This window comes from Bacillus sp. BF2-3, assembly GCF_008368795.1.
In the GTDB taxonomy this organism is placed as follows: Bacteria; Bacillota; Bacilli; order Bacillales; family Bacillaceae_G; genus Bacillus_A; species Bacillus_A cereus.
This window is the reverse complement of the sequence record NZ_QOSA01000010.1, coordinates 227,433-285,103: the sequence shown is the minus strand read 5'-3', so window position 1 is coordinate 285,103 and position 57,671 is coordinate 227,433. Positions and strand designations below refer to the sequence as shown.

Here is a 57,671-nt window from a genome sequence, read left to right as displayed (position 1 = left end):
ATGATGGACGTTTCTTTAATCAATGATGGTCCGGTGACCTTAATTGTAGAAAGTAAATAGTGTTCATAAAAAAGAGAGGGTTATATAATCCTCTCTTTTTTATACATTGTTGTATGTTTTGTTCATTTATTTGGAATCAATAGCAGTTTCGGTTATGTATAACTCTCTCATCAATATGGAACAATAAAAAGTAAAACATCCATATTGAATGTGAGGGATATACGTATGCGTATGAATGAAAAAGGGCATTCTGTTACAAATGGTGCAAATCAACTGTTTAACGTGAATTTTCATGATTTTATTTCAAAAGAGCAAAACAATACTTCAATGGAGCTTGCTTCGGAGTTTGGGATTTCTCTTCAAGATGTAAAGCGTTTAAAGAAGCAGATTGAACGTTCTTAGAGCACTTGACAATCCTACTTAACAAACGTATAGTAATTTTATATTTACATATGAATATAACCGTTGATAGAGAAGAGTAAATGAGACACACATGGAAAGAGAAGGAATGTCTTAGGCTGAAAACATTTCTGCATGATGACTGATTGAATGACACTCTAGAGGTTTCAACTTGAACGGCATATATGCTTAGTAGGGATGAACGCATATTTAAGCGTTATTAAAAAAGTGGAAGCATACGTGCTTCAATTAGGGTGGCACCACGGGTATAATACTCTCGTCCCTACTGTTTAAACAGTAGAGGCGGGAGTTTTTTTATTTTTATTAAGATTAAAACAATTTGAGGAGGAACTGAATATGTCTATTCAAATCCCACGCGGAACGCAAGATATTCTTCCAGGCACTGTTGAGTTATGGCAGTATATCGAAGGGCAAGCACGCGAAATTTGCCGTCGTTACAATTATAAAGAAATTCGTACACCAATTTTTGAACACACTGAGCTATTTTTACGCGGTGTTGGTGATACGACAGATATCGTACAAAAAGAAATGTACTCATTCCAAGATCGTGGAGAGCGTAGCTTAACATTACGTCCAGAAGGTACTGCACCTGTTGTACGTTCTTACGTTGAAAATAAAATGTTTGGTGATGCGACACAACCAACGAAATTATACTATATCGGTCAAATGTTCCGTTATGAAAGACCACAAGCAGGTCGCTATCGTCAATTCGTACAATTCGGTATCGAAGCAATCGGCAGTAATGACCCTGCAATTGATGCAGAAGTAATTGCACTTGCTGTTGAATTTTACCGCGGCATGGGCTTAAAAAATATTAAAGTTGTATTAAACAGTTTAGGTGACGCAGCGAGCCGTCAAGCACACCGTGATGCATTAATCGCACACTTTGAGCCACGTATCGGCGAATTCTGTTCTGACTGTCAATCTCGCTTAGAAAAGAACCCACTTCGAATTTTAGACTGTAAGAAAGACCGTAACCATGAATTAATGGGAACAGCACCATCTATTACAGAATACTTAAACGAAGATTCAGCAGTATACTATGACAAAGTTCAAGAACTATTAACGATGATGGATGTTCCATTTGAAAAAGATCCGAACTTAGTGCGTGGTTTAGACTACTATCAACACACTGTTTTTGAAATTATGAGTGAGGCAGAAGGTTTCGGTGCGATCACTACATTAAGCGGTGGTGGCCGTTATAACGGACTTGTACAAGAAATCGGTGGACCAGAAATGCCAGGTATCGGTTTTGCAATGAGTATTGAACGTTTAATTATGGCGCTAAAAGCTGAAAACATTGAATTACCACTTGAACATAGCATTGATTGTTACGTTGTAGCGCTTGGCGAAAAAGCGAAAGACCATGCTGCAAAAGTTGCGTTCGATCTTCGTAAAGCTGGATTGTCAGTTGAAAAAGATTATTTAGATCGCAAAATGAAAGCACAATTTAAATCAGCAGATCGTCTAAAGGCGAAATTTGTAGCTGTATTAGGAGAAGATGAGCTAGATAAAGGCATCATTAACTTAAAAGATATGGCAACAGGTGAACAAGAAGAAGTAGCGTTAGATGTATTTGCTTCATACGTAGCAGAGAAATTAATATAGGGGGAACTTACAGTGGCTGAAAGAACACATGCATGTGGAAAAGTAACAGTAGAAGCTGTTGGACAAACAGTTCAATTAAAAGGTTGGGTACAAAAACGCCGTGACTTAGGTGGATTAATCTTTATCGATTTACGTGACCGTACAGGTATCGTACAAGTTGTATTTAACCCAGAAACATCAAAAGAAGCGTTAGAAGTAGCAGAAACAATTCGTAGCGAATACGTATTACACGTAGAAGGTACAGTTGTTGAACGTGGTGAAGGCGCAATTAATGACAATATGGCAACTGGTCGTATTGAAGTACAAGCAACAAAAGTAAATGTACTAAATGCAGCGAAAACAACGCCAATTATCATTGCTGATGATACAGATGCATCAGAAGATGTGCGTTTAAAATATCGTTATTTAGACTTACGTCGTCCTGTAATGTTCAACACATTCAAAATGCGTCACGATGTAACAAAAACAATTCGTAACTTCTTAGATACAGAAGAGTTCTTAGAAGTAGAAACACCAATTTTAACGAAAAGCACGCCAGAAGGAGCTCGTGACTATTTAGTGCCAAGTCGTGTACATGATGGTGAATTCTATGCATTACCACAGTCACCACAGTTATTTAAACAGCTTCTTATGGTCGGCGGATTTGAGCGTTACTATCAAGTAGCACGTTGTTTCCGTGATGAAGATTTACGTGCGGATCGTCAACCAGAATTCACGCAAATCGATATCGAAGCTTCATTCTTAACACAAGATGAAATTTTAGATATGATGGAGCGTATGATGACGAAAGTTATGAAGGATGCAAAAGGTGTAGAAGTGAGTGCACCATTCCCTCGTATGAAATATGCTGATGCAATGGCTCGCTACGGTTCTGATAAGCCAGATACACGCTTTGAAATGGAACTAACAGACTTATCTGAGTTTGCAGCAGATTGTGGCTTTAAAGTGTTTACAAGTGCTGTAGAAAGCGGCGGACAAGTAAAAGCAATTAATGCAAAAGGTGCTGCAAGTAAATATTCTCGTAAAGACATCGATGCATTAACTGAATTCGTGAAAGTATACGGTGCAAAAGGTCTAGCTTGGCTTAAAGTTGAAGAAGACGGCCTAAAAGGACCGATTGCGAAATTCTTCGGTGAAGAAGATGCAAATGTGTTAATGAGCACATTAGAAGCTACTGCTGGCGACTTATTACTATTCGTAGCAGATAAGAAGAGCGTTGTTGCAGATAGCTTAGGCGCACTTCGTTTACGTCTAGGTAAAGAGCTTGAGTTAATTGATGAAAGTAAATTTAACTTCCTATGGGTAACTGATTGGCCACTACTTGAGTACGATGAAGATGCAGATCGTTACTTCGCAGCTCACCACCCATTCACAATGCCATTCCGTGAAGACGTTGAGTTACTAGAAACAGCACCAGAAAAAGCACGTGCACAAGCATATGACCTTGTATTAAACGGTTATGAGCTTGGTGGTGGATCACTTCGTATTTACGAGCGTGACGTACAAGAAAAAATGTTCAAAGCACTTGGATTCTCACAAGAAGAAGCGCAAGAGCAATTCGGATTCTTATTAGAAGCATTCGAATACGGTACACCACCACACGGCGGAATCGCATTAGGTTTAGATCGTCTTGTTATGTTACTTGCAGGCCGTACGAACCTTCGTGATACAATTGCATTCCCGAAAACAGCAAGCGCAAGCTGCTTATTAACAGAAGCTCCAAGCCCAGTTGCAGAAGCGCAGCTTGAAGAACTGAACTTAAAATTAAGCTTGAAAGAAGAGAAGTAAGAATAGGGTCTAGATGGTTATACTATAACCGTCTAGACTTTTTTTGAGAGGTTGTTTAAAAAGTCCGGTTTAGATAACTGTCGCATCTCATCGTTGCTTCGCCAGTCCGGTGCTCGAGTAGTGTTTCTACACTGCGCTCCTCCTGGCTTCAGCGCCTCGATCTGCTCGGTTCTCTAAATCCTCTTTTTTAAACGTGTATTTAGGAAGAAATAAAATTCTGGTCTATGTTTTCATTCTCGAAATATGTATTTTTAGGAATTCTATAACTTTTTCTATACAAATAGTCGGAAAAACGCTAGAATACATGGTAGACCATTTTTGTAATAGGAGTGTAGAGCTGAATGTTACATCAATTTTCACGTAATGAATTAGCCTTCGGTAAAGAAGGACTTGAAATATTAAAAAATAGTACAGTCGGTATTTTAGGAATTGGCGGTGTAGGTTCTTTTGCAGCTGAAGCGTTAGCACGTTCTGGCGTAGGACGTCTCGTATTAGTTGATAAAGACGTTGTAGATATTACAAACGTAAACCGTCAAATTCACGCTTTAGTATCTACTGTAGGACGTTCAAAAGTAGAATTAATGAAAGAGCGTATCGCGGACATTAACCCAGAGTGTGAAGTAATTGGACTAGAAATGTTTTATACAGATGAAACATATGAAGAGTTCTTTAAGTACGGTTTAGACTTTGTAGTGGATGCATCTGATACGATTACGTTCAAAATTCATTTAATTAAACAATGTTTACGTCGTAAAATTAAAATTATCTCAAGTATGGGTGCAGCGAATAAAATGGACCCAACTCGTTTCCGTATTGCGGACATCTCTAAAACACATACAGATCCAATTGCGAAAGTCATTCGTACGAAGCTTCGTAAAGAGGGTATTAAAAAAGGTGTAAAAGTTGTCTTCTCTGACGAAAACCCAATCGTAATTCGTGAAGAAGTACGTAAAGAAATTGTACCAGACGAGAATGCAAAAATTCGTAAGGCGAAATTACCGCCTTCATCAAATGCATTCGTACCATCTGTGGCAGGCTTAATTATGGCAAGTCACGTTGTACGTGAACGCATTAAAAACGTAGAAGTGAAACGTGTAGGGCAAGAATAAAAGAAAAGCATATATCCATTTTGGATATATGCTTTTTTATATGTATTAAAGAAATGTGAATATTTGCATCACTACTAGTTCAAATGTAAGTAAGGTTAGTAAGCAATAATCATATTTATCTGATTTATAGGCGGATGTCTTTTTTAGACTGTTAATGGTGAAAAGAGCTAAAGTTAGGACGAGAAGGCCAAGAGTTATTTTGAAGATTATTAATGAAATAGCAACCATCTCCCTTTAAAGGTATATGTTTATAATAATATTTTAGTAAAAAATATCCAATCCGTTTTAGGAGTTTCCTTGTATGACAAGGAGGAATGTTATTGTCAATCTTTGTCGCTAAATCGATATCCTTTATTGAATCGTTGATATATTGTAAGTTGTGATAGATATATTTGAAAAATCGTTGATATATTGCAAGTTGTGATAGATATATTTGAAAAATCGTTGATATATTGCAAGTTGTGATAGATATATTCGAAAAATCGTTGATATATTGCAAGTTGTGATAGATATATTCGAAAAACCGTTAATATAATTTCATTTACCGATATCTATATATGGTTCACCGAAAACAAACAGGGATGTCACTCAGTTAAAAAAGTGACATCCCTGTTTTTAATTCTCTGCAGAATAAATAATATCTAAATTCCCATTTTGATCGGTTTTGAAAATCGGGGCAATTTGCTCTTCTTGCTCTTCGACTGAAACAAGTTTTCGAGCACGATCCATAATTCGAACAAGCATCGCGTAATCTTCTTCGATTGCTTGTTGTTTTTTTGTGAGTACCGCTAATTTCGTTTCAAGTTCATGATTCGTTTTTTGCAGAGAGGTGAGTTGAGCTTGTAATACATCATTTTCAGTTTGCAACTTTGCAAGTGAAGGATTGTTATGTTCTAAATTTTGTAAAAATGAAATGACATTTTGCATTGTAAGATCTTGTTTACTTGGCGTAATATCTTCTGAAAAATCGGCGTCAATTACGAGTTGTTTCGTTTTCGTGAACCGATTTTTTTCTATATTAGCTTCAGAACGTTTTAATTCTTTACGTTGTTTTTTTGCAAGCTGCACCGCATCTTCGTAATTCGGTCTTACTTCAGCATTCCATCTAAAGCCGCAAGCTGCTGAAGTCCGGTTCAACGCATCGCCAACTTCATCAAATGCTTTTATTTGTGTACTTCCGCTGCGAATATGTCGTAAAACAGTTTCTGCTAAAAGGAGATCATCTTCTTTTGTCCATGCATCTTGACGTGTTTTCATAAGCGAAGCCTCCATAATGGTGACGTTTTCGTTTATGTTACCCTTTATTTTTCGTTTTATTCGAAGTTTGTAATCTTTCATAAACAGTAGAAAGTGCTTGCTCAAATTTTCCTGTCGTTTTCGGTTTATAATATTGCTTGCTTTTTATTTTATCAGGTAAGTATTGTTGCCTTACCCAGCCGTTTGGATGGTCGTGCGGATATAAATATCCAATGCCTCTTCCAAGTGATTCTGCGCCTTTGTAATGACTATCTTTTAAATGGCTTGGAATGTCACCTGTTTGACCGTTGCGTAAATCGTGTAATGCAGCATCAAGTGCTTTATAAGCTGAATTTGATTTTGGTGATAAGCATAGCTCGATAACGGCATTTGCAAGTGGGATGCGTGCTTCTGGGAATCCAACTCGTTCAGCTGATTCAATTGCAGCTAGTGTACGTGGTCCAGCTTGTGGGCTAGCAAGTCCAATATCTTCATAAGCCATAATAAGAAGGCGTCTGCCAATGCTTTGTAAATCACCTGCTTCAATAAGGCGTGCTAAATAATGGAGTGCTGCATTTACATCACTTCCGCGCACTGATTTTTGAAATGCTGATAATACATCATAATGAGCATCGCCGCCTTTGTCGTGGACGAAGCTCTTCTTTTGTAAGCATTCTTCTGCAATCTCGAGTGTGATTTCAGCCGCTTGATCGTCTGTAGTAAAGCTAGATAATACAGCAAGCTCAAGTGCGTTATAAGCGGAACGCATATCACCACCAGAGGCGTTTGCAAAGTGATGTAGTGCTTCATCTGTTACCGTTACTGCATATTCTCCAAGCCCTTTTTCTTTATCTTCTAAAGCTCTTTTTAACCCAATTAAAATATCTTCTTCTGTTAGTGCGTGTAATTCGAAAATTTGACACCTGCTTCGAATAGCGGAGTTTATTGCATGGAATGGATTACTTGTCGTAGCACCAATTAAAGTAAGAAGTCCGCTTTCTAAGTGAGGTAATAGAAAGTCTTGCTTTGCTTTATCTAGACGGTGAACTTCATCTAAAATTAAAACGAGGTGTCGATGCATCTTCGCTTCTTGTACGACAACTTCCATATCTTTTTTATTGTGAGTAACAGCGTTCAATAGACGAAACGGGGTACCGGTACTTCCTGCAATTGCACTGGCAATGGATGTTTTTCCTGTACCTGGAGGACCGTATAAAATCATAGATTGAAAATGATTGGCTTGGACCATTCGCCATAAAATCTTTCCTTCACCAACTAAATGTTGTTGCCCAATAATTTCTTGAATATTTGTAGGGCGCATTCGATGTGCGAGTGGTTGTTTCATTTGGACCGTCTCCCTTAATATATAATCTCGTTCTATCGTATCATTTTTTTCTACGGAATTTGAAATAGGATGCTGTTTTATGGGAAAAATGAAGGTTAATATTTTCATTTTTCTTTCAATTGTAATAATTTCCGAGTTTTTCAATGTGATTTTATGTTATCATTTTGATACACAAGTTGAAATTTCTTATAATACTATATTATGCTATAATTTCATAGGATTTTAAATTGTGTTCTTTTTATAAATAAGATATAACCAATAGAAGTGAAAATTTGAAAAGAGGTGCAAAATAGATGAAGATTTCAACAAAAGGCCGCTATGGCTTAACAATTATGATTGATCTTGCAAAAAAGTTTGGTGAAGGTCCGATTTCATTAAAATCAATTGCGCAGGCGCATGACTTATCCGAGCATTACTTAGAGCAATTAATTTCACCACTTCGTAACGCTCGTCTTGTAAAAAGTACGCGCGGGGCATACGGCGGATATGTATTATCTGATCAACCGGCTAACATTACAGCTGGGGATGTAATCCGTGTATTAGAGGGACCGATTAGTGTTGTAGAAATGATAGAAGAAGAAGAGCCAGCACAGCGCCAGTTATGGATGCGTGTTCGTGATGCGGTGCAAGAAGTGTTAGATAGTACAACGTTAGAAGATTTAGTACGTTATGAGGAAGAAAATCACGGGGGCTATATGTTTTACATTTAATTCCTTGTGAAACGATTTGGAAAGAAGGAGATTTAATGGAACGCATTTACTTAGATCATGCTGCGACATCTCCGACTCACCCAGAAGTGGTCGAAAAGATGATTCCATATATGACAGAAATATTCGGGAACCCGTCTAGTATTCACTTTTATGGACGTCAAACTCGCCATGCAGTAGATGAGGCGAGACGAGTGTGTGCACGCAGCATTCATGCGAATCCGAATGAAATTATATTTACGAGCGGTGGTACAGAAGCTGATAATTTAGCGCTTATCGGTGTAGCACGTGCGAACCGTCATAAAGGTAACCACATAATAACGACGCAAATTGAACATCATGCGATTTTGCATACGTGCGAATTGTTAGAGCGTGAAGGGTTTGAAGTGACATATTTACCTGTCGATGAAACAGGGCTTATTCAAGTTTCTGACATACAAAAGGCATTAACAGAAGAGACGATTCTTGTATCTGTTATGTTTGGGAATAATGAAGTAGGGACAATGCAACCAATTGTGGAAATAGGAAAGTTGCTAAAAGATCATCAAGCTTATTTCCATACAGATGCGGTACAAGCTTACGGTTTAGTAGAAATTAATGTGAAAGAGTTTGGAATTGATTTATTATCAATTTCAGCTCATAAAATTAATGGGCCAAAAGGTGTAGGGTTCTTATACGCTGGTGCAAATGTGAAATTTGAACCGTTATTAATAGGCGGAGAGCAAGAAAGAAAACGCCGTGCTGGTACGGAAAATGTGCCTAGTATTGCTGGGCTTCAGCATGCAATTCTTATAGCTGAAAAAACTCGTGAGCAAAAAAATGCCCAATATGAAGAGTTTAAAGATATAATGGTATCTGTCTTCAAAAATGAAGGCATTACTTTCGAGGTAAACGGAAACTTAGAACATCGCTTACCGCATGTACTTAATGTAAGTTTTACAGGAATGAACATTGAACCATTTCTTGTGAACTTAGACCTTGCTGGCATTGCAGTATCAAGCGGTTCTGCTTGTACAGCTGGTTCGATTGATCCATCACATGTATTAGTAGCGATGTTTGGAAAAGACTCCGATCAAATACGTTCATCCGTACGCTTTAGTTTTGGACTTGGAAATACGAAAGAGCAAATTGAAAAAGCGGCGTACGAAACAGTGAAAATCGTGAAGCGATTAACACAAAATTAGCATGGGAGGTGACATGATGAACAAACTACCTCACGAAACACGCGTTGTCATCGGAATGTCCGGTGGCGTCGATTCATCTGTAGCAGCACTTTTATTAAAAGAGCAAGGTTATGATGTAATCGGAATTTTTATGAAAAACTGGGATGATACAGATGAGAATGGTGTCTGCACAGCAACAGAAGATTACAATGATGTAATTGAAGTGTGTAACCAAATTGGTATTCCGTATTATGCAGTAAACTTTGAAAAACAATACTGGGATAAAGTATTTACGTACTTCTTAGATGAGTATCGAGCTGGTCGTACACCAAACCCAGATGTAATGTGTAATAAAGAAATTAAATTTAAAGCATTTTTAGAGCATGCAATTGCGCTTGGTGCGGATTATGTGGCAACAGGCCATTATGCACGCGTTGCTTATATGGACGGCGAATATAAAATGCTTCGCGGCGTTGATGACAATAAAGATCAAACATATTTCTTAAATCAATTAAGCCAAGAGCAATTATCAAAAACAATGTTCCCGTTAGGTGAATTAAAGAAACCGCAAATTCGTGAAATGGCGAAAGAAGCTGGCTTAGCGACAGCGGCGAAAAAAGATAGTACAGGTATTTGCTTCATTGGTGAGCGTAACTTTAAAGATTTCTTAAGTAACTACTTACCGGCACAACCAGGTGTAATGCAAACATTATCTGGTGAAGTGAAAGGGAAGCATGACGGTTTAATGTATTATACAATTGGACAACGTCATGGCCTTGGAATTGGTGGTAATGGTGATCCATGGTTTGCTGTTGGGAAAAATCTAAAAGAAAACATTTTATATGTTGATCAAGGATTCCATAACGAACTTCTATATGGTGATGAAGTTATTGCTACGAATGTAGGATGGGTAAGTAACAAAGAAAAAGAAACCGAATTTAAGTGCACGGCGAAATTCCGTTATCGTCAAGAAGACAATAAAGTAACGGTTCAAATCGTTGATGAAAATACAGTTCGTATTCTTTGTGATGAGCCAATTCGTGCAATTACACCAGGACAAGCAGTCGTTTTCTATGATGGAGATGAGTGCTTAGGCGGTGCTACAATTGATGAAGTATACCGTAGTGGTAAGAAATTGGATTATTTAGGATAAACGAGAAGCCTCTGCCGATTAGCGGTTAGAGGTTTCTTTTACATAAAGCGAATTTTCGTTCGCTTGGAAAATACATTCTTTGTTATAATTTGTTGTAGAGGTGAAGGACATGTCAAACAAACTTGAAACAGGTATTCAATATATGCAAGAAGGAAACTGGGAAGAAGCAGCTAAAAATTTTACAGAAGCAATCGAAGAAAATCCGAAAGATGCGCTTGGATACATTAATTTTGCAAATTTATTAGACGTATTAGGTGATAGCGAGCGAGCGATTTTATTTTATAAACGCGCACTAGAGTTAGATGATAAATCTGCAGCTGCCTATTATGGTTTAGGAAATGTATATTATGGCCAAGAGCAATTTACTGAGGCGAAAGCTGTATTTGAACAAGCAATGCAAGCTGGATTACAATCAGCTGATGTAACATTTATGTTAGGTATCACACATGTACAGCTTGGAAATGATCGTCTTGCACTACCATTCTTACAAAGAGCAACAGAATTAGATGAAAACGATGTAGAAGCTGTATTCCAGTGCGGACTTTGCTTCGCGCGATTAGAACATGTTCAAGAGGCGAAACCTTATTTTGAAAAGGTATTAGAAATGGATGAAGAGCATGCAGATGCGTATTACAATTTAGGTGTTGCGTACGTATTTGAGGAAAATAATGAGAAGGCTCTCGCTTTATTTAAGAAAGCAACTGAAATTCAGCCAGATCACTTTTTAGCGGGTAATGGCGTTCGTTTATTAGAGCAAGAAGCTGAATAAGATAAAAATATAGTTTAATGGGTAGTTATCCCTCATCTAAAAAGGTGGGGGATGTACTGCTCATTAAAGTGAAAATATCGGAAAGGAGAGGAAAGATGGGAAATCAACATGCAATGGATTTGTTTGAGGAAGAGAAAAAGTTTATAAAAGCGCAAGTTCTTCATACCATTTTCCACAACGAAGAAAACCTCTATTCCGTTGTCAGTATGAAAGTCATTGAAACGAATGAAACGTATGACGAAAAGAAAGTAATGATAAACGGTCATTTTCCCCGCATGCATGAAGATGAAGTGTTTACATTGACAGGTCATTTTAAGGACCATCCAAAGTATGGAAAACAATATATGGTTGAAACATTTAAAAAAGAATTGCCGCAAACAAAAGCAGGTATGGTGCAATATTTAGCGAGTGATTTATTTAAAGGGATAGGAAAACGTACAGCTGAAAAAATTGTGGACCATCTCGGAGAACATGCTATTTCTAAAATTATGGATGACCCTGAGGCGTTAAATGGTGTTGTTAATAAACAAAAGGCTCAGGAAATATATGAGACAATTGTTGAACATCAAGGATTAGAGAAAGTAATGAGCTTTTTAAATGGCTACGGTTTTGGAACGAAACTTTCTATTAAGATTTACCAGCAATATAAAGAGATGACATTAGAAGTGATTCGTAATAATCCGTATCAACTTATTGAAGAAGTGGACGGGATTGGTTTTGGAAGAGCGGATGATATAGGGCGTGCGTTAGGGATATCGGGTAATCATGACGACCGTGTACGAGCGGGATGTTTTTACACATTAGAGAATGTCTCATTACAACTTGGTCATGTTTATATGAGGAAAGATCAACTTGTAAGAGAAACGATGTCACTTTTAAACAATCAAGAAGGAAGAGTGACTGAGGAAGATATTATAGGTTGTATTGAAACGATGCAAAGTGAAGGGAAAGTCATCATAGAAGAAGAACGAGTGTATTTAGCGACGTTATTCTACTCTGAAAAAGGTGTTGTAAAGTCTATTCGCAGGCTTATGAATCAAGAAGAAACACCTTCATTTCCAGAAGCGGAAGTGTTAAAAACGTTAGGTGAAATTGAAGAACAACTGAACGTACAATATGCACCGTTTCAGCAAGAAGCAATTCAAACGGCACTTCATAAACCGATGATGTTATTGACAGGTGGACCAGGAACAGGGAAAACAACAGTTATTAAAGGGATTGTTGAAATGTATGCGTCACTTCACGGATTATCGTTAAATCCGAATGAATACAGTGATGATAATCCATTTCCAATACTATTAACAGCTCCAACAGGAAGAGCAGCGAAGCGGATGAGTGAATCGACAGGACTTCCAGCTTGCACAATTCACCGTTTACTTGGTTGGACGCCAGAAGGATCTTTCCAGCGTAATGAAACGGATCCTGTCCAAGGTAAGCTCCTTATTATCGATGAATTTTCAATGGTTGATATTTGGCTTGCAAATCAGCTATTTAAGTCGTTGCCGACGAATATTCAAGTTATCGTTGTAGGTGATGAAGATCAGTTGCCATCTGTAGGACCTGGACAAGTATTAAAAGATTTATTAAATGCAGGCGCAGTTCCGACAGTGAAGCTTACTGAAATTTATCGTCAAGCGGAAGGCTCATCAGTGATTCAACTTGCCCATGCGATAAAAAATGGAACTCTACCACCAGATTTAGCGCAAAACAAAAAAGATCGTTCGTTTATCAGCTGTACAGGGGCTCAAATTGTTGAGGTTGTGAAAAAAGTTTGCGAAAATGCTAAAACAAAAGGCTTTAGTGCAAGGGATGTTCAAGTATTAGCACCGATGTACCGCGGGCCTGCTGGTATTAATGTATTAAACGAAGCGCTGCAACAAGTATTTAATCCGAAGAGGGAAAAGAGTAAAGAAATTGCTTACGGTGATGTTGTGTACCGAAGAGGTGATAAAGTACTGCAACTCGTGAATCAGCCGGAGAGCCAAGTGTTTAATGGTGATATTGGGGAAATTGTTTCGGTGTTTTATGCAAAAGAAAACGTTGAGCAACAAGATATGATTATCGTTTCATTTGATGGAATTGAGGTAACGTATACGAAGCCCGATTTAAATCAAATTACGCATGCATATTGTTGTTCCATTCATAAATCACAAGGTAGTGAATTTCCGATTGTTATTATGCCAATCGTGAAAAGTTACAACCGTATGTTACGTCGTAATTTAATTTACACGGGTATTACAAGAAGTAAGAAGTTCCTTATTATTTGCGGGGAGGAAGCAGCTTTCCAATCTGGTGTAAATCGCCTTGATGATGCAATGCGTCAAACAACTTTAGCTAGTCGCTTGCAAGAATCACAAGGAGAAGTACAGATGGTCACAGTTAATGGCGAGGAAATGGACGTGGAAAACATTTCACCGTATGATTTCATGTAACAAGGTGAAATTATATAGTGAAACTTTCAAACGCATAGCGTTGAAAGGCTCCAGTAATGTATAAATGAATGCAGTTTGGACATAATGGCGAATAGAATCTGGGAGACTGTAAGGAGATGAAAGCCATATGTTCATTTGTCCAAATTGCAAAGGGAAAGACATTGGAAAAATAGGTGTCAACCAATTTTATTGCTGGAATTGTTATATCGAATTATCGGTTTCAAAGGGGAAAATCCATACACATCAAGTTGAGGAAGACGGTTCATTAAGCTCTCTTGATGATTTATTTGATGAGAATGAAAGAACGATCGGATAACGAAAAGGGGGATTTACTTTGAATCTACGCAATTCATTAATCGCATTAGGTGTTGGAGCTGCAGCATATCAATATGCTCGTAAACAAGATGTATTTTCAAAACGCAATATGAAAAAAGCACGTAAGATGATTAAGTCTTACTTATAATCATTTCGATAAATTGAAAAACTCCCTTGTAGACAAGGGAGTTTTTTTATGCACCCATATGCAAATAAAAAAGTCCGATCTCTGAGAAAAGATAAGATAGACCGTAGCAGCCAACGCCAAGTATTCCATACTGCCATAATTGCTTCGCTTTTTCTTTACGTGAGGAATGAATAAAGAACCCCTTCCAAATACCGAACCCGATACAAATCCATTCAAGAATCATAAAAAGTGCTGATAATCCAAGCATAAACAAAACCATAATTAGCCCTCCTGATTATATTAATTCATGCTGTATTCTCAGGGGTGGTTGTCCTTGTTATGTTATTTATATGTACGTCTTTAAAAAACAGTATGGTCCGTATGAAAAGATTTTAAAAGTTTCGCACATAACCTACCCCATTTATTTTCAAAATAAAGGTGGAGGAGGTTTTTCATGTGAAGAATCTTAAAATCATTTGGATATATCGTTTAGGATTATTGTTACTTGTTTTTCTTTGTCTGCTCGTCTTTTTAAAAATTAAGCCGCTATGGGCACCGATTATTTTTGTATTTAAAGTAGCAATCACGCCGTTTCTTATCGCGTGTTTTATTGCGTATTTATTGCACCCTTTAATTGAAAAAATTCATAAGGAAGGGATGCCCCGTACACTTGCCATTTTGCTCATTTATATCCTTTTCTTTGGCGGAATTGGTTATGGGATTTATAAAGGAACACCAGTCGTTATTAAACAGTTACAAGAGATTAATGAACAATTTCCCCAGTTTACAAAGATGTACGATTCGTGGATGGATGGCGTTACAGAACAAACAGCGAATTTCCCTTCGTTCATTCATGAAAAGGTGAAACAACTTTTTGTGGGTGTGGAAACGAAGATTCAAGCGCTTTTAAATAAAGTGATGAGTACAGCTCGTGGTGTACTCGATTCATTGCTCATTATTTTCTTAATACCGTTCATTGTATTTTACATATTAAAAGATTATGGTGAGTTTTATCATATCTTTTGGAAACTAGTCCCAAGTAAATGGCGAGGTACGGGGCAAATGCTTGCGAAAGAAATTGATAAGTCACTTGGAAGCTATATTCGAGGACAGTTATTTGTTTGTTTAGTATTAGGGGGAGTATCAGCTCTTTCTTTTTGGTTTATCGGTATGAAATATCCATTATTGCTTGGCATTATTATTGGGGTAACGGATATAATCCCATACTTCGGTCCTATTTTAGGAGCGATCCCGACGTTAATGATTGCAGCAACAGTATCAACGAGTTTACTTATTAAGGCGGGGATCACGATTGCGATTTTGCAATTTGTGGAGAGTAACATTTTATCGCCTTACATCGTTGGTAAGTCACTTCGTATGCATCCCGTTATTATTATGCTTGCCTTACTAGTTGGGGGAGAGGTAGCTGGGATTGTAGGATTGCTAATATCGGTTCCGGTTTTAGCAGTTATTCGCACTGTCATTGTTCATGTGAGACCGCTCTTGAAAAAAGAAGATGTGTAAGTATAGAAGCCCTCTATGTAAGAAATAGAGGGCTAATCATATATTTATTTAGAAAGTTGCTCGTGTATTTTTTGAACGAGGGAGCTCACATCATTTGTTTGAATATGTTTTATTTTTTTTCCATTCGTTATCATACATAAATATAATTTGATTGTTGAAAAGACGCTTTTGTTCTTTTAGATTAGAAATTTTTGCGAAAGAGTACTCTTCAAATATTGGATTCTTACTTACATCTGGCCCATAAAAGAATAGTCTTTTGTTCGTTAAAATTAGCAATCCTGGCCTTGCGACGGAACGATAAATAAATATGTCTAATGAACATGCTGCGTAAAATAATATCGTTTCGTCAGTCGCTAATATGTTTTTAGCTTTGCTAAGTAAGGTTGTCATTGTGATCGCTCCTTTATTTTATTAACAATAATTTAATTGTAGCAAAAAAAGTAATATTTAGAAATTTTTATAAATCATTCTTATAAGGAGATTCCGATTTGTTAATAAACGCATAATATATGAAAAGGCTGTTAAGAATGAATAGTAGAATACCTATGATTAATAAGCAATTAATACAATATAAATGATTATCTACATTGACAAACTTAAGAGAATTCTATTATATTTAGTCATATAATACATTAAATCAATGACGGAACAAGTACGTTACAGTCCATTTATAGAGAGAAGCTTCCATATGGCTGAAAGAAGCTTTAAATGAAGGGTAACAGAAAGCTAATCCTGAGAGCAGCTAATCACTGCCGTCTTGCCACGTTACGGCACCATGAGGTGATGAATTGATTGTTATTGTAATCAATTCATAATTAGGGTGGTATCGCGAGTTAACTCTCGTCCCTTTTATAGGGACGGGAGTTTTTTATATTTAAGGAGGAAAATACAATGAAACAACTAACAGGCGCACAAATTCGTCAAATGTTTTTAGACTTTTTCCAAGAAAAAGGACATGCAGTAGAACCTAGTGCATCACTAGTTCCGCATGAAGATCCATCTCTTTTATGGATTAATAGTGGTGTAGCTACATTAAAAAAATATTTTGATGGACGTGTAATCCCACAAAATCCACGTATTACAAATGCTCAAAAATCAATTCGTACAAACGATATTGAAAACGTAGGGAAAACAGCTCGTCACCATACATTCTTTGAAATGTTAGGAAACTTCTCAATTGGTGATTACTTCAAAGAAGAAGCAATTACATGGGCTTGGGAATTCTTAACGAGCGACAAATGGATCGGATTCGATAAAGAATTACTATCAGTTACAATCCATCCAGAAGATGAAGAAGCATTCACAATTTGGAATGAGAAAATGGGCGTTCCAAAAGAGCGTATTATTCGCTTAGAAGAAAACTTCTGGGATATCGGTGAAGGACCAAGTGGACCGAATACAGAGATTTTCTATGACCGCGGAGAAGCTTACGGTAATGACTTTAGTGACCCAGAATTATATCCAGGCGGAGAAAACGAGCGTTACTTAGAAGTATGGAACCTTGTATTCTCTCAATTTAACCATAATCCAGACGGTTCATATACACCACTTCCTAAGAAAAACATTGATACAGGGATGGGTCTAGAGCGTATGACATCTATCGTTCAAGATGTACCTACGAACTTTGATACAGACCTATTCATGCCGATGATTGGTGCAACAGAAACAATTTCTGGTGAAAAATATCGTAATGGCGATTTAGAAAAAGATATGGCATTCAAAGTAATTGCTGACCATATCCGTACAGTAACATTCGCTGTTGGTGACGGTGCTCTTCCATCTAACGAAGGCCGTGGTTATGTATTACGTCGTTTATTACGCCGCGCTGTTCGTTATTCGAAGAAATTAAACATCAACCGTCCATTTATGTTTGAATTAGTACCGGTTGTTGGAGAAGTAATGAAAGACTTCTATCCAGAAGTACTTGAAAAGAAAGATTTCATTGCGAAAGTTGTGAAGAACGAAGAAGAGCGTTTCCATGAAACACTTCATGATGGTGAAGCGATTTTAGCTGAAGTAATTGCAAAAGCAAAAGAAGAAAAAACAACTGTTATTTCTGGAGTAGATGCGTTCCGTCTATATGACACATACGGTTTCCCAATTGAATTAACAGAAGAATATGCAGAAGAAGCTGGCATGACAGTTGATCATGAAGGCTTTGAAAATGAAATGGAAAAACAACGTGAGCGTGCACGTGCTGCTCGTCAAGACGTTGATTCTATGCAAGTTCAAGGTGGTGTCCTTGGAGAAATTAAAGTAGCGAGCGAATTCGTTGGTTACGGTACAGTTGCAACAGAAAGTAACGTTGTTGCACTTGTGAAAAACGGCGAATACACAGACAGCTTACAAGCTGGTGAAGAAGGACAGTTAATTCTTGATGTAACACCATTCTATGCTGAGAGTGGTGGACAAATTGCAGACCGTGGTTACCTTCTTGCAGATGGTGTGAAAGTTCTTGTAAAAGACGTACAAAAAGCACCAAACGGCCAAAACTTGCATAAAGTTGTTGTTGAAGAAGGTACATTAACGAAAGATGCGGCTGTAAAAGCTATTATCGATACGAAAAACCGTAGTAGCGTTGTAAAAAATCATACAGCAACTCACTTACTACACCAAGCATTAAAAGACGTACTTGGAACACACGTTAACCAAGCAGGTTCTCTTGTAACTTCTGAACGTCTACGTTTTGACTTCTCTCACTTCGGTCAAGTACAAGCTGACGAATTAGAAAAAATTGAGCGTATGGTAAACGAAAAAATTTGGGAAAGTATTGATGTTGAGATTTCTCAAAAAGCAATCGAAGAAGCGAAAGAAATGGGCGCAATGGCATTATTCGGTGAAAAATACGGAGATGTTGTACGCGTTGTACAAGTTGGCGATTACAGCTTAGAGCTTTGTGGTGGTTGTCACGTTGATAATACAGCTTCTATCGGTATTTTCAAAATCGTTGCTGAGTCTGGTATTGGTGCAGGAACTCGTCGTATTGAAGCAGTAACTGGTAAGTCTGCATACGAATTAATGAACGATCAAGTAGGTTTATTAAAAGAAGCAGCAGGAAAAATGAAAACAAATCCGAAAGATATTTTAACAAGAGTTGATGGTCTATTTGCTGAAGTGAAACAACTGCAAAAAGAAAATGAATCTCTTGCTACGAAATTAAGCAATATCGAAGCTGGAAACTTAACTGATTCTGTAATGACAGTTGATGGTGTGAATGTATTAGCAGCGAAAGTAAATGTTGCAGATATGAACAACTTACGTACGATGATGGATGATCTGAAAAATAAATTAGAGTCAGCAGTTGTTGTATTAGCGTCTGTTAATGACGATAAAGTAAACATCCTAGCAGGTGTAACGAAAGACTTAATTAGCCAAGGTTACCATGCTGGTAAACTTGTGAAAGAAGTAGCTTCTCGTTGCGGCGGTGGCGGTGGTGGCCGTCCTGATATGGCACAAGCAGGCGGTAAAAACCCAGCTCAAGTCGAAGAAGCTTTAGCATTTGTACAAGAGTACGTTAAATCTGTTTCAAAATAAAGAGATAGTAGTGTACAATGGTAGGGAGAGGAGAAGTTCTTCTCCCTATACTTACTATATAAGTGAGGTGCTTGAAATGGACGGTTTTGATAAAACAATGAAGTTTAGCATTCAAGATGAAAAACAGAGTGTCCATGTAAATGATGTACTTTTAACTGTGTATGATGCACTTCAAGAAAAAGGCTATAATCCGATTAACCAAATCGTCGGTTATTTATTAAGTGGAGACCCAGCATACATACCTCGCCATAAAGATGCACGTAGCATCATTCGCAAGCTTGAACGTGATGAGTTAATTGAAGAGCTTGTGAAGTCTTACTTGAAACATCATCGTGAGGAGTAGTTTATGCGGATATTAGGTTTAGATGTAGGTACAAAAACAGTCGGAGTTGCAATTAGCGACGAGATGGGCTGGACAGCACAAGGATTAGAAACAATTAAGATTAACGAAGAACGAGGTCACTTTGGTTTTGATCGTATTTCTGAGTTAGTAAAGCAGTACAATGTGGACAAAATAGTAGTAGGTTTACCTAAAAATATGAATGGTACAATTGGCCCACGTGGTGAAGCGTGCCAACAATTTGCAGAAAACCTACGAGAGCTGTTACAATTAGACGTTGTAATGTGGGACGAGCGTTTGTCAACAATGGCAGCGGAACGTCTACTCATTTCAGCCGATGTAAGCCGTAAGAAGCGAAAGCAAGTAATTGATAAGATGGCTGCAGTCGTAATCTTACAAGGATTTTTAGATAGTAAATAAGAGGTGACCAAAATGGAAGAAAATCAAATTACAATTGTAGACGAAAAAGGTAACGAACATTTATGTGAAATTATTTTCACTTTTGACGCTGAAAAATTTGGCAAAAAATCATACGTAGTCTTCTCTCCAATCGGTGAAGTAGACGAAGATGGAGACCAAATTTATGATGCAATGGCTTATGAGCAAAATGAAGAAGAGGGCGGAACTTTACTTCCAATCGAATCTGAAGAAGAGTGGGAAATGGTACAAGAAATGTTCAACACTCTAGCTGATGAGCAAGAAGCTGAATAATAAGTACTGAAAAGATGGACGACATACAGTCCATCTTTTTTTGTATTTATATGTAAAATGAAAGATTTTTTGTCGAAACTGTGTAAGTCTTTGTAGTATAATGAGACGGATTGTAGAAAAATAAAGTGTCAATTAAAAAAGATAAGTGAATTTGTTGCGTTTTTACATCATGCTGTATAGAAAGGTGTACATACGGTCTACAATTAAGTAAGGAGGAAATGTTTTGATAGAGAATCAAGTGAAAAAGAAGCGTAGACGCATCTTTTTATTTTCGATTATTGCACTGCTTTTAGTTTGTGGTTCAGTCTATGCGTATATTTCATCCGCATTAGGACCAGTTGATAGCGGGAATAAAAAAGAGATTGAAGTAGAAATTCCGAAAGGATCATCTACAAGTAAAATTGGAGAAATTTTAGAAGAAAAAGGCGCTGTAAAAAACGGTACAGTTTTTAGTTTTTATACAAAGGCTAAATCGAAAAGTTTACAAGCAGGTACATATTTATTAAATCCTTCAATGAATGCTGAAGATGTTATCGAACAAATGTCATCTGGCAACGTGCATCGTCCAGCTCTTTATAAAGTGACGATTAAAGAAGGGGCGCAAGTAACTGAAATTGCAGAAACGATTGCGACAGAACTAAAGTGGAATAAAGATGATGTTACGCGTCAATTAAACGATAAAGCATTTATTCAAAAAATGCAGCAAAAGTATCCGAAGTTATTAACGGATAAAATCTTTGATAGTAATATTAAATACCCATTAGAAGGTTATTTATATCCTGCAACGTATTCGTTTTATAAGAAAGATACAACGTTAGAAGAAATTGTAATTCCAATGCTTGAGAAAACAAATGCAATCATTGTTCAAAATGAGGCGAAAATGAAAGCGAAGAATTGGGATGTTCATCAGCTTTTAACATTATCTTCACTTATTGAAGAAGAGGCAACTGGTTTTACAGATCGTCAAAAGATCTCTAGTGTCTTTTATAATCGTTTAACAAAAGGTATGCCACTTCAAACGGATCCAACGGTATTATATGCACTTGGAAAGCATAAACAACGTGTATTATACGAAGATTTAAAGGTCAACTCACCGTATAATACGTATGTTGTAAAAGGATTGCCGGTAGGGCCGATCGCAAACTCTGGTAAACATTCAGTGGAAGCTGCGTTAGAACCTGCGCAAACAGATTATTATTATTTCTTAGCTGCACCAAGTGGTGAAGTGTATTATGCGAAAACATTAGAAGAGCATAATGCATTAAAGCAAAAATACATTACGAAAAAACAGTGAAATGGGGAGGGATAGCGAAAAAAGTCGCACATCCCTCTTTTTTGTGGTAAAATATATCGGGTTAAAAACTGGCAGAAGAATCGTTTTTAATATCAAAACGGGACGTACAAGCTAAGGGTAAAGCTGGCTTGTATTTTTATTGCATTCTATGTGTGAAAAGACGTCATAGAGGCACTTCTCCATGTAAATAAGGAGGACCATTTATGGAGGATGCAGTTAACGAGTACCTATTATCATTTATTGATCCGAAAGATAAATTAATTCTTGAAATGGAAGAATATGCAACAGAAAATCATGTGCCGATTATGGATCGACTTGGAATGGAATTTATGCTGCAATTTTTACGTTTAATTGGACCGAAAAGCATTTTAGAACTTGGAACAGCAATCGGTTATTCTAGTATTCGTATGATGCAAGCTATTCCAAATTCACGTATTGTGACAGTTGAGCGCAATCGTGAGCGATATGAAAAAGCACTTGAATATATAGAACGTTCCCCAGTAACAGATCGTATTTCAGTTATTTACGGTGATGCGTTAGAGACAGGTGAACAAGTAAAAGAACACGGGACATTTGACGTTATTTTTATTGATGCAGCAAAAGGACAGTATCGTCGCTTTTTTGACTTATATGAACCGTTATTAAATCCTGGTGGAGTAATTATTTCAGATAATGTTATGTACCACGGTCTTGTAACGACAAAAGAGAAAATTGAAAACAGACGTACACGTGGTTTAATCCGTCGTATTAAGACGTACAATGAGTGGCTTATGAATCATGAAGGATATGATACAACGATTTTCCCAATTGGTGATGGAGTAGCTGTTAGTAAAAAGAGAGGGTGACCAAGGTATGAAGAAACCTGAATTGTTAGTAACGCCAAGAGCGGTGGCGGATATCGAACCTCTTGCGAAAGCAGGAGCAGATGCGGTAATGATCGGTGAGCAAAAGTTTGGTTTACGTTTAGCAGGGGAGTTTTCACGTGAAGATGTAAAACAAACTGTGAAGATTGCACATGAAAATGGTGTGAAAGTATACGTAGCCATGAACGCTATGTTCCACAACGATAAAGTAGAAGAATTAACAGATTACGTTTCATTTTTAAACGAAGTAAATGTAGATGCAATTGTTTTCGGAGATCCAGCGGTATTAATGGCTGTTCGCGAAGTAGCACCAAATATGCAGTTGCACTGGAATACAGAAACGACAGCAACAAACTGGTTCACTTGTAACTACTGGGGACAAAGAGGAGCGAAGCGCGCTGTATTAGCTCGTGAGCTGAGCTTAGATGAAATTGTTGATTTAAAAGAAAATGCTGAAGTGGAACTAGAAGTACAAATTCACGGTATGACTTGTATGTTCCAATCGAAGCGTTCATTAGTAGGAAACTACTTTGAGTATCAAGGACGTAATCTTGACATTGAAAAGAAAAAATATGAAGAGAATATGTTCTTATATGACCCAGAGCGTAACAATAAATATCCAATTTATGAAGATGAAAATGGTACTCACATTATGAGTCCGAATGATATTTGTTTCATCGATGAATTAGAGGAACTAATCGAAGCTGAAGTTGATAGCTTAAAAATCGACGGTGTACTAAAAAGCTCTGAATACATTATTGAAGTAACGAAGAAATATCGTCAAGCGATTGATTTATGCGTAGAAGATCGTGATGCATATTATGACGTGAAAGATGATCTATATAAAGAAATAGAAGAAATACAACCAGTAAATCGTCCGTTAGATACAGGATTCTTCTTTAAAGAAACGGTTTACTAAACGAGGAGGGTGTAGGAAATGACTGTACAAGAAATTTCACGAGTGATTGATGGCAAACGTGTTATTGTGAAGAAACCTGAACTGTTAATCCCTGCGGGTAACTTAGAAAAATTAAAAGTAGCTATCCATTACGGGGCAGATGCTGTATATTTAGGTGGACAAGAATTTGGTCTTCGTTCGAATGCAGGTAACTTTACGCTAGAAGAAATGGCAGAAGGCGTTGAGTTTGCAAAGAAGTATGGAGCAAAAATATACGTAACAACAAATATCTTTGCACATAATGAAAATATGGACGGGCTAGAGGAATATTTAAAAGGGATTGAAAAAGCTGGCGTAACGGGAATTATCGTTGCTGATCCGCTTATCATTGAGACTTGTAAACGCGTAGCGCCTTCTGTTGAGGTGCATTTAAGCACACAGCAATCACTATCCAACTGGAAAGCAGCACAGTATTGGAAAGAAGAAGGTTTACATCGTCTTGTATTAGCTCGTGAAGCAAGCTATGAAGAAATGAAAGAAATTAAAGAAAAAGTGGATATTGAAATTGAAGCATTCGTACATGGTGCAATGTGTATCGCATATTCAGGAAGATGCACATTAAGTAACCATATGACAGCGCGTGATTCTAATCGTGGTGGTTGTTGCCAATCTTGCCGCTGGGATTATGATTTAGTTCAAACAGTATCACAACATAAAGATGCAAAAGAGCTTCCTCTATTCCAAGAAGGAGATGCTCACTTTGCGATGAGTCCAAAAGATTTAAATTTAATTTTATCAATTCCGAAAATGATTGAAATCGGAATCGATAGCTTAAAGGTAGAAGGACGTATGAAATCAATCCATTACGTAGCGACTGTAGCAACTGTATATCGTAAAGTAATTGATGCTTATTGTGCGGATCCAGATAACTTTGAGTTTAAACAAGAATGGTTAGATGAGCTTGATAAATGTGCAAATCGTGATACAGCTCCTGCATTCTTTGAAGGGGTTCCAGGACATCAAGAGCAAATGTTTGGAAATCATAGTAAGAAAACAACGTATGATTTTGCTGGTTTAGTGTTAGATTATAATGAAGAAACGGGCATCGTAACGATTGAGCAACGTAATCATTTCAAACCAGGACATGAAGTGGAGTTCTTTGGACCAGAAATAGAAAACTTTACGCAAACGGTGGAGAAAATTTGGGATGAGGATGGAAACGAATTAGATGCAGCGAGACATCCGTTGCAAATCGTGAAATTCAAAGTGGATCAACGAGTGTATGTGAATAATATGATGCGCAAAAGCATACTTCAATAAGAAAGAGTGATAGTCGAATGGGGACGAATAAGCCTGTTGTAATTGGAATTGCTGGTGGTTCGGGATCAGGTAAAACGAGTGTAACGAAAGCGATTTTTGACCATTTTAAAGGTCATTCTATTTTAATCTTAGAGCAAGATTATTATTACAAAGATCAAAGCCATTTACCAATGGAAGAGCGTTTAAAAACAAATTATGATCATCCGCTTGCGTTTGATAATGATCTGTTAATTGAACATTTGCAGCAGTTGCTTGCATATGAGCAAATTGATAAGCCTGTATATGACTATACATTGCATACGCGTTCAGAAGAAATTATTCCAGTTGAGCCGAAAGATGTAATTATTTTAGAAGGAATTCTTATTTTAGAAGACCCACGTCTTTGCGAGTTAATGGACATTAAATTATTCGTTGATACGGATGCTGACCTTCGTATTCTGCGTCGCATGCAGCGTGATATTAAAGAGCGCGGTCGTACGATGGATTCAGTTATTGATCAGTACGTAAATGTTGTACGTCCAATGCACAATCAATTTATTGAGCCTTCTAAGAAATTTGCGGATATTATTATCCCTGAAGGTGGACAAAACCACGTTGCAATTGATATTATGGTGACAAAAATTGCAACAATTCTTGAACAAAAAGTAAATTTGTAATAGCATAGTAAAAGATATACGGTAGGAAGGGATTTTTTCCCTTCCTATCGAATACAATGAAACATGCAACCTCATCTATATATAGGTGAGGGCATATTTATATCAACTTTCCATACATATCTTCTTTATATAAAGAAGAATTGGAAATACGGGGTTGTATGTGACAACTCCGCTAGTGCAAGGGTACTAGAAACCTCCGCTAACAATGGAAGCGGAGGAGTTTTCATATGGAACTCCTCTTTTTTTCGGGGGATTGGTATATAAAAGGAGTGGAAAATATGTCAACAGAAAAAACATACCCTATGACGCAAGAGGGTAAGCAAAAACTAGAGAACGAACTTGAGCAATTAAAAACAGTAAGACGTAAAGAAGTAGTAGAACGTATTAAAATCGCACGTAGCTTCGGGGACCTTTCTGAGAACTCTGAGTACGATGCAGCGAAAGATGAGCAAGCGTTCGTAGAAGGACGTATTACACAATTAGAAAATATGATTCGTAACGCAGTTATCATTAAAGATAATGGCGAAGTATCTACTGTTGTTACATTAGGTAAAACAGTAACATTTAAAGAATTACCAAATGGAGATGAAGAAGCGTACACAATCGTAGGTAGCGCGGAAGCTGACCCATTTGAAGGAAGAATTTCTAACGATTCTCCAATCGCAAAAAGCTTATTAGGTAAGCAAATTGGTGAGAAAGTAACAATCCAAACACCAGGCGGAGAAATGCAAGTAGAGATTGTCTCTGTAAAATAAAAAAAAGATTCTCCTATCGGGAGAATCTTTTTTTTATCCCGCTATTTGCCAGGCAGTAAGACCACTATCTCAAACTTCAGCGGAAGTAAAGAAGTTAGGTGGGCGTCGGACTGCTCGTAAACGCCCGCTTGGTGAGGGCTAATTAAAGTTTCACTTTATCTGTAGAATAGAAAAAATTGTGTAAACCTGGGAGTGATTCGACAAAAAATGTCAAAAAAACATTTTAAACTTTGATATCATAATTGGAGAATATAGGTTTCAAAAGGGAAAAGGGGCTAATTATGAAACATAAAATCTTTACAGGATTGGTTTGTAGTATCTCTATATTAGGACTTGCTGCCTGCGGAACGAAAGAGGAAACTACATCATCAAAGGGAGAAAAAGTGAAGCAAGAAGAAAAACAGGATATTAAAGCAACTGAGAGTTCAAAAGCCTTAGCAAATCCACAAGATAAAAAGGAATTCAATGATTTTGATGTAGCGTATCAATTAGCTATTGTGATGAAAATATTTCAAGATGTAACGATTAAGTACGATTATGCGATTGGGAATCCAGATTATTTATTGCGAGATTCGATGGATCAAAAAACAATAGATGATATGAAGAATATGTTACAAGAACAGGCGAAAAATAATGATAAAATTTTAAAAGATGAAGTGAATCAAGCATATACATATTTAAAACAATCGAAAGTAAGTAATAAAGATGACGTTCAAAAAATAATAGATGCACAAAATAATTATTTACATATTGTAGATAAGATGATTACTTGTATTGATTCTGTAACAGTTGAGAATGCAAAAGAAAAAAGAAATGAAATGGATAATTTCAGTAAGGACTATTTAAAAGTAGCGGCTAATGTAACAACTACTGTAATTGAAGTTGCTAAAAACACTGGAGTGAATGAAACTGAATTTAAATCGCTTCTTACGAAATTTTTAGAGAAGCCAAAAAAACAATAATAGCTTTATATAATATCTATTTTTGTTTTGGAGCTTGTATAAATAAAATAGTACCTCGTCTAAACTACAATAGACGAGGTGTTTTTTATGAAAATAAAACGGAGAATTACAATTGTTTTAATTTGTTTTATGAGCGTTATGTTTTTATTGCTTTGTCGTTTAATCCAAATTCAAATTATAGATACAGAATCATTTACTGATCGCAAAATAAATTTAATTGAAAAAAGTGTTACGCAACGCACACAATCCATTACAGTAGACGATGGACGTGGGCAGTTTATAGATCGTAATGGTAAAGAAATAGGTGAGGAAAAATATCCTGTTTTAATTATTTTTCCATTTTTACAAATAAAAAATGACATGTTAGAGAAAATCGCGCATATCATTGGTGTGTCGAGACAAGAGATTAGAAGACAAATGAAAAATAACAAAAATGCATTTACCCTACAAGGAGAAACTGCTCCATTTCGAGTGACACGAGAGCAGATGGAGAAGGTAAATGAATTACATGTATTAGGTATTGTAGCAGCTGAAGTGCGATTAAAACAAACTGGAGAGATAAGTCATTTAATTGGTGATGTAGGGGAGAACGAAAGGGAATTTCAAAAGCGATATGGAGAATTGAAAAAAATTTCAAAACAAACGCCGATAGGTATTTCAGGATTACAGCAATCATTTGATGAATTTCTATTGACTGATGGAGAGGCAAAAGTATTATATCAAGTAGATCGGCAAGGAGAACCAATTTTCGGAAAGCAAGCGAAATACACTTCACCAGGAAATCCATTTTATCCAGTTAGGATTCAAACTACTTTACATAAAGAGTTGCAGCAAAAAGCAGAAGAAGTGATTGAAGCAAACGAAATAAAGAAGGGGGGATTAGTATTACTTGATGTAAAGACAAATGAAATATTAGCGATGGTTAGTAAGCCGTCTTTACAAGTAAGGGATGAGAATTTATATAAAACTACACTTGAAAATCAAATGTTAACGCCACATTTTCCAGGCTCGGTTTTTAAAACAGTAGTTGCAGCTGCAGTCATTGATCAAAAAGTAAATTTGTTTAATCGGACATTTAACTGTAATAAAGATTTATATGGTGAAAACGACCCGCAAGTTAGGATGGGTACGCTTAACTTTAAAGAGAGCTTTGCTAGGAGCTGTAACAGGACATTTTCCGAGTTAGGTAACGAGCTATTACAAAAGGATAGGACGGTGTTAGAAACATACGTAGCAGCTCTAGGAGCAAATGAAAAGGTTGGATGGAAAGGTTCTGTATTTCATACACCTCATTTTGAGCAAATGTCAGAAGAGAAAGGCACTACTATTTGGGGGAATGAAGAAAATAAAAGTAATAAAAAAGCGGTAGAACAAACAGCGATTGGACAGAAAGATGTACGTATATCACCTCTAGCAATTGCCAATATGATGGCGACGATTGCGAGGAATGGAGAAAAGATGGAAGTGAAAGCTGTTGAAAAAATAGTATATAAAAATGGAGCGGATTTTTTTACATTTGAGAGCCATACGTTAAATGGAAAACAGCTTTCGTATGAAACAGTGAAAACATTACAAGAGTTATTAAGAGGCGTTGTAACAAGGGAGAAAGGAACAGGAACGGCATTCCGTTCGTTGCCACTAAGTGTCGCTGGAAAATCCGGGACAGCGCAAACGGGGAAAGGGACGAGGGTGAATCGCTGGTTTGCAGGTTATTTTCCGTATGAGAATCCAAGATATGCTTTAGTTGTTGTTGATCTAGAGACTGATAGCAAAGTGAATAAAGTTACACCTATTTTTAAAGATATGGTGGGAGCAATCTATCAATTGGAGAATGAAAAGTAATCTTGCAATTTATAGTGAAATGTCTTCATTTCATGAAAATATCATTGTAAATGTTCAACCTTTCTAGATTTAATGTTACAATAGCAATTAGGAAAAACTGCATGGAGGTTTGGAGAATGGCAGGAGGATCAAGATTCCAACAGAAACAACAAAAACGTCGTCAAAACGGTGTTTTAAATATTGCAATCGCTATTGTATTACTATTAGTAGCTATTGTAGCATATCAATTGTTCGTTCCTAGTACGAAAGAGCAAGCATCTTCTACTGATAAGAAAGTCTCTCAACAAACAACAAAGAATGAGAAAGCTGGAAAATCAGAAGATAAAGAATCTGCTAAGAAAAAAGAAAAAGAACAAGAGCAAGCAGAAGCTAAGAAAAAAGCTGAAGAAGAGAAGCTAAAGGCTGAAGAAGAACAGAAAAAAGCTGAAGAAGAAGCGAAAGCTAACGAGAAAGTATCAGCTGAAAAAACTGTATCTAAGGCAAAAGAGGCTTACACAAAACCTTCTTGGAAAGCTGTAGGAACAGAACAAGGTTCATCACCGGCGATGACGTTTAAACAAGGGTCATCAGATTGGAATGAGATGCAAAGTGCAATTGCTGCAGGTGTTGAGATACCGAAAGAGCAATTAGTATTCCATTTTGTTGGAAGAGACAAAACTGGAAAGAGCAAAGCTTATGGTGATGTTCAAGATAAGCAAAGTGGGAAAAGATATTACGTAAATATTGATTGGGTAGACAATGAGGGCTGGAAACCAGTACTTGTTCAAACTCTAAACTAAAAAAGAGAAGCTCCTTAGGAGCTTCTCTTTTTTGTTAACGCAATTTCTTTAATTTAAAATGAACAACCGCGCTATAATACGGTCTTTTGCTTTCAGGATCCATAACCATTTGATGAGAGATGTGATGAACTTCAAGCATAAGCGCTTTATTATTATCGATTTGTTCACTAATTTTTCGTTCTAAAGAAGCTAAGTCTCCCGCTTCAAAAAACTCTACTTTATCTTCTAACATTTCAAAGGTAAATGACATGAAGACGGCCCCTCTCCTATGTAATCAACTATAGTGTAACAAAGAAAAGAAGGAAATACCATGTACATTTCAATTGACATTTTTAGAAAGAGGGAATATCATACTGATAAAACCGATAAGAAAAAGGGGAATTTTTATGGGTACAGAATTTAATGGTTTATTTGATGAGTGGGCTCATACGTACGACTCATTTGTACAAGGCGAAGATATACAATATAAAGAAGTTTTCGCCCATTATGAGGACATTCTAGAGGATGTAGTTAACAAGTCATTTGGTAATGTATTAGAATTTGGTGTCGGTACAGGTAATTTAACAAATAAATTATTACTTGCTGGCCGCACAGTTTACGGTATAGAACCGTCGCGTGAAATGCGCATGATTGCAAAAGAGAAATTGCCAAAAGAATTTTCAATTACAGAGGGTGATTTTCTTTCGTTTGAAGTTCCAAATTCAATTGATACCATTGTAAGCACCTATGCATTTCATCATTTAACAGATGATGAAAAAAATGTAGCGATTGCGAAGTATAGTCAATTGCTAAACAAAGGTGGTAAAATAGTGTTTGCTGATACGATATTTGCAGATCAAGATGCATATGATAAAACTGTTGAAACAGCACAAGAAAGAGGTTTCCACCAGTTAGCAAACGATTTGCAAACGGAATACTATACACGTATTCCAGTTATGCAGACTATTTTTGAAAACAATGGCTTCCATGTAACATTCACGAGATTAAATCATTTCGTTTGGGTAATGGAGGCAACTAAGCAATAGAAAGAGGGATTAGATTGAGAATTGCTGTAATTGGAGCAATGGAAGAAGAAGTACGTATTTTACGTGACAAATTAGAACAAGCAGAAACAGAAACGGTTGCTGGTTGTGAATTTACGAAAGGGCTATTAGCAGGGCATGAAGTAATCTTGTTAAAGTCTGGTATTGGTAAAGTAAACGCAGCGATGTCAACGACAATTTTATTAGAAAAATATAAGCCTGAAAAAGTAATTAATACTGGTTCAGCTGGTGGATTCCATCATTCTCTAAACGTTGGTGATGTAGTTATTTCCACTGAAGTTCGTCACCATGACGTAGATGTAACAGCATTTAACTATGAATATGGTCAAGTACCAGGAATGCCGCCTGGATTTAAAGCTGATGAGGCGTTAGTTGCATTAGCTGAGAAATGTATGCAGGCTGAAGAAAATATTCAAGTTGTAAAAGGTATGATTGCAACAGGTGATTCATTTATGAGTGATCCGAACCGCGTTGCAGCCATCCGTGATAAATTTGAAAATCTTTATGCGGTAGAAATGGAAGCAGCAGCTGTTGCACAAGTATGCCACCAATATGAAATTCCGTTTGTTATCATTCGCGCACTTTCTGATATTGCTGGTAAAGAATCAAATGTTTCATTTGATCAGTTTTTAGATCAAGCAGCTCTTCATTCTACAAACTTTATCGTAAAAGTGTTAGAAGAGTTAAAGTAATGTAACAAAAAGGCAACTGTCTCATATAAAGAAAATACATACAGTTGCCTTTTCTTTATTGGCAAACAAGGGGGAGAACACGATGAATGTATATCGTGGAGTTCATGAGTTAATTGGTCATACACCAATTGTAGAAATTACTCGTTTTTCACTTCCAACAGGGGTCCGTTTATTTGCAAAGCTTGAATTTTATAATCCAGGCGGAAGCGTTAAGGATCGTTTAGGAAGAGAATTAATCGAAGATGCGCTAGAAAAAGGGCTTGTTACCCAGGGTGGAACAATTATTGAACCGACTGCTGGGAATACTGGTATTGGACTGGCACTTGCAGCATTAGAACATGATTTACGTGTTATTGTTTGTGTACCAGAGAAATTTAGTATTGAAAAACAAGAATTAATGAAAGCACTAGGTGCAACTGTCGTGCATACACCGACTGAGCAAGGAATGACCGGTGCAATTGCCAAAGCAAAAGAGTTAGTAAATGAAATACCGAATTCATACTCTCCAAGTCAGTTCGCAAATGAGGCAAATCCTCGTGCATATTTTAAAACATTAGGACCTGAACTGTGGGACGCATTGAATGGAGAGATTAACATATTTGTTGCTGGAGCAGGAACTGGCGGTACATTTATGGGGACTGCATCTTATTTGAAAGAAAAAAATATAGATATTAAAACAGTTATCGTAGAGCCAGAAGGATCTATTTTAAATGGTGGTAAGGCTGGTTCACATGAGACCGAAGGAATTGGACTGGAATTTATCCCGCCATTTTTGAAGACATCTTATTTTGATGAAATTCATACGATTTCTGATCGAAATGCATTTTTACGAGTGAAAGAATTAGCGCAAAAAGAAGGACTTCTCGTTGGGAGCTCTTCAGGAGCAGCATTTCATGCGAGCTTACTTGAGGCAGAGAAGGCAGCACCAGGTACAAATATTGTAACCATTTTTCCTGATAGCAGTGAGCGCTATTTAAGTAAAGACATATACAAAGGATGGGAATAAAAAATGAGAGCAAAGACAAAGTTAATTCATGGTATTCGCATAGGAGAACCTTCAACTGGATCTGTAAACGTACCGATTTATCAAACAAGTACGTACAAACAAGAAGCAGTTGGTAAGCATCAAGGATATGAATATTCACGTACAGGTAACCCAACACGTGCAGCTTTAGAAGAAATGATTGCTGTATTAGAAAATGGGCATGCTGGATTTGCATTTGGTTCAGGAATGGCTGCTATTACAGCGACAATTATGTTGTTCTCAAAAGGTGACCACGTTATTTTAACAGATGATGTTTATGGCGGAACATACCGCGTTATTACAAAAGTATTAAACCGTTTCGGTATTGAGCATACATTTGTAGATACAACAAACTTAGAGGAAGTTAAAGAAGCGATTCGTCCAAATACGAAAGCAATTTATGTGGAAACACCAACGAACCCACTACTAAAAATTACTGATATTAAGAAAATATCTACTCTTGCTAAAGAGAAAGACTTATTAACAATTATTGATAACACATTCATGACGCCATATTGGCAGTCGCCGATTTCTTTAGGAGCAGATATTGTGCTTCATAGTGCAACGAAATATTTAGGAGGTCATAGTGACGTAGTTGCAGGTCTAGTAGTTGTAAATAGCCCACAACTAGCAGAAGATCTTCACTTTGTACAAAACTCAACAGGAGGTATTCTTGGGCCGCAAGATAGCTTCTTACTACTTCGTGGTTTAAAAACATTAGGAATTCGTATGGAAGAACATGAAACGAATTCACGCGCTATTGCTGAGTTCTTAAATAATCATCCAAAAGTAAATAAAGTATATTACCCAGGTCTTGAATCACATCAAAACCACGAATTAGCAACAGAACAAGCAAATGGATTTGGTGCTATTATCTCATTTGATGTAGATAGTGAAGAGACATTAAATAAAGTACTTGAGAAATTGCAGTACTTTACACTTGCTGAAAGTTTAGGAGCAGTAGAAAGTTTAATTTCTATTCCATCTCAAATGACACATGCATCAATCCCAGCTGATCGCCGCAAAGAATTAGGAATTACAGATACATTAATTCGTATTTCTGTCGGTATTGAAGATGGTGAAGATTTAATTGAAGATTTAGCACAAGCGCTAGCATAATAAAAAAACGCACTGCTAATATAGAGCAGTGCGTTTTTTTATTACATCATTTTGTGAAATATTTCACAAAATAGACATACACAAACGAAATGATTTCATGTATATTGAATTCAGGAAATGTTACTCACGAACAAACTTGTGAAACATTTCACAAACAATGAAATTCATGTAGGAAAGCATCTCTATTTTTTTATGTTAATTGGGACTTATTTTGACCTATAGGGACATATAAGGACCGTGATAGTAGAATAGGAGGAAATTTACATGGTAGTCAAAGAGAAAGTTGTAAATGAAATGCAGGAAGTAAAAAAGATAATTGATACGCTAGTAAATAATGGTCAACAAGCTTTACAAGCATTAGAAAGTTTTACACAAGAGGAAATTGACAACATTGTTCATGAAATGGCATTAGCAGGTGTTGATCAACATATGCCGCTAGCAAAATTGGCAGTTGAAGAAACTGGCCGTGGTGTATATGAAGACAAATGCATTAAAAATGTTTTTGCCACTGAATATATTTGGCATAGTATAAAGCAAGATAAAACGGTAGGAATTATTCACGAAGATTCTCATGAAGAAATAATAGAAATCGCGGAACCTGTCGGTGTAGTAGCTGGGGTAACGCCAGTAACGAATCCAACGTCGACAACAATGTTTAAAGCGTTAATTGCGATAAAAACAAGAAATCCAATTATTTTCGCATTTCATCCTTCCGCACAAAAATGTTCTGTGGCAGCGGCGAAAACAGTATATGATGCAGCGATGAAAGCTGGTGCACCAAAACACTGTATTCAATGGATTGAAAGACCGTCTGTTGAAGCGACGAAACAATTAATGAACCATGATGGTGTAGCACTCGTTCTAGCAACTGGAGGCGCTGGTATGGTGAAATCAGCTTACTCTACTGGAAAACCAGCGTTAGGTGTTGGGCCTGGTAATGTACCGTGTTATATAGAAAAATCAGCACATGTAAAACGAGCTGTTAATGATTTAATTTTATCGAAAACATTTGATAACGGTATGATTTGTGCATCGGAACAAGCAATCATTGTCGATAAAGAAATCTATGATGATGTTAAAACAGAAATGATTGAAAACAATTGTTACTTTGTAACAGAAGAAGAAAGAAAAAAATTAGAAAAGCTTGTTATAAATGAAAATACATGTGCAGTAAATAGTGATATTGTAGGGAAATCAGCACAGTATATTGCCGATTTAGTTGGGATTACTGTTCCTGAACATACAAAAATGCTTGTAGCTGAAATTCAAGGTATCGGAGCAGCATATCCGTTATCTCGTGAGAAACTGAGTCCAGTATTAGCTTGTGTGAAGGCGAATTCATTAGAAGAAGGATTTACATATTGCGAAGAAATGTTGAACCTAGGTGGTTTAGGACATTCAGCAGTTATCCATTCTACAAATAAAGATGTGCAAAAGCAATTTGGGTTACGTATGAAAGCTTGCCGTCTCATTGTAAATGCACCTTCATCACAAGGTGGAATAGGGGATATATATAATGGATTTATTCCATCACTTACACTTGGTTGTGGTTCATACGGAAAGAATTCAGTTTCCCAAAATGTAACAGCCACTCATTTATTAAATATAAAAAGGCTGGCAAATAGAAAAAAGAATATGCAGTGGTTCAAATTGCCACCAAAAATTTATTTTGAAAAACATGCTACAGCTTATTTAGCAAATATGCCTAACATTTCACGTGCATTTATTGTAACGGACCCTGGAATGGTTGAACATGGCTATGTCGATACAGTCGCGCACTATTTAAACAAGCATGCAAATGATGTGAAAGTTGAAGTTTTCTTTGAGGTCGAACCAGATCCATCAGATGAAACTGTTTTTAAAGGTGCGGAAATGATGAGAAGCTTTAAGCCAGATGTAATTATCGCACTTGGTGGTGGTTCAGCTATGGATGCAGCAAAAGGAATGTGGTTATTCTATGAGCATCCAGAAACGACATTCTATGGCATTAAACAGAAGTTTTTAGATATAAGAAAACGTACATGTAAATATCCGGAATTAGGAAATAAGGCGCAGTTTGTTGCGATTCCAACGACATCAGGAACGGGATCAGAAGTGACACCATTTGCGGTTATTACAGATAAGAAAAATAATATAAAGTATCCGCTTGCAGATTATGAATTAACACCAGATGTAGCAATTGTTGATCCGCAATTTGTAATGACAGTTCCACCACATGTAACAGCAGATACTGGTATGGATGTTTTAACACATACAATTGAGGCGTATGTGTCTGTTATGGCAAATGACTATACAGATGGATTAGCATTAAAAGCTATTGATCTCGTATTCAAATATTTACCGAGAGCATATAAAGATGGAAATGATGAAGAAGCAAGAGAAAAAATGCATAACGCTTCTGCAATTGCAGGTATGGCATTTGCAAATGCTTTCCTCGGTATTAATCACAGCTTAGCACATAAAATTGGACCAGAATTCCATATTCCGCACGGACGCGCAAATGCCATTCTAATGCCGCATGTAGTCCGCTATAATGCTATTAAGCCAAGAAAACACGCATTGTTCCCAAAATATGAGCACTTTGTGGCAGATGAAAGATATGCACATATAGCGAGAATGCTCGGGCTTCCAGCAAGCTCGGCAGCAGAAGGGGTGGAATCACTCGTCAAAGCAATTATTGAGCTTGGAAAAAGCTTAAATATTAATATGAGTATTGCAGGACAAGGAGTAGATAAAGAGCAATTTGAAGAGGTTGTTGGAGTATTAGCAGAAAGAGCTTTTGAAGATCAATGTACAACTGCTAATCCAAAGTTGCCGCTTATTTCAGAACTGAAAGAAATTTATATGGAAGCATATAAAGGTGAATAATGATTAAAAAAGAGCCGCAGTAAAGCGGCTCTTTTTTTATTGGAAAACATCTCCCAGAATGCCTGTATTTACTGGTCTTTCAGTTTCATAGAATATGATACAGTGAAATGGAGGAGTGAGAATATAATGAAAGAATTAAAAGGAAAAATAGAAGACTATACTCGGTTCGGACAAATTCTTCTCGCTGTAAGTACATTGTTAATGGTTGGCTTGTTGATTCCGAATGGAGCAAAAGAGACAATCCAATTTTTTGTTATGATGGGGAGCATCGTTATATTTTTAAGTTTATCGTTCTTTTTCTTTCAGCGTGTGAAAGTGATGCGTGACCAGCTAGAGGAAAATGAATGTGAATAATATTGTTAACTAGAGCGCGGCGAAAAGAAAAAATCTTTTTGTCACGCTTTTTGTTTTTTGTAGAAAAATGTATGCGTTTCGTGTTGACAATGATAATCCTTATCAATTAAAGTAGAATAGTAGTTAATGATTATCATTATCAATTAGAGGTGAAGGAATGAAAAAATCTATTACGCTATTTACAGCGATTTTATCTATTTTTTTCTTGTTAATAGGTTGCAGTGCCAAAGGGGACGAAAAAGCGTCTGCAACCAAAACAGAAAAAGGAAAAGAGAAAATCGAAATTACCGACCTATCAGGAAGAAAGGTAACATTCGATAAAGTGCCAGAAAGTTTTGCAACATTAAGTATGGGGGACATGGATATTATTCATGCTTTAGGTGGAAAAATAGTAGGTCGCCCGGATACGAAATTAACTCTTCCAGAGGAGTTAAAGAAAGCACAAGTAATTGGGAATGCACATCAACCGAATTTTGAGCAAATTGCTAGTTTAAAGCCCGATGTACTTGTTGCTAACAATGGATTCCAAAAGAATGTGCCAACGGTTGAAGGACAAGGAACGCAAGTTATCATTTCTTCTGCGAATTCTGTACAAGATATTCAAAAGAATATTGAATTATATGGAACGGTAATGAAGAAAGAAGATAAAGCAAAAGAAATTAATCAAAAAATGAATGATCAAATGAAGAAATATGAGAAAAAGAGCGATGTGAAAGCATTGCTAGTGTATGGCGCACCAGGTACTTATTTAGCGGCATTACCAACATCTTTATCAGGTGATATTTTAGAAAAAACAGGCGGAAAAAATATTGCTTCTGATTTTCCAGAAACGAAAGAATATCCGCAATATGCACAGCTAAGTGTAGAACGTATTATTGAGGCGAATCCAGATGTGATTTATTTAATTACACACGGAGATCCAAAAAGTGTGAAAAAAGCATTCGAAGGTGAAATGATGAAAAATGAAGCGTGGAAAAATTTAGAGGCAGTAAAACAAAACCGCGTAGTTATTTTGCCACCTGATTTATTTGGATCTAATCCTGGTACAAAAGTTACAGAAGCAATGGACTTTATGTATAAAAGTATACAAGATGTAAGGAAATGATACGTATGGAAAGTAGTGAAGTAGTAAGAGAAAAGGAACATCCTTTTGCGAAAAAAAGATGGATAATAGCAGTTACTTTAGTTATATTAACAATCCTAGGTCTCTTGTACGGTCTTTTCGCAGGAAGTTTATCCTTTTCTATACGAGATATTTTAACAGGTATACAAGAGGAAGGTTCGACAGTTCATCGAATTGTATGGGATCTTCGCATACCGAGAGTGCTTATTGGGTTTATAGTAGGAACATGTTTAGCTGCATCTGGTACACTGCTACAAGGGGTTATGAGAAACCCTCTTGCAGATCCTGGTATTATCGGAGTTTCATCTGGAGCAGGCTTTGTAGCAATTGTCATCATGATTTTATTCCCACAGCATCTAGCTTTTTTACCACTAGGGGCGTTTTTAGGAGCTTTCATAACAGCGATGGTTATTTATGCTTTATCATGGCAAAAAGGGGCACCACCTTCAAGGATCGTCTTAGTAGGGGTGTCGATCAATGCATTAATTGGTGCAGCAACGTCAGCATTAATGTTATTACATAGTGACAAAGTACAATCGGTGTTACCGTGGTTAGCGGGCGGTATTGGTGGTGTAAGTTGGGCACATTTAAACATGATTATTTATTATGCAATAGTCGCCATTATATTAGCTTTCTTTGGTATTAAGCATATTCGAGTGTTAATGCTTGGAGATGAAATGGCAAAGTTATTAGGACATAATGTGGAAAAAAGTCGGTTTTATTTAATCGTAGTAAGTACATTATTAGCTGGAATTGCAGTAAGTGTGTCTGGTCTTATTGGATTTGTCGGTCTTGTCGTACCACATATGCTACGTTTATTAGTTGGAAATGATTATAGATATTTGCTACCTTTATCATGCCTTGGCGGCGGGGTATTACTTGTTTTTGCGGATGCAATAGCTCGAAGTTGGTTTGACCCAATCGAATTGCCTGTTGGTATTTTACTGTCCTTCTTAGGTGGTCCGTTCTTCTTATATTTAATTCATAGAGGAGGAAAACAAAGTGATTTCCGTTAACAAAGTGTTTTACGCACACTCTGAAAGATTTCAAATGCAAAATATGAATGTACATATTAAGGTTGGAGAAATCGTTAGTTTAATTGGTCCGAATGGATCGGGAAAATCTACTTTGCTTCGTTTAATAGCAAGGCTACTGAAACAAAGCGAAGGGGACATCATTTTAGATGGGAAAAATATTCATATGATGAAGAGTGCTGATGTAGCGAAGCAATTAGCAATGTTACCACAAATGCATGATCATCAATTAGACTTAACAGTGAAAGAACTAATTGAGTTCGGAAGAGGTCCACATAAATCATGGAGTAGCCGCTTAAATAAAGAAGATGAAGAAATTGTTGATTGGGCATTGTCTGTTACAAATCTTGAAGGGTATGAATATCGTCTTTTACATTCTTTATCAGGAGGGGAACGGCAACGTGCTTGGATTGCGATGACGCTAGCGCAACGTACAAATGTCTTATTATTGGATGAACCAACAACCTTTTTAGATATCGTTCACCAGTTGGAAGTAATGGAACTTGTGAAACGATTAAATGAGGAGTTTGGAATGACAATTATAATGGTTTTACATGACATTAACCAAGCTGCTCAATATAGTGATCGTTTACTTGTATTAAAGCGAGGAAAGATTCAGTATGATGGTATACCAGAAGAAGTACTATGCCATGAAATGTTTCAACATGTATTTGGCATAGATGTAGATATTTTTCAGGGAAGTGACAAGCCTTTTTTTACACCGAAACGAATTTCTAAAAGGGGAGAAGAGCGATGCAAACAGAAGAGCGTATTACCACTGAATTAGTAAGAGAATTTGTTATGGCAGCTCACGGGGATTTAGAGAAAGTACAAGAGCTATTGGTTGAATCACCAAGCTTACTTCACGCCTCTTATAATTGGGGTGGATCAGATTGGGAAAGTGCGTTAGGCGCATCGGCACATGTAGGTCGTAAAGATATTGCTCTTTATTTACTAGAAAAGGGTGCTCGGATGGATATTTTTGCAGCAGCTATGCTTGGTGAATTAGAAGTTGTACAAGCTATTTTAGTAGCTCAACCAGAAGCATTGCGTGCATCTGGCCCTCATGGTATTTCTCTTCTTCAACATGCACGAATGGGTGGAGAGAAATCTAAGCGTGTATATGATTATTTAGCAATACTATCTTAATGAACGAAGGAAGTTCTTATGTGCGGTAAACTTTTCACTTGAAACAATTGGAAAGTTTACCGCCCGTTAGAACGGGATAAGTATCTAGTATATTTGAAAATCCTACACCCCCCTCAATTGTAGTTTTCTTTATGCTAGTTATGATATGGATGCAGTGGACAATATTTGTCTACTGCTTTTTTTAGTTATTTAGAATGAATATTCTGTATTTTATCGTTGGTTCATTTATCCCGCTATTTTCCAGGCAGTAAGACTCTCGCCTAAAAATTCAGTTAAAGAAAAGAAGTTAGACGGGAGATCCACTGCCCGTAAACGTCGGATTGGTAAAGGCTAATAATCATTGGGGTGAACAAAATTCCCCACTGATTAAAGTTTCACTTTATAATAAATAGTAACATACCGTATACATACAAAACATGATCGTGAAATGAAGAATAAATTAGTGGAAAGGAGTGCCAGCATGTTTCATACAGAACGTTTACAAATTCGCAAATATACAATGGATGATTTACAGTTCTACGCTTCACTATGGGGGAACGAGAAGGTAATGCGTTATATTGGAAATGGGACATTAAAAACATATATGCAGTGTAAAAAAAGTCTGGAGGAATGGGTGATTCCTAGCTATAAAAACGGTCTCGGTTTATTTGTATTGATTGAAAAGGAAACGGGAACAAGAATTGGTCATGCAGGGCTGGTAAAGCAGAAAATAGATGGAAAAGAGGAAATTGAAATTGGTTATTGGTTACTTCCTCAGTATTGGGGAAAAGGGTATGCAAAAGAAGCGGCGGCAGCATTTCGTGACTATGGTTTCCAAGCATTACGAATGAATAAATTAATTTCTCTTATTAATCCGAATCATCCCGCCTCAATATTTGTTGCTAGAAAAACTGGGCTCAGCTACGAGAAAACAACGTCATTTCATGGAATCGATGCTCTAGTTTATTCTATTAAGCGTGTTGGATGAAAAAATTACTTTTTTAAAGGTAAATTGCATTTTTTGAAGAATGGTATATGAAAATAAAGGGAGGGGTTACATGTACATTTATCATAATGGACTTATTATTCGTGAGGGAACGAGTAGTGTACCAGCATATGCAATTAAAGCTTTATTTGAAGATGCCGGTTGGAGTAATGATAATATCCCTTCTTGGCAAATTGAAAAATTTACGATAGCATTCGAAAATTCAACATGGGCTTTCACAATTTGGGATGAGGAAGAGATGATTGCGATGGTTAGAGTCATTTCTGATGGAATTATGATTGCGAACATAGTAAATTTAGTTGTGAAGTGTGAATATAGAGGGAAGGGATTAGGTAAGAAGCTTGTAGCTCTTTGCCTGCAAAAACTTCCCCACGGTGATTGGTTTGCGCATACATCAGCGAACAATTTTGATTTTTATAGAAGCTGTGGATTTGAAGTTAGAGAGCTATCGAGAAATGGAACATGTGCGTATTATGGATATCAAGTCGCAAAAAGAGATGGTCACCGATAAATGAATGGAAAGTAAAAAAGTATAGCGAGGTAATTTTGAGACTTTTGATAATAGAGAATGGATTGAGGCTCGTTTTATGATAAAATAAAAGAAAATTCTGTTTATTATTAGGGGGATAAAAATGAGTGTAAAAGCTGGGGATGTATTTAAATATGAAAGAAGATTTACTGAGGAAGAAGTTTTTGAATTTGCAAATATTACAGGTGATAAAGGTAGACACCATGTGGAATACGATGAAAATGGAAGATTAATGGTTCATGGTTTATTGACTGCTAGCATTGGGACGAAAGTGGGAGAAGAGTTACATTACATAGCAAGAGAATTAGTAAGTGAGTTTATTAGACCAGTTTTCACAGGAGATACGATCACTTGTGAACTAACTTTAACAAATGTTGAGCAAATGGAAGGCTATAAAAAAGTTTCAATCGAGTCAGTTTATCGCAATCAGCATGAGAAGACTGTACTAGTTGGGACAAGTTATGGAATTATAAGGGGATAAAAAGAAGCCTGTTTAACAGGCTTCTTTTTTATTATTTAGTAAACACGTTTTCGATTTTCTGCATAACTAGAGATGAGTAATAATGCAGTTTCTTCTCCTATATTACGAACAATATGAGGAACGCATGCATTCCATGAGAAAGAATCACCTTCTTCTACAATTGCAATATCTTCACCGTGCTGAACTTCTAATTTTCCGCGTAATACAAGGTGACATTCTTCCCCTTCATGGGCATTTGGTGAATTTTCTTTCGGGAATCCAGTAGGGATTTCTACTAAAGATAGGCGAAGGCCCCCTTGCTCCGCAACATGTTCAATTCTTTGCTCATCTTTGCCGTATACACTGTATTTCCGTTCTTCTTTTTTGACAATTTTTAATCGATCTTTTTGCTCTAACAATAAATAGGGAAGGGGAACGTTTAAAAAATTGGAGATCGTTTCTAAAGTTGAGATAGATGGTGATGTTTTATTATTTTCAACCTGACTCATAAATCCTTTAGAAAGACCTGTTCCCTCACAAATTTGTGCGATTGTTATGCCCCTACGTTGACGAATTTCACGTATTGCAGAACCAATATTCATAAAATCAAGCTCCTTTTTGTAAACAACTATTTGTATCATAGCAAAAAAAATATATTTTTTCCCAGTGAAAATGAATTGACGAATAAAAAAAATTAGTGTATGTTTTGTAATGTAAATAAAAGTTTTGTATAAGGAAACTATAAAGGAGAGAATGAAATGAATCAACATATTGGTAACTTAATTATTCGTATCGTGTTAGGGGTAACATTCTTCATGCACGGTTTAACAAAATTCCAATCAGGAATTGACAATATTGCAGGATGGTTTACAAGTATTGGTTTACCAGGAGGACTTGCATACGGTGTAGCAACGTTTGAATTAGTTGGAGGTCTATTATTAATTCTAGGTTTAGGTGTAAGATATATTGGATTATTATTTGCACTTGTTATGGTTGGAGCAATCGTAAAAGTGAAATGGTCAGCTGGTTTATTGGGAGATGGAAAAAATCCTGGTTTCGAATTAGAACTTGCATTATTAGCAATGGGTGCATACTTATTTGTTGCAAAAGCTGATGGCTTTGTAGATAATTTCTTAAAAGAAAAAATGTCAAAGAAGAACTAATTTAAATGGGGGGGCTAACAAGATGAGTTTTCAACTTCATCCCGATACAACACTTGATGTTGTTCATTTATACGTATCTAATGTAAAGAAATCACTAGAGTTTTATACGGAAGTACTAAGTATGAAGGTGCTAAGAGAAGAAGAAGCAGTCGTTACATTTGGGAATGAAAATGATGAACCACTTCTTATCATTGAAGAAAAGAAAGAAGCTTTTCCGAAGCAAAGAGGAAGAACAGGGTTATATCATTACGCAATTTTATTACCAAGTAGACAGGATTTAGCGAATGTTCTTCGTCATCTTGTAGAGATGGTATATCCACTACATGGCGGAGCCGATCATTACTTTAGTGAAGCTCTTTATTTAGCTGATCCAGATGGAAACGGGATTGAAATTTATCATGATCGACAAAAAGAAGTTTGGCGTGATGAGAATGGAGAACTCCCATTTGTTAGTAACCCGTTAGCTGGTGAAGAATTATTACAGCAAGGAAGTACATGGAATGGCTTTCCAGCTGGTACTGTGATGGGGCATATTCATTTTCATGTAGCTGATTTAGAGGAAGCGAAACGTTTCTATGTTGATGGTCTTGGTTTTGAAGTAACGATCCCAGCTCGTAATGGAGCGTTGTTCGTATCAGCAGGTGGTTATCATCATCATATCGGTTTAAATACGTGGCAAGGTGAAGGGGTACCACCGCAAATGCCAGGTTCTGTTGGTTTAAAATATTTCACAATTGTACTAGCGGATGAAAAACAAAAAGAGCAAGTATGTGAAAGCTTAAAAAATATTGGCAAGATTGCTACGTACAAAGATGGAATATTACAAGTCGAGGATCCATTTGGACATTGTATCCATTTCAAAATAAAAGGAGAAGCCTAAAAAGGCTTCTCTTTTTTATTTTCTTATAATTGCATTTTCGTTTTGTAAAAATAGTTCGTCAAATTGTTTTGCAAGCTCAAAATCTAGTTTCGTTAAACCTTTTGCATTCCAAGATGACAAAGTAATAATAACTGCTTTATACTGGATAAGGATAAATGGATGGTGATTATGTTCTTCTGATAGTTTGGCGGCTTCAGAGACAAATTCGACTCCTTTTAAGTAGTCGGAAAACATATATTTTCGTTCAATCCATTTCTCATCTTTTACCATCCATTTATCTACCTTCAATAATTCCTCGTGAACTTCTTCTTCAGTTAATCTTAGCATCATTTTTCACATCCTTTACTGGAAGTAACGCAAGACCATTGTTAATAAGGCGTGTTACAGCTTCGTCAGTTGTGAAAGTAGAAAGTTGATGTAGTAATGCTGCAGATGTTTCATGCCCTTTGTTATGCTCTAAAAGTAACTCTAATACTTCAAGGCGCAGCAACCATTCTTTCGCATAAAATTTATTTAACACTTCTTGAATTGCTACTAATTGATCGATATGCGCTTCGTGTAAAATCCCCTCACTTCGAATATCTCGAACTGTTTGATACATACGTTCAAGTTCATTCAGTACAAGTGGAGCAGGAATTTCTTGAACTTCTTCATCCATTGGGAAAAATGCTGCTGCATCTGCGGCACCTGGGAATACTGAAGTGATTTGTGAGCCAACAGCCATATCAAATGCGCCCCATGAAGCATCAAATAAAACGCGGGCGTTATAAGTAACTGTGCAATCGATAAAGGAAATAAGAGCAATTTTCTTATCGTTTTTTACAATATCTGTTACTGTTCCTTTTACATGAATACCACTTGCAAAAGTAAACTCAGCGATAGTTCCAATTGTAATTCCTAATGATTGTAGTTGTTCGTCTGTACAATTTTCTAATGCAATATTTTCAGTGAGTAATCCAATTGGTGTTCCAAATCCGTCACTGTGTACAGAAGTAGAATGATTCGCTAACTGTTTATTATGAAGTGCTAATGCCGTTGGCGAATTTGTTCGCATGTAAATTAATTCACCTGCATCGTTTTCAATTGTCTCGCTAAATGTACCTGTAATTTGTAATCCGCTATTTAGCTCAGCTGTTGCATAGTTCTCAGAGCGAATTGCTTTTTCTAAACCTTCTTTTCCACCTGTTTTAAAGGCCATTGTTTTAGAAAATGTTTCAAGCGCATCTGTTAATTCTTCAAAGGACTTGCAAACGAATAGTTGTGGTTGCATTTTTGTTACGTCATAAGTTGTCCCTGTACATGCTTCGATAGAAAATGGAACTTTTTCTACAGCGTCTGTTAAGCAATGTTTGCTTTCGCCAACAGAAGAAAGGAGACCAGCACCATATATTTTTGGATCATCTATATTTCCAATCAATCCATATTCTACTGTCCACCAGAAAAGACGTGAAATTTGTTCAGCTTCTGATAAACCAGAAACTAAGTTTTGTTTTTCAATTACAGCATTTTCAGCAGCCTTAACTTCATCAGGAGTAGAAGTAGGGCTTTCTTTTACTATCGTTAATGTACGAACAGCTTCAAATGCATCATGTTCTTCTTTTGTAGAGAAAGCTTTTGCACCAATTTGCCCAAAACGTTTCACATATTTTGCATATGTAGGATCAAGTAAAATCGGTGCGTGTCCTGCGGCTTCGTGTACGATATCTGGCGCTGGTGTGTACTCGATATTTTCTACTTTCCGAATATCTGTTGCGATCGGTAGTAATCCGTGTCCTTGGAAATCGAAGAATGCTACGCCGGGAATAAGTCCGTCAATCGTTACAGCACCCCAGCCACTTGGTGCCAAACACTCATTCATTTCTTCTACTTTTGGAATTGAATCTATATTAATACCAGATGATTGTAGTCCGTTCACATAGGCTGGATGAGCAACGTCTTTTAAGAAGCTATGATTTTGTCTCATAATATAACGCCACACAGCGTGATTCACCGGTGTGTATTGATCATAATGTTGTGTGGATACGAATGGTTTTAAATGTGATGGAATTTCTGTTTTCTTTGTCATTTAGACATCCTCCTTTTTTTCAATAAAATTGAATATCGATTTCGTATAGCTTGTATCACCTCCTTTCATTTTTGTAAGCGCTTATAAAATTTTATCATAAGATTCGGAATTATTTAACATCTGTTTCTGTGAGAAATAGAAAAAGCCCCTATCGGAAAGTCCGATAGGGGCGAAAGAATCGCGGTACCACCCTATTTGTAAGTGAAAATATACTTACATCTCAATTAATGATAACGGAAAAATTCCGTCTTTTCCTTCATGCATAAAAGCACTACGAAAAAGAAGCTCCAGAATTGTAATTCATACTTATATATGTGCTAATTTCCACCGACCATTAGCTCTCTGTAACAGGGATATAAGATACTACTGCGATTCTTTCAACGCGTATATATGAAATTGTGTAAGAGGATGGACGCAAAAAAGTCCCTATCGGAAAATCCGATAGGGACGATAAAAATCGCGGTACCACCCTATTTGTAAACAACTAATTGTTTACCACTCACTTTACGATAACGGAAAGATCCGTCTTTCTCTTCATGCATAAAAAGCATTACGGGAAAGAAGCTCCAGAATTGTAATTCACGCTTGTATATGTACTGATTCGCACCAACCATCAGTTCTCTGAGACAGTGATATAAGTCGCTACTAGTATTCCTTCAAAGCCGATATATAATTCGTTCAACTAAACTATGTTTTGTATTATAAAACTATATTAAAAAAATTGTCAACAAAATTTTTTTATCCCGTGTTAATGAGCAGTAAAATTCCTACCTCAAAATTCGGTTGGAGTAAAGAAGTGAGAGGGGAGATTAACTGCCCGTAACTCCCGATTGGTGAAGGCTAATAATCAGTGGGGATGAACGAAATCTCCACTGATTAGAGTTTCACTTTATTTCACTTCTAAATTAACAGTTAAATTAGAGGTATTGCCAGCTGCATCAGTTGCTACAATGTGAATAGTATTTTTTCCTTCTTGTAATTGAGTACGATCGAAATAAATGTCATAGCTTTTCTCCCAAGGGTTCAGGAATGCCTGGTCCCATACACCATTTCCGTTAATTTCATATTGCATTCTCACTGGAATACCAGGTGCTATCCAACCAGATTCTGACATCCAATCTAGTAGAATATCATCAACTTTTCCTTTAATTACGAGATTTTCTTGGTCAACTTCGTATGTTAACTTAGGTGCAGTTCGATCAAGAAATACAGCAGCTGTTTGTTTTGTTTCTCCGCCAGAATTAGAAGCAACTGCTTCGATTTGATATAGCCCGTCAGCTAAAGGAGTGCCATCGGCTTTTGTACCATTCCATTTGAAAGGTTTGTATCCAGGAGTTGCATTTTTAGCTTGATGGATAATCCCTTGATACGTTACACGTTCTTTCGTAACTAAATTTGCATGCAATGTGACATCATCCACAGGCGCAACTAAATAGTAGTTGATGAGATTATCATCTAGTACGTGGTCGCCATTTGGGCTAAAAGTAGAATTAATAATTTCAAGTCCATCGATACGTTTATAATCTTTAGGATCGATACTAAATGTGAATGGAATTCGAATTTCTTCTTTTGCCCCTTGTTCTTTTACATATACATTTCCAGTATACACACCTTGTGGTAGTGAGCTATCTACATTGATAGTAAATGGTTTTTCGGTACTACTATTTGGTTGTATGCTAATCGATGAAGGGACAGAAGCTCTTACTTTTGTGTTTGTGTTTGCATCTAGTAATTCCACACGAGTTGAAAAACTTTTCTTTTTACTAGAAAGGTTTTGTAATGTAACATTTTGCGTCAGTTTTACTTTTCCGCTATTTGGCTTAATAAGACCAAAGCTGACATTGTTAGGTTTTACTAATACATTTGTTTGAGCTGCTTTCGGAATGTTAATTAAACCTGATCCTTGTGCCATAACAGGGTATGTATTTTCATTGACATCATGTAATGTTTTGGCATTGTTAGCAAGAGCCGCTTTCAATTGTTCTGTCGTCCAATCAGGATGCATTTGACGCAAGAGGGCAACCGCTCCAGCTACTTGCGGAGCAGCCATACTTGTTCCGTTATGCGATTCATAGCCGCCTCGCGGTACTGTACTAGTAATTTGTACTCCAGGTGCAACAACATCAGGCTTTATTAGCCAACTTCCTTGTGATGGTCCTCTTGAACTAAAGTTACCGATAAGTTCTGTTTGCTTTGGTTGTCCAATTTTTATATTTTTCTTTCGTTTTGTAATTAAAGTTTTTAATTCTTCCCCATTTGTATTTGATAATTCCATTACTGGGACAGCTAGATGTTCACGTGAAAAATATTCCGGCATCATATTAATTTCTTTTTCGCTAGAGATTAATAACACACCAAGTGCCCCAGCTTGCTTCGCTTGTTCTGCTTTTACTAATGTACTAGAAGTACCTTGTAAAATAAGTGCGAATTTCCCTTTCACATCTTGTTTTGCATAATCACTTGGATTGCCATAACCAACGTATACAAGAGGGGAATCATTTCCTATTGGAAAATCGGATTTTGATAACGGTAACCCTTGATATGTTTTGCTGGAACCAGCTACTTGGAATGTTGGAAACGGGATAGAAACCGTAGATGCTCCAACAGAAATGACACTACTTGCGTTACCGGGAGCATCAACAGACCAAGGTTTTGGTCCGTCATTTCCATTTGAAACGACAGTAGTAACACCAAGTTTCGCTGCTCGTTCTAACGTTAATGTTACAGGCTGATCAGGTACATTTAAATCCTGCCCAAGGGAGAGGTTTAACACATCCGTACCATCTTGAATCGCTCGCTCAATCCCTTGGATAATATCATCTGTTGTACCAGTTCCACCGTCATTCATTACACGATAGGCTAGAATAGAAGCGTTTGGAGCAACGCCTTTAATTTTTCCGTTACCAGCAATAATTCCAGCTACATGAGTACCATGTACGTTACCATCCATTGGATCGCTATCTTCATCAACCGTGTCATATCCACCGATATAATTTGCCTTTAAGTCAGGGTGTGTATAGTCTACGCCAGAGTCGATAATGGCTACTTTCATGCCTTTTCCATCAAGCGGTTTGCCAGATGGATCTTTTAAATTCCACGCTTCAGGTGCACCAATTGTCGGTCCACCGATATTTGGTGCTTCTTCGTTAGTAGTACTTTTTGATGTTTCATGCAATTTATATGTTAAGTTCGGATAGACTGCTTTTACTTCAGGTAAAGAGGCAAGAGAGGTAATTTGATTTCCAGGAACTGAAATAGAGAATCCGGAAAATAACGTATTATACACTTCTTTAATTTTTGCACCAGGTGCTTTTTCTTTTATTTTCTTAGTCGTATCTTCTTGTGCTTTTTTGAGCTCAGCATGATAAGACTGCGCATTACTATTTTGTAAATCTGGAGCATGCTGAATATTACTTTGAGCAGCGAGAGGTGCATGTTGCAATTCTACAATTACTGATATTTCTTTTGTTGTTTTCGTTTCAACATTTTGAGCAATTTTATGTTCTCCCCACTGTTCAATCGTTGTTTTTAATTGTGGACTAAATTGCTTCTCCTTTTGTAGTGATTCAGCATGAGCGCTTAAAGCTCCAAAACTAGAAAAGACAAGCGCCATGCTTAATAGTGTAGATGTAGTTTTTTTCATTGATACTCCCCCTAATAAAAAGTGCTAATATTCAGAAATGTAATCTTACATTTTAGTTAGAACTTATACATATAAATGTTTGCTAAACTATACTTTCGACACAATTCATACCAATCCTCTATGAATTGAAAATTTCTTGGGGAATTTTTTCTGATTATGTCGAATCGATATTTTTCACATATTGTAGGAAGAAAGTGAGGAATGCTATGAGGGAAATGGAGTGATGGTATGAAAAGGCTAATAGTAAGTGGTAGTGTAGTGTTGTTTATGTTTTTATGTTCTATCGCTATTACTAGCGCAGAAAATAATAGTGTGAAAGTTGCTTTTATTCGTCATCATAACCTTTGGATTAAAGTTGATGGGAAAGAAAAACAACTTACAAAAGGAGAGAACATAACAGGGCCAAAGTGGTCACATGATGGAGAATGGCTGGCATATGTAAAAGGGGAGAAACAAAATATTCTTGAGTTATATCGGCTGAAAGATGGAAAGAAAGTTACGCCGTTTCACTCAGAAGCATCGAATTATCAATGGTCACCAATAGAAAATATAATTGCATTTATATTTACAGGTACATTACATACATTTGATGTAGAAAAAAAGAATGCAGATTTTGAAAATGTATCGGCTGGTGTAGGGGATTATGCATGGTACCCCGATGGAAAGAACTTTCTTGTATCCTCTGAAGCGCACTTACTTCCAACAGGATGGACAGGGGCTCAGCTATATGAAGTGCAAAAAGATGCACATATGAATCCTCACAAAATGAAGCATTTGTATGCATTGCCAAATGAACACGATGATTTCCTAGCGCTAGTAGCAAGTGGCTTTAAGTGGTCACCAGATCAAAAGTGGATTTCATTTTTAGCAGTACCGACAGCTTCATGGTCAGCTGATAGTAATACGCTTTGCTTAGTTCGAGCAGATGGTAGTCGGTTTGAAAAGGTAGATCAAATGTTATTAAACACACAATGGTTCAAATGGGCGCCAGCCAACAATATATTGGCCTATATTGAAGGAAGCGGGAGAGTTGCATTAGAGAATAAACATTTGAAAGTAAAAGAATTGCCAGCACTTCAGCAGAACACATTTACACCGAAAGGATATGTCGATTGGGATTTTACATGGAAGAATGATAACGTAATTATCGTTTCACGAGCAAAAGAGGCGGGAATAGAAACTCCACCAGAAAAAAGACCACTACCATCTTTATATGAGATCGATAGTACAAGTGACGAACAACATCGAATCACAAAGCTACCTCATAGGCAAGGAGATTATCATCCGCTCTTCATGAATAAGAGTAATCAATTAATATGGATACGTTCAGACCGTAAGAAAGCGGATGTATGGCTTGCTCATAAGGATGGAAAGCATGAAATGAAGTGGATTGAAAATATAGATGTACCAGAATGGTATTATGAGAAATGGAATTGGGGAAATGTTATCTCGGTAAAAGAAGAATAAAAAACTACCTAAAAGATTGTTTTAGGCAGTTTTTTACTGTTATTTATGTGTTTTATTTGGCTTTTTTTTCGCTGGGTTTCCGTTCCCTTGGCGCTTTCTATTTTGTTCATCTTTTGCTTGTTTTTCATGTAGTGTATCTAAAAATTCATTCGAGTTACTCATGTTTATATCTCTCCTTTCATTTTGTCATGATTACTATAACCATTTAGGAGGATAATCATGAGTTAGAAGTTAGGCACTTAATTTTCTTCGATAATGTAAGTAAAATATTCCATACATAACAAATAGCATGAGTAAAACTTGTAACTCTACATTTTCTTTTAAAATAGCTGCGATAGTGTCTGGTAAGTACGGTGATTTATCGTTTGTGCTTAAACCTAACCATTTATTTAAGAGGCTAATGGTACAAAACATAAAAACACCGGACCAGCTTGCCGTAATTGCTTTTTGCTTAATTTTTGTTTCACGTTCATCATCTGTAATCCAAGGATTAGCAGTTTTATCACTACTAAAGAAGCCGTTTATATATCCCCATACAATCATTCCAATAAAGACAATTATCCATTTCATATATGTAATTCTCCTTTCTGTGTAAAAAGTTTTTTACATATAATATTGTAATATTTTACAAAGTTTCATGTCAAATGTTTTTTACATATTGGTTTTCATATAGCAGGAATAAAGTATGAGATAGGGAAGAAATATGTAAGAGGATTTCATAATGAGAGGAGGAAGGGGATGAAAATTGTCTTTGTTCGGCACGGGGAAGGAGAACATACAAGGGATTTGCCATCAAGTTTAAAAGTGCTTCATCCGCCATTGACGGATGAAGGAAGGAATCAGGCTAAATTACTTCAATGCAATGTGCCATTACAAGAGGCGGATATATTAATTGCTAGTCCTACACTTAGAACTTTGCAAACGGCGACAATATGGAGTGCGAAAGTTGCTTGTCAAAAAATCGTTCATCCATATGTATCTCCGCGTATTTTTCCTTATCGAGAAGAAGCGAGAACATTACCGTGCGATTATATAGTAGATCAGGGAATGATAACAAAGTTATTTCCGCATTTTTCGATAGAGAAAAGCTCAAATAATCAGTTATGGAAGGAAGGTATAAACACTATTTCAGAGAATAGTTTTCAGCAAATAGTAGATAAATTTCTTCTTTGGTGTTATGAACTGGGTGCGGAAAGAATTTGCATTGTATCTCACGATGGAACAATTACAGCATATAGGCAATATTTACAGAAAGTCGTTTTAACTAGATCAGATTTTTTGAAAGAAACGGGCATATATGAAATGGATTTATCCCATAAAATTCTGATTGATAAGGGCTGATTATAGGATGGGGGTTGTATGTTGAATGTTGCACTAGTAGTTGGTTTTAATTCGGATTTAGAGGCGCAATCAATCCGAGCATCTCTTGAATATTTTGGTGCAAGGGTTGTGACATATTGGATTGGTAGACCGAAAGATTTTGTGGAAGTTCTTTCTGGAAAGAACTTATTTAACGATATTAATTATATTATTTTTTGCTTTCATGGTGAAGAAGGGAAGTTTGTCATGGAAGAGTTAGGCGAAGAAGTATATGAACAAGATGAACCGAGAGGGTATTTTGGTACAGAAGAAATTTATAAATATGCAAAATTGCATAATACACATATTGTAAATAGCGGGTGCACGTTAGGGGAGCAAAATCTAGCAAAGTCTTTTTTACATAGTGGTGCGAAATCATATATTGGATCGATTGATTATGTAGATGGAAATGCAGCACTTATGTTTACTATACGCTTATTTTATGGGGTTATTAACCATGGGAAAACGTTAGAAGAAGCCTTTCAAGAAGCGAGTTTAATTGATGAGGAGACACATACATTTCGATTCTATAATTAGTGTGAAACACGTTTATTCTATATTCGAATAAACGTGTTTCACATTTAACTCACATTTTTTTTACATTTTTTTCAATGAAAATGGTTATCACTTGTGGTATGATATGTTCAAGTTTTTACAGGCAATAAAAGTTACTATATAAACGTTAGTTTTTAATGTTTCATACGCATGTCACAGATTATTCATAATTAACGTTTAAAAAATAAGTAACTAATGTTATTATATTATCTGTAACTAACTTAATTACAACTTTAGGAGGAAGATATGGTTATTCAATTTTTAAGAGAAAACAAAGCAGTTTCTTTTGCATTAGCAGTAATTCGAGTATATCTTGGTTACACATGGTTAATGGCTGGAATCGGTAAACTACAAGGAAAAGGATTCGATGCAACAGGTTATTTGCAAGGGGCAATTGAAAAATCTAAAGGTGCACAACCGGCTGTTCAATCTTGGTGGGCATCATTCTTACAAGAATTTGCAATTCCAAATGTAGATTTGTTTAATACACTTGTAACATGGGGAGAAATTTTAGTCGGAATTGGTTTAATTGTAGGCTGTTTAACAAAAACAGCGGTCTTTTTTGGTCTTGTAATGAACTTTTCCTATATGTTTAGTGGGTCAATTGGTGTGAACCCTGAGATGGTTATCTTATCTATGTTTGTTCTTGTTTCCGGTATGAACGCTGGGAAATTTGGAATGGATGGCTTCGTTATCCCGAAAGTATTAGGATCAAAAACTCCAAAACGCCAAAAGCAAGCTGCTTAATATATGAAAACGGGTATCTCATTTTGAGATACCCGTTTATGTTATTTTTCAACTTTAATCGGATTGTTCTTAAAGAAATCTTTTACATACCCGACAAATTCTTGTGGTTCTTGGCGAAATGGTGCATGATAACCTTTTTCAATAATATGTAAAGTGCTATTTTTTAAGAATTGATGATACGTTTCTCCTTCTTTCCAGGAAACGCTACTATCATTTCTGCCCCATATAATTAAAGTTGGCTGTTTTATTTCATTTGCATTAATTTTAAGACGTCTAGGCCATAATTTCATTTTATTATAATGCTCTTCATCATTACGTTTGAATTTCACTTTGCTTTCATCATAATCTGTAATAGAAGAAACGGCATTTAAATCAGTCGACAATTGTGGTTTTGGTGAGCCTTGTTTATTAACGAATGTATGAGGGCCACCTGTAGCATCAGTTAAAATAAGGTGAGAAACTGCTTCAGGATATAAATATGTTAAATTTAGAGAAATTTCTCCCCCCATGGAATGCCCCAGTATTGCGAATGAATCATACCCTAGTTTTTTCATTAATTTATAATACAAATTTGCATGAGTTGGAAAAGAATAATAAAAATCCATTGGCTTAGATGAGCGCCCGAATCCTAAAGCATCTACAGAAATAATTGTATGATCTTTTGCTAAATCGGAGTAAATCTTTTGAAAACCATCTGATGACCCTCCAAAGCCATGAATCATAAGTAAAGGTGGTTTTTCATTACCAATCTTTTTAAAGTAAATGGTTTGACCATCTATTTCTACCATTTTTTCCTCGGTAGCTAGTTTCGCTGTAATTGTATTTTTAACTTGTTTTACTTGTTCTACTGGCTTTTCTGCTGCACTACATCCTACTAATAGTGTAAGAGTAAGACAACCTACCATAAAATAGCTAAATCGCTTCAATTAGGTGTCTCCTTTCTAACATAACGCTGTATCTATCATAGCAAATAGCATATTACGATTTCCAGGAAGTTGGCTACCATTTTTTATCATAAGAGGTGAAAGGAGCGTTTCTTGGAAATTTTCTGTTTGAAGAAATTGACGAAATGTAAATTGTGAGTGTGGAACATCAATTCGTACTATACCATTCCAACATTCACATATCTTTTTTAATAATTGGATAGCATCTTCTTCTTGCTTGGCGATAAGTGGATTGATACATAATATATTGCCCTTTTGTATGCATAATGAAAAAGCTTCTATACAGTTATTTCTTTCAATTTTAAAAGAGTATACGGCCCTTGGTAATAGCAAAGAGTAAAGTAGAGAACGATTCATACCAGTTGCAATTTGATCCAGAGAAGTAAGAGATATAAGGTCTTCTTCTTGTACTTGTTGTAAGTGAGAAGGATACGTCTTAATAGTCTGCTTTTCAAAACGATGAATCGTTGTTGCTGTTTGAAATCCACATGATGTGTATAGAGGTTCGCCAGCTTTTGTCGCAATAAGTGCAATGGGTTGTTTTGGATGAATTTGTTCCAAGCAATGATTTAGCAACATGCGCCCTAATCCGCGTCCTTGAAAATTAGGGTGAACGATTAACATACCAATGGAAGCGAAGTTACTTGGAAAGGGAAATACTCCTCCAGTCGCAATGAGTTTGTTTTCATTAATGTAACCTACAAGTGTGCCGATAGAAAGATACATTTCGAATTGTTTTTTCATAAAAATTTCATCGTGTAACCATCCAACAGATTTGCAAAGATTAAGTAATTCAAAAATAAAAGACTCATTTAGCTTTACTATTTTCATAAAGGCTCACCGCATTTCTATTTATTTTCATAAAAATAGAGTCAAAATGTAAAAAAAGAGATTTACGTTAAATGAAATCCAACTTGTTTATATTTAAATTGTAAAGGGCGGGATGATTGATACAAAAAGACAAAGTTATACAAATTATAACTGATATTTACATAAGTTAACAAAAAATTTACATACAGCTAATTTTCTCTTAATAGTCTTCCATTAAATTTGATAGTGGGAAATGAATAACCTAATTAGGGGGACAAGACAGTGAAAAAGTTTGTGAAAAAAGCATGGCCATTTGCAGTTGTGGCATCATTAGCAGTTACTTCGGTAGCAACATGGAATTTTACTCGTTCTAGTGAGGTTAATGCAGATGAGAACGGAAGCAATGCAAAGATTAAAAATGTTATCGTATTAATTGGGGATGGTATGGGCCCTTCATATATGACGGCTCACCGTTATATGAAAGATAATCCAAAAACCTTTGAAATGGAATCTACAGAATTTGATAAGCATCTTGTAGGAACACAAAAAACATACCCAGAAGATGAACATGAAAATATTACAGACTCTGCATCGGCAGCAACAGCTATGTCAGCAGGGATTAAAACATATAATGCTGCAATTGCAGTTGATAATGATAAAGCGGAAGTGAAAACAGTTCTTGAGCAAGCGAAAGAAAAAGGGAAATCAACGGGACTCGTTGCAACTTCTGAAATTACACATGCAACACCAGCTGCTTTCGGTGCGCATGACATTAGCCGTAAAAATATGGACGCAATTGCAAATGATTATTTTGATGAGAAAATTAAAGGGAAGCATAAAGTAGATGTTATGCTTGGCGGCGGCGTAAAGAACTTTGTTAGAAAAGATCGTAATCTTACAGAAGAGTTCAAGAAATCTGGTTATAGCTATGTAACGGATCGAGATCAATTGTTAAATGATAAAAATGATCAAATTCTTGGTTTATTTGCACCAGGTGGATTAGATAAAATGATTGACCGTAATGAGAAAACACCTTCATTAGAAGAAATGACTAATGCAGCAATTGAGCGTTTGAACAAAAATAAAAATGGTTTCTTCTTAATGGTGGAAGGAAGTCAAATCGACTGGGCTGGACATGATAATGATATTGTTGGTGCAATGAGTGAAATGGAAGACTTCGAAAAAGCTTTCAAAGCAGCGATTGAGTTTGCGAAAAAAGATAAAAATACGTTAGTTGTTGCAACGGCAGATCACGCTACTGGTGGATTATCTTTAGGTGCCAATGGCGAGTATAACTTTAAAGTAGATCCAATTAAAGCTGCAAAGCGTACACCAGACTTTATGGCAAATGAGATTGCAAAAGGTGCAAATGTAGAAGAAACATTGAAAAAGTATATTGATTTACAATTAACTCCAGAAGAAATTCAAGCTGTAAATGATATAGCTCCTTCAAAAGATGTAACAAAGATTGATAATGCAATTGAAGATATTTTCAATAAGCGCTCGGTTACAGGCTGGACAACGGGTGGACATACAGGGGAAGATGTGAACGTATATGCATTTGGTCCAGGTAAATACTTGTTCTCTGGCGTTCAAGAGAATACAAATATAGCGAAACGTGTCTTTGATATTGTTGGCGGCGGCGATCCGAATAAAGGAAGACGCTAATTAAGAGCGAAAGTGAGGCGAAATGCCTCACTTTTCTTTTTAGGAGTTGGGAATATGAAAAATTTATTTAGGAAATTAAGATTCCTTTTAGTATTTGTAGTATTACTAGTTGGATGTCAACAAGAAGAGAATAATGTAGAACAAAAATCTACTACTAAAAAAACTGAGGAAAAGGTACAAATAACAAAAGAAGAAGAGAGATCTATTCAAGATGTTATTCATACATTTGTGCGAACGACGAATGAAAAAAATCTTGCAGAACATATGGAGTTATTTTCAAAGAAGATGCCTAGTGCTGAAGACTTAAAAACACAAAAAGAAGCCGCATTTCAAAAGGGAA

General features: G+C 36.5%; 59 protein-coding genes, 1 pseudogene and 4 other annotated features (2 of these 64 cut by a window edge). Of the genes and pseudogenes, 47 read left to right on the top strand and 13 right to left on the bottom strand.

Going from position 1 to position 57,671, the window contains the following annotated elements:
• From DN401_RS10600 to DN401_RS10585, 5 genes are all read left to right on the top strand, one after another.
• On the top strand, positions 1-60 hold the end of the coding sequence (locus DN401_RS10600; RefSeq protein ID WP_001266965.1) for a D-tyrosyl-tRNA(Tyr) deacylase. Its footprint begins 381 nt before the window's first position; 60 of the gene's 441 nt are visible here — the last part of the coding sequence; its start codon lies off the left edge, out of view; the stop codon is at positions 58-60.
• Between the two features lie 165 nt (positions 61-225).
• The gene (locus DN401_RS29765; RefSeq protein ID WP_001242605.1) at positions 226-402 is read left to right on the top strand and encodes a hypothetical protein; all 177 of its coding nucleotides are present in this window, start codon (positions 226-228) and stop codon (positions 400-402) included.
• Positions 403-456: 54 nt separating this feature from the next.
• Positions 457-687 (top strand) — a binding site (T-box leader).
• Positions 688-756: 69 nt separating this feature from the next.
• Complete coding sequence (gene hisS / locus DN401_RS10595; protein ID WP_000027084.1) at positions 757-2,028, top strand: histidine--tRNA ligase; 1,272 nt, start codon at positions 757-759, stop codon at positions 2,026-2,028.
• 12 nt (positions 2,029-2,040) lie between these two features.
• Positions 2,041-3,816, top strand: coding sequence for an aspartate--tRNA ligase (gene aspS, locus DN401_RS10590; protein WP_000840891.1), 1,776 nt, complete (start codon positions 2,041-2,043; stop codon positions 3,814-3,816).
• A 341-nt stretch (positions 3,817-4,157) separates the two neighbouring features.
• Positions 4,158-4,925 carry a tRNA threonylcarbamoyladenosine dehydratase gene (locus DN401_RS10585; RefSeq protein WP_000903179.1) on the top strand — a complete coding sequence of 256 codons (768 nt, stop codon included), beginning with the start codon at positions 4,158-4,160 and terminating at the stop codon, positions 4,923-4,925.
• 615 nt (positions 4,926-5,540) lie between these two features.
• Here the strand turns inward: DN401_RS10585 and DN401_RS10570 are convergent.
• Complete coding sequence (locus tag DN401_RS10570; protein ID WP_000857713.1) at positions 5,541-6,182, bottom strand: RsfA family transcriptional regulator; 642 nt, start codon at positions 6,180-6,182, stop codon at positions 5,541-5,543.
• 37 nt (positions 6,183-6,219) lie between these two features.
• Positions 6,220-7,506: a replication-associated recombination protein A gene (locus DN401_RS10565; protein ID WP_000812943.1), complete on the bottom strand. Its 1,287-nt coding sequence runs from the start codon at positions 7,504-7,506 to the stop codon at positions 6,220-6,222.
• Positions 7,507-7,799: 293 nt separating this feature from the next.
• Between DN401_RS10565 and cymR the strand changes: the two genes are divergently transcribed.
• The 7 genes from cymR to DN401_RS10530 all read left to right on the top strand — a co-directional run bounded on the left by cymR (position 7,800) and on the right by DN401_RS10530 (position 14,193).
• Positions 7,800-8,216 carry a cysteine metabolism transcriptional regulator CymR gene (gene cymR, locus DN401_RS10560; protein WP_000704116.1) on the top strand — a complete coding sequence of 139 codons (417 nt, stop codon included), beginning with the start codon at positions 7,800-7,802 and terminating at the stop codon, positions 8,214-8,216.
• Between the two features lie 35 nt (positions 8,217-8,251).
• Complete coding sequence (locus DN401_RS10555; RefSeq protein WP_000439881.1) at positions 8,252-9,397, top strand: cysteine desulfurase family protein; 1,146 nt, start codon at positions 8,252-8,254, stop codon at positions 9,395-9,397.
• 16 nt (positions 9,398-9,413) lie between these two features.
• Positions 9,414-10,529 (top strand): tRNA 2-thiouridine(34) synthase MnmA, encoded by a 1,116-nt coding sequence (mnmA, locus tag DN401_RS10550; RefSeq protein WP_001038010.1) that lies wholly within the window; start codon positions 9,414-9,416, stop codon positions 10,527-10,529.
• Between the two features lie 109 nt (positions 10,530-10,638).
• Positions 10,639-11,298: a tetratricopeptide repeat protein gene (locus DN401_RS10545; RefSeq protein WP_000066409.1), complete on the top strand. Its 660-nt coding sequence runs from the start codon at positions 10,639-10,641 to the stop codon at positions 11,296-11,298.
• A gap of 95 nt (positions 11,299-11,393) precedes the next feature.
• Entirely contained in the window at positions 11,394-13,730 is a 2,337-nt protein-coding gene (gene recD2, locus DN401_RS10540; RefSeq protein WP_000528082.1) for an SF1B family DNA helicase RecD2, read from the top strand.
• Positions 13,731-13,857: 127 nt separating this feature from the next.
• On the top strand, positions 13,858-14,046 hold the full coding sequence (locus DN401_RS10535; RefSeq protein ID WP_000469281.1) for a hypothetical protein: 189 nt from the start codon (positions 13,858-13,860) through the stop codon (positions 14,044-14,046).
• 18 nt (positions 14,047-14,064) lie between these two features.
• A complete protein-coding gene (locus DN401_RS10530; RefSeq protein ID WP_001053553.1) occupies positions 14,065-14,193 on the top strand; it encodes a YrzQ family protein in 129 nt (42 codons plus the stop codon).
• Positions 14,194-14,239: 46 nt separating this feature from the next.
• Here the strand turns inward: DN401_RS10530 and DN401_RS10525 are convergent, their stop codons facing one another.
• Positions 14,240-14,452 carry a hypothetical protein gene (locus DN401_RS10525; protein ID WP_000242535.1) on the bottom strand — a complete coding sequence of 71 codons (213 nt, stop codon included), beginning with the start codon at positions 14,450-14,452 and terminating at the stop codon, positions 14,240-14,242.
• Positions 14,453-14,628: 176 nt separating this feature from the next.
• Between DN401_RS10525 and DN401_RS10520 the strand changes: the two genes are divergently transcribed.
• Positions 14,629-15,696: an AI-2E family transporter gene (locus DN401_RS10520; protein WP_000793131.1), complete on the top strand. Its 1,068-nt coding sequence runs from the start codon at positions 14,629-14,631 to the stop codon at positions 15,694-15,696.
• A gap of 44 nt (positions 15,697-15,740) precedes the next feature.
• On the opposite strand, the pseudogene DN401_RS10515 reads toward DN401_RS10520, so the two are convergent.
• Positions 15,741-16,086: pseudogene (locus DN401_RS10515) on the bottom strand (PH domain-containing protein).
• Between the two features lie 241 nt (positions 16,087-16,327).
• Positions 16,328-16,547, top strand: a binding site (T-box leader).
• A gap of 40 nt (positions 16,548-16,587) precedes the next feature.
• Here DN401_RS10515 and alaS point away from each other — a divergent pair.
• From alaS to DN401_RS10450, 13 genes are all read left to right on the top strand, one after another.
• On the top strand, positions 16,588-19,230 hold the full coding sequence (gene alaS / locus DN401_RS10510; RefSeq protein ID WP_000811828.1) for an alanine--tRNA ligase: 2,643 nt from the start codon (positions 16,588-16,590) through the stop codon (positions 19,228-19,230).
• Positions 19,231-19,306: 76 nt separating this feature from the next.
• Positions 19,307-19,573, top strand: a complete 267-nt coding sequence (locus tag DN401_RS10505; protein WP_000348590.1) for an IreB family regulatory phosphoprotein — start codon at positions 19,307-19,309, stop codon at positions 19,571-19,573.
• A gap of 3 nt (positions 19,574-19,576) precedes the next feature.
• Positions 19,577-19,990 carry a Holliday junction resolvase RuvX gene (ruvX, locus tag DN401_RS10500; RefSeq protein WP_001221193.1) on the top strand — a complete coding sequence of 138 codons (414 nt, stop codon included), beginning with the start codon at positions 19,577-19,579 and terminating at the stop codon, positions 19,988-19,990.
• Between the two features lie 12 nt (positions 19,991-20,002).
• Positions 20,003-20,281, top strand: coding sequence for a DUF1292 domain-containing protein (locus DN401_RS10495; RefSeq protein ID WP_000392247.1), 279 nt, complete (start codon positions 20,003-20,005; stop codon positions 20,279-20,281).
• Between the two features lie 223 nt (positions 20,282-20,504).
• On the top strand, positions 20,505-21,575 hold the full coding sequence (mltG, locus tag DN401_RS10490) for an endolytic transglycosylase MltG (protein ID WP_000572139.1): 1,071 nt from the start codon (positions 20,505-20,507) through the stop codon (positions 21,573-21,575).
• Between the two features lie 203 nt (positions 21,576-21,778).
• A complete protein-coding gene (locus DN401_RS10485; protein ID WP_000389102.1) occupies positions 21,779-22,420 on the top strand; it encodes an O-methyltransferase in 642 nt (213 codons plus the stop codon).
• A gap of 7 nt (positions 22,421-22,427) precedes the next feature.
• Positions 22,428-23,357, top strand: coding sequence for a peptidase U32 family protein (locus tag DN401_RS10480; protein WP_000742800.1), 930 nt, complete (start codon positions 22,428-22,430; stop codon positions 23,355-23,357).
• Positions 23,358-23,375: 18 nt separating this feature from the next.
• On the top strand, positions 23,376-24,656 hold the full coding sequence (locus DN401_RS10475) for a peptidase U32 family protein (RefSeq protein ID WP_000217974.1): 1,281 nt from the start codon (positions 23,376-23,378) through the stop codon (positions 24,654-24,656).
• Positions 24,657-24,673: 17 nt separating this feature from the next.
• Positions 24,674-25,312, top strand: coding sequence for a uridine kinase (udk, locus tag DN401_RS10470; RefSeq protein WP_000537078.1), 639 nt, complete (start codon positions 24,674-24,676; stop codon positions 25,310-25,312).
• A 278-nt stretch (positions 25,313-25,590) separates the two neighbouring features.
• Positions 25,591-26,067, top strand: a complete 477-nt coding sequence (gene greA / locus DN401_RS10465; protein WP_014894880.1) for a transcription elongation factor GreA — start codon at positions 25,591-25,593, stop codon at positions 26,065-26,067.
• Between the two features lie 281 nt (positions 26,068-26,348).
• Positions 26,349-27,029: a hypothetical protein gene (locus tag DN401_RS10460; RefSeq protein ID WP_000680871.1), complete on the top strand. Its 681-nt coding sequence runs from the start codon at positions 26,349-26,351 to the stop codon at positions 27,027-27,029.
• 87 nt (positions 27,030-27,116) lie between these two features.
• Positions 27,117-28,871 carry a peptidoglycan D,D-transpeptidase FtsI family protein gene (locus DN401_RS10455; protein WP_000695149.1) on the top strand — a complete coding sequence of 585 codons (1,755 nt, stop codon included), beginning with the start codon at positions 27,117-27,119 and terminating at the stop codon, positions 28,869-28,871.
• 116 nt (positions 28,872-28,987) lie between these two features.
• Positions 28,988-29,650 (top strand): YrrS family protein, encoded by a 663-nt coding sequence (locus DN401_RS10450; RefSeq protein ID WP_000897098.1) that lies wholly within the window; start codon positions 28,988-28,990, stop codon positions 29,648-29,650.
• Positions 29,651-29,684: 34 nt separating this feature from the next.
• Here DN401_RS10450 and DN401_RS10445 read toward each other — a convergent pair whose 3' ends face one another.
• Positions 29,685-29,900: a YrzA family protein gene (locus tag DN401_RS10445; protein ID WP_000010984.1), complete on the bottom strand. Its 216-nt coding sequence runs from the start codon at positions 29,898-29,900 to the stop codon at positions 29,685-29,687.
• A gap of 136 nt (positions 29,901-30,036) precedes the next feature.
• Between DN401_RS10445 and DN401_RS10440 the strand changes: the two genes are divergently transcribed.
• The 13 genes from DN401_RS10440 to DN401_RS10375 all read left to right on the top strand — a co-directional run bounded on the left by DN401_RS10440 (position 30,037) and on the right by DN401_RS10375 (position 42,051).
• Positions 30,037-30,675: a class I SAM-dependent DNA methyltransferase gene (locus tag DN401_RS10440; protein ID WP_000536321.1), complete on the top strand. Its 639-nt coding sequence runs from the start codon at positions 30,037-30,039 to the stop codon at positions 30,673-30,675.
• 14 nt (positions 30,676-30,689) lie between these two features.
• Positions 30,690-31,385, top strand: a complete 696-nt coding sequence (gene mtnN, locus DN401_RS10435) for a 5'-methylthioadenosine/S-adenosylhomocysteine nucleosidase (protein ID WP_001217024.1) — start codon at positions 30,690-30,692, stop codon at positions 31,383-31,385.
• 82 nt (positions 31,386-31,467) lie between these two features.
• Positions 31,468-32,391, top strand: coding sequence for an O-acetylserine dependent cystathionine beta-synthase (locus DN401_RS10430; protein ID WP_001103883.1), 924 nt, complete (start codon positions 31,468-31,470; stop codon positions 32,389-32,391).
• 3 nt (positions 32,392-32,394) lie between these two features.
• Complete coding sequence (locus DN401_RS10425; RefSeq protein ID WP_001201917.1) at positions 32,395-33,528, top strand: bifunctional cystathionine gamma-lyase/homocysteine desulfhydrase; 1,134 nt, start codon at positions 32,395-32,397, stop codon at positions 33,526-33,528.
• Between the two features lie 264 nt (positions 33,529-33,792).
• Positions 33,793-36,396, top strand: coding sequence for a bifunctional acetaldehyde-CoA/alcohol dehydrogenase (gene adhE, locus DN401_RS10420; protein WP_149287669.1), 2,604 nt, complete (start codon positions 33,793-33,795; stop codon positions 36,394-36,396).
• A 126-nt stretch (positions 36,397-36,522) separates the two neighbouring features.
• Complete coding sequence (locus DN401_RS10415) at positions 36,523-36,750, top strand: YrhC family protein (protein WP_000661263.1); 228 nt, start codon at positions 36,523-36,525, stop codon at positions 36,748-36,750.
• Between the two features lie 157 nt (positions 36,751-36,907).
• Positions 36,908-37,855 carry an ABC transporter substrate-binding protein gene (locus DN401_RS10405; RefSeq protein WP_000748457.1) on the top strand — a complete coding sequence of 316 codons (948 nt, stop codon included), beginning with the start codon at positions 36,908-36,910 and terminating at the stop codon, positions 37,853-37,855.
• A 5-nt stretch (positions 37,856-37,860) separates the two neighbouring features.
• A complete protein-coding gene (locus tag DN401_RS10400; protein WP_002204710.1) occupies positions 37,861-38,889 on the top strand; it encodes a FecCD family ABC transporter permease in 1,029 nt (342 codons plus the stop codon).
• The gene (locus DN401_RS10395; RefSeq protein ID WP_000626552.1) at positions 38,876-39,694 is read left to right on the top strand and encodes an ABC transporter ATP-binding protein; all 819 of its coding nucleotides are present in this window, start codon (positions 38,876-38,878) and stop codon (positions 39,692-39,694) included. Before DN401_RS10400 ends, DN401_RS10395 begins: the two co-directional genes overlap by 14 nt.
• Entirely contained in the window at positions 39,661-40,056 is a 396-nt protein-coding gene (locus DN401_RS10390) for an ankyrin repeat domain-containing protein (protein ID WP_001192766.1), read from the top strand. The genes DN401_RS10395 and DN401_RS10390 overlap by 34 nt, the downstream gene beginning before the upstream one ends.
• Positions 40,057-40,483: 427 nt before the next feature.
• Positions 40,484-41,023: a GNAT family N-acetyltransferase gene (locus tag DN401_RS10385; RefSeq protein WP_004408018.1), complete on the top strand. Its 540-nt coding sequence runs from the start codon at positions 40,484-40,486 to the stop codon at positions 41,021-41,023.
• 70 nt (positions 41,024-41,093) lie between these two features.
• Entirely contained in the window at positions 41,094-41,552 is a 459-nt protein-coding gene (locus DN401_RS10380) for a GNAT family N-acetyltransferase (RefSeq protein WP_000276126.1), read from the top strand.
• A gap of 121 nt (positions 41,553-41,673) precedes the next feature.
• Positions 41,674-42,051, top strand: coding sequence for a hotdog family protein (locus DN401_RS10375; RefSeq protein WP_000111564.1), 378 nt, complete (start codon positions 41,674-41,676; stop codon positions 42,049-42,051).
• Positions 42,052-42,086: 35 nt separating this feature from the next.
• Here DN401_RS10375 and DN401_RS10370 read toward each other — a convergent pair whose 3' ends face one another.
• Entirely contained in the window at positions 42,087-42,632 is a 546-nt protein-coding gene (locus DN401_RS10370; protein ID WP_001020693.1) for a helix-turn-helix domain-containing protein, read from the bottom strand.
• Positions 42,633-42,788: 156 nt separating this feature from the next.
• On the opposite strand from DN401_RS10370, the gene DN401_RS10365 reads away from it, so the two are divergent.
• Positions 42,789-43,193 (top strand): DoxX family protein, encoded by a 405-nt coding sequence (locus tag DN401_RS10365; protein WP_001071553.1) that lies wholly within the window; start codon positions 42,789-42,791, stop codon positions 43,191-43,193.
• A gap of 22 nt (positions 43,194-43,215) precedes the next feature.
• Positions 43,216-44,073: a VOC family protein gene (locus DN401_RS10360; protein ID WP_000009847.1), complete on the top strand. Its 858-nt coding sequence runs from the start codon at positions 43,216-43,218 to the stop codon at positions 44,071-44,073.
• Positions 44,074-44,088: 15 nt separating this feature from the next.
• Here DN401_RS10360 and DN401_RS10355 read toward each other — a convergent pair whose 3' ends face one another.
• The 3 genes from DN401_RS10355 to DN401_RS10345 form a co-directional block, all read right to left on the bottom strand.
• A complete protein-coding gene (locus DN401_RS10355; RefSeq protein ID WP_000979538.1) occupies positions 44,089-44,403 on the bottom strand; it encodes a 4a-hydroxytetrahydrobiopterin dehydratase in 315 nt (104 codons plus the stop codon).
• The gene (locus DN401_RS10350) at positions 44,384-46,138 is read right to left on the bottom strand and encodes an aromatic amino acid hydroxylase (RefSeq protein WP_000163213.1); all 1,755 of its coding nucleotides are present in this window, start codon (positions 46,136-46,138) and stop codon (positions 44,384-44,386) included. The genes DN401_RS10355 and DN401_RS10350 overlap by 20 nt, the downstream gene beginning before the upstream one ends.
• 162 nt (positions 46,139-46,300) lie before the next feature.
• Positions 46,301-46,528, bottom strand: a binding site (T-box leader).
• Between the two features lie 50 nt (positions 46,529-46,578).
• Positions 46,579-46,807, bottom strand: a binding site (T-box leader).
• Positions 46,808-47,027: 220 nt separating this feature from the next.
• Positions 47,028-49,781, bottom strand: a complete 2,754-nt coding sequence (locus tag DN401_RS10345; RefSeq protein ID WP_149287668.1) for a S8 family peptidase — start codon at positions 49,779-49,781, stop codon at positions 47,028-47,030.
• A gap of 228 nt (positions 49,782-50,009) precedes the next feature.
• Here DN401_RS10345 and DN401_RS10340 point away from each other — a divergent pair, with 228 nt between their 5' ends.
• A complete protein-coding gene (locus DN401_RS10340) occupies positions 50,010-51,248 on the top strand; it encodes a TolB family protein (protein ID WP_000825714.1) in 1,239 nt (412 codons plus the stop codon).
• A gap of 39 nt (positions 51,249-51,287) precedes the next feature.
• Here DN401_RS10340 and DN401_RS10335 read toward each other — a convergent pair whose 3' ends face one another.
• A complete protein-coding gene (locus DN401_RS10335; protein WP_000071866.1) occupies positions 51,288-51,410 on the bottom strand; it encodes a DUF4023 domain-containing protein in 123 nt (40 codons plus the stop codon).
• Positions 51,411-51,479: 69 nt separating this feature from the next.
• Positions 51,480-51,818, bottom strand: a complete 339-nt coding sequence (locus DN401_RS10330; RefSeq protein ID WP_000871150.1) for a hypothetical protein — start codon at positions 51,816-51,818, stop codon at positions 51,480-51,482.
• Positions 51,819-51,986: 168 nt separating this feature from the next.
• Between DN401_RS10330 and DN401_RS10325 the strand changes: the two genes are divergently transcribed.
• The 3 genes from DN401_RS10325 to DN401_RS10315 all read left to right on the top strand — a co-directional run bounded on the left by DN401_RS10325 (position 51,987) and on the right by DN401_RS10315 (position 53,909).
• Complete coding sequence (locus DN401_RS10325) at positions 51,987-52,589, top strand: histidine phosphatase family protein (protein ID WP_000706238.1); 603 nt, start codon at positions 51,987-51,989, stop codon at positions 52,587-52,589.
• An 18-nt stretch (positions 52,590-52,607) separates the two neighbouring features.
• Positions 52,608-53,144, top strand: a complete 537-nt coding sequence (locus tag DN401_RS10320; RefSeq protein ID WP_000935633.1) for a hypothetical protein — start codon at positions 52,608-52,610, stop codon at positions 53,142-53,144.
• A 264-nt stretch (positions 53,145-53,408) separates the two neighbouring features.
• Entirely contained in the window at positions 53,409-53,909 is a 501-nt protein-coding gene (locus DN401_RS10315) for a DoxX family protein (protein WP_000236592.1), read from the top strand.
• A 41-nt stretch (positions 53,910-53,950) separates the two neighbouring features.
• On the opposite strand, the gene DN401_RS10310 is transcribed toward DN401_RS10315, so the two are convergent.
• Positions 53,951-54,835 (bottom strand): alpha/beta fold hydrolase, encoded by an 885-nt coding sequence (locus tag DN401_RS10310; RefSeq protein ID WP_000819807.1) that lies wholly within the window; start codon positions 54,833-54,835, stop codon positions 53,951-53,953.
• 15 nt (positions 54,836-54,850) lie between these two features.
• Positions 54,851-55,684, bottom strand: coding sequence for a GNAT family N-acetyltransferase (locus tag DN401_RS10305; protein ID WP_000706704.1), 834 nt, complete (start codon positions 55,682-55,684; stop codon positions 54,851-54,853).
• A gap of 261 nt (positions 55,685-55,945) precedes the next feature.
• Here DN401_RS10305 and DN401_RS10300 point away from each other — a divergent pair, with 261 nt between their 5' ends.
• A complete protein-coding gene (locus DN401_RS10300; RefSeq protein WP_000714912.1) occupies positions 55,946-57,331 on the top strand; it encodes an alkaline phosphatase in 1,386 nt (461 codons plus the stop codon).
• Positions 57,332-57,385: 54 nt separating this feature from the next.
• Positions 57,386-57,671, top strand: partial view of a hypothetical protein gene (locus tag DN401_RS10295; protein ID WP_000792894.1) — the 5' portion only. The gene runs 182 nt beyond the window's last position; only the first 286 of its 468 coding nucleotides appear in the window; its start codon is at positions 57,386-57,388; its stop codon lies beyond the right edge, outside the window.

Coding starts and splice junctions, on each gene's coding strand:
- DN401_RS29765 (WP_001242605.1), top strand. CDS start 226: ATGCGTATGAATGAAAAAGGGCATTCTGTTACAAATGGTGCAAATCAA.
- hisS (WP_000027084.1), top strand. CDS start 757: ATGTCTATTCAAATCCCACGCGGAACGCAAGATATTCTTCCAGGCACT.
- DN401_RS10585 (WP_000903179.1), top strand. CDS start 4,158: ATGTTACATCAATTTTCACGTAATGAATTAGCCTTCGGTAAAGAAGGA.
- DN401_RS10570 (WP_000857713.1), bottom strand. CDS start 6,182: ATGAAAACACGTCAAGATGCATGGACAAAAGAAGATGATCTCCTTTTA.
- DN401_RS10565 (WP_000812943.1), bottom strand. CDS start 7,506: ATGAAACAACCACTCGCACATCGAATGCGCCCTACAAATATTCAAGAA.
- cymR (WP_000704116.1), top strand. CDS start 7,800: ATGAAGATTTCAACAAAAGGCCGCTATGGCTTAACAATTATGATTGAT.
- DN401_RS10555 (WP_000439881.1), top strand. CDS start 8,252: ATGGAACGCATTTACTTAGATCATGCTGCGACATCTCCGACTCACCCA.
- mnmA (WP_001038010.1), top strand. CDS start 9,414: ATGAACAAACTACCTCACGAAACACGCGTTGTCATCGGAATGTCCGGT.
- DN401_RS10545 (WP_000066409.1), top strand. CDS start 10,639: ATGTCAAACAAACTTGAAACAGGTATTCAATATATGCAAGAAGGAAAC.
- recD2 (WP_000528082.1), top strand. CDS start 11,394: ATGGGAAATCAACATGCAATGGATTTGTTTGAGGAAGAGAAAAAGTTT.
- DN401_RS10535 (WP_000469281.1), top strand. CDS start 13,858: ATGTTCATTTGTCCAAATTGCAAAGGGAAAGACATTGGAAAAATAGGT.
- DN401_RS10525 (WP_000242535.1), bottom strand. CDS start 14,452: ATGGTTTTGTTTATGCTTGGATTATCAGCACTTTTTATGATTCTTGAA.
- alaS (WP_000811828.1), top strand. CDS start 16,588: ATGAAACAACTAACAGGCGCACAAATTCGTCAAATGTTTTTAGACTTT.
- DN401_RS10505 (WP_000348590.1), top strand. CDS start 19,307: ATGGACGGTTTTGATAAAACAATGAAGTTTAGCATTCAAGATGAAAAA.
- ruvX (WP_001221193.1), top strand. CDS start 19,577: ATGCGGATATTAGGTTTAGATGTAGGTACAAAAACAGTCGGAGTTGCA.
- DN401_RS10495 (WP_000392247.1), top strand. CDS start 20,003: ATGGAAGAAAATCAAATTACAATTGTAGACGAAAAAGGTAACGAACAT.
- DN401_RS10485 (WP_000389102.1), top strand. CDS start 21,779: ATGGAGGATGCAGTTAACGAGTACCTATTATCATTTATTGATCCGAAA.
- DN401_RS10480 (WP_000742800.1), top strand. CDS start 22,428: ATGAAGAAACCTGAATTGTTAGTAACGCCAAGAGCGGTGGCGGATATC.
- DN401_RS10475 (WP_000217974.1), top strand. CDS start 23,376: ATGACTGTACAAGAAATTTCACGAGTGATTGATGGCAAACGTGTTATT.
- udk (WP_000537078.1), top strand. CDS start 24,674: ATGGGGACGAATAAGCCTGTTGTAATTGGAATTGCTGGTGGTTCGGGA.
- greA (WP_014894880.1), top strand. CDS start 25,591: ATGTCAACAGAAAAAACATACCCTATGACGCAAGAGGGTAAGCAAAAA.
- DN401_RS10460 (WP_000680871.1), top strand. CDS start 26,349: ATGAAACATAAAATCTTTACAGGATTGGTTTGTAGTATCTCTATATTA.
- DN401_RS10455 (WP_000695149.1), top strand. CDS start 27,117: ATGAAAATAAAACGGAGAATTACAATTGTTTTAATTTGTTTTATGAGC.
- DN401_RS10450 (WP_000897098.1), top strand. CDS start 28,988: ATGGCAGGAGGATCAAGATTCCAACAGAAACAACAAAAACGTCGTCAA.
- DN401_RS10445 (WP_000010984.1), bottom strand. CDS start 29,900: ATGTCATTTACCTTTGAAATGTTAGAAGATAAAGTAGAGTTTTTTGAA.
- DN401_RS10440 (WP_000536321.1), top strand. CDS start 30,037: ATGGGTACAGAATTTAATGGTTTATTTGATGAGTGGGCTCATACGTAC.
- DN401_RS10430 (WP_001103883.1), top strand. CDS start 31,468: ATGAATGTATATCGTGGAGTTCATGAGTTAATTGGTCATACACCAATT.
- DN401_RS10425 (WP_001201917.1), top strand. CDS start 32,395: ATGAGAGCAAAGACAAAGTTAATTCATGGTATTCGCATAGGAGAACCT.
- adhE (WP_149287669.1), top strand. CDS start 33,793: ATGGTAGTCAAAGAGAAAGTTGTAAATGAAATGCAGGAAGTAAAAAAG.
- DN401_RS10415 (WP_000661263.1), top strand. CDS start 36,523: ATGAAAGAATTAAAAGGAAAAATAGAAGACTATACTCGGTTCGGACAA.
- DN401_RS10405 (WP_000748457.1), top strand. CDS start 36,908: ATGAAAAAATCTATTACGCTATTTACAGCGATTTTATCTATTTTTTTC.
- DN401_RS10400 (WP_002204710.1), top strand. CDS start 37,861: ATGGAAAGTAGTGAAGTAGTAAGAGAAAAGGAACATCCTTTTGCGAAA.
- DN401_RS10390 (WP_001192766.1), top strand. CDS start 39,661: ATGCAAACAGAAGAGCGTATTACCACTGAATTAGTAAGAGAATTTGTT.
- DN401_RS10385 (WP_004408018.1), top strand. CDS start 40,484: ATGAAGAATAAATTAGTGGAAAGGAGTGCCAGCATGTTTCATACAGAA.
- DN401_RS10380 (WP_000276126.1), top strand. CDS start 41,094: ATGTACATTTATCATAATGGACTTATTATTCGTGAGGGAACGAGTAGT.
- DN401_RS10375 (WP_000111564.1), top strand. CDS start 41,674: ATGAGTGTAAAAGCTGGGGATGTATTTAAATATGAAAGAAGATTTACT.
- DN401_RS10370 (WP_001020693.1), bottom strand. CDS start 42,632: ATGAATATTGGTTCTGCAATACGTGAAATTCGTCAACGTAGGGGCATA.
- DN401_RS10365 (WP_001071553.1), top strand. CDS start 42,789: ATGAATCAACATATTGGTAACTTAATTATTCGTATCGTGTTAGGGGTA.
- DN401_RS10360 (WP_000009847.1), top strand. CDS start 43,216: ATGAGTTTTCAACTTCATCCCGATACAACACTTGATGTTGTTCATTTA.
- DN401_RS10355 (WP_000979538.1), bottom strand. CDS start 44,403: ATGATGCTAAGATTAACTGAAGAAGAAGTTCACGAGGAATTATTGAAG.
- DN401_RS10350 (WP_000163213.1), bottom strand. CDS start 46,138: ATGACAAAGAAAACAGAAATTCCATCACATTTAAAACCATTCGTATCC.
- DN401_RS10345 (WP_149287668.1), bottom strand. CDS start 49,781: ATGAAAAAAACTACATCTACACTATTAAGCATGGCGCTTGTCTTTTCT.
- DN401_RS10340 (WP_000825714.1), top strand. CDS start 50,010: ATGAAAAGGCTAATAGTAAGTGGTAGTGTAGTGTTGTTTATGTTTTTA.
- DN401_RS10335 (WP_000071866.1), bottom strand. CDS start 51,410: ATGAGTAACTCGAATGAATTTTTAGATACACTACATGAAAAACAAGCA.
- DN401_RS10330 (WP_000871150.1), bottom strand. CDS start 51,818: ATGAAATGGATAATTGTCTTTATTGGAATGATTGTATGGGGATATATA.
- DN401_RS10325 (WP_000706238.1), top strand. CDS start 51,987: ATGAAAATTGTCTTTGTTCGGCACGGGGAAGGAGAACATACAAGGGAT.
- DN401_RS10320 (WP_000935633.1), top strand. CDS start 52,608: ATGTTGAATGTTGCACTAGTAGTTGGTTTTAATTCGGATTTAGAGGCG.
- DN401_RS10315 (WP_000236592.1), top strand. CDS start 53,409: ATGGTTATTCAATTTTTAAGAGAAAACAAAGCAGTTTCTTTTGCATTA.
- DN401_RS10305 (WP_000706704.1), bottom strand. CDS start 55,684: ATGAAAATAGTAAAGCTAAATGAGTCTTTTATTTTTGAATTACTTAAT.